This window comes from Streptomyces sp. NPDC058371, from assembly GCF_042723265.1.
Lineage (GTDB): Bacteria > Actinomycetota > Actinomycetes > Streptomycetales > Streptomycetaceae > Streptomyces.
The window spans coordinates 352,549-393,061 of record NZ_JBHXJC010000006.1 but is presented as its reverse complement, the minus strand read 5'-3'; the positions used below and the strand labels follow the sequence as shown (position 1 = coordinate 393,061).

The following is a 40,513-nucleotide window of genomic DNA, read 5'->3' as shown; positions in this document are numbered from 1 at the left end:
GACGTCCTCGGGCCACTGGTTCGCCTCGGCCAGCAGCACGGTGTCCGGGTAGTGCGCGTCGATCTCCTTGCGCACCCGCTTGAGGAACTCGTGCGTAGCCGGAAGGTTTTCGCAGTTGGTTCCCTCGACCTGGTACAGGTACGGGACCGCGTCCAGCCGGAAACCGTCGATCCCCAGGTCCAGCCAGAACCGCAGCGCGGAGATGATCTCCTCCTGCACGGCCGGGTTCTCGTAGTTGAGGTCCGGCTGGTGGGAGAAGAAGCGGTGCCAGTAGTACTGCTTGCGGACGGGGTCGAAGGTCCAGTTGGAGGCTTCGGTGTCGACGAAGATGATGCGGGCGTCCTGGTACTGCTTGTCGTCGTCGGCCCAGACGTAGTAGTCGCCGTAGGGGCCGTCGGGGTTGTTGCGGGATTCCTGGAACCACGGGTGCTGGTCGCTGGTGTGGTTCATGACGAAGTCGATGATGACGCGCATGCCGCGTTGGTGGGCGGCGTCCACGAATTCGACGAAGTCGGCGAGGTCACCGAATTCGGGCAGGACGGCGGTGTAGTCGGAGACGTCGTATCCGCCGTCGCGCAGGGGGGATTTGAAGAAGGGGGGCAGCCACAGGCAGTCGACGCCGAGCCATTGCAGGTAGTCGAGTTTTGCGGTGAGGCCCTTGAGGTCGCCGACGCCATCGCCGTTGCTGTCCTGGAAGGAGCGGACCAGGACCTCGTAGAAGACGGCTCGTTTGAACCATTCGGGGTCGCGGTCCTTGGCGGGGGTGTCCTCGAAGGTGTCCGGGACGGGCTCGTTGACGATCATGTGGTGGGTGACCCTCCGATCTGCGGTGAGGACGGTCGCAGGACGGTGAGGATGTGCGCCGGCCGCTGACCCGGCTCAAGACGCACATAGTTGGCCCTGCCCCAGTGGTAGGTCTCGCCGGTGAGCTCGTCGCGCACCGGCACGGACTCGTGCCAGTCCAGGCCGAGTTGCGGCATGTCCAACGAGACCGTGGCCTCCTGGGTGTGGTGAGGGTCGAGGTTCGCCACCACCAGAACCGTGTTCGATCCCCGGCGTTTCGAGTAGGCGATCACGGCTTCCTTGTCCGTCTGATGGAAGTGCAGGTCACGCAGTTGCCGCAGGGCGGGACTGCGGCGCCTGATCGTGTTGAGTGCGGTCAGCAGGGGCGCGATGCTCCGGCCCTCCCGCTCGGCCGACGCCCAGTCACGCGGGCGCAGTTGGTACTTCTCGGAGTTCAGGTACTCCTCGCTGCCGTCCCGGACGGGCGTGTTCTCGCAGAGCTCGTACCCGGCGTACACACCCCAGGCCGGCGAGAGCGTCGCCGCGAGCACCGCGCGCAGCTCGAAGGCCGGCCGGCCGCCCTGTTGCAGGAACTCGTGCAGGATGTCAGGGGTGTTGACGAAGAAATTGGGCCGCATGTACGAGGCCGCCTCGCCCGACAGCTCGGTGAGGTAGTCGGTCAGCTCTTCCTTGGTGTTGCGCCAGGTGAAGTACGTGTACGACTGCTGGAAACCGATCGCCCCGAGCGTGTGCATCATCGCGGGCCGGGTGAAGGCCTCGGCCAGGAAGATCACGTCCGGGTCCGTGCGGTTGATGTCCGCGATGACCCGCTCCCAGAACACCACCGGTTTCGTGTGCGGATTGTCCACCCGGAAGATCCGCACCCCGTGATCCATCCAGTGCCGCAGGACCCGCAGGGTCTCCTCGATCAGCCCGGGCATGTCCCGGTCGAAGGCGATCGGGTAGATGTCCTGGTACTTCTTCGGCGGGTTCTCCGCGTAGGCGATCGTCCCGTCGGGCCGGTGGTGGAACCACTCCGGATGCTTCTCCACCCACGGGTGGTCGGGGGAGCACTGGAGGGCGAAGTCCAGGGCCACTTCGAGGTCCAGGGCCGCCGCCCGCCGTACGAAGGCGTCGAAGTCGTCGATCGTGCCCAGATCCGGGTGGACGGCGTCGTGCCCGCCCTCCGGAGAGCCGATCGCCCAGGGCACACCGACGTCGTGGGGGCCCGCGGACAGCGTGTTGTTGGGGCCCTTGCGGAACGTGCCGCCGATGGGGTGGATCGGCGGCAGGTAGACGACGTCGAAGCCCATCTCCGCGATGGCCGGAAGACGTTCGGCGGCGGTGCGGAACGTGCCGCTGACCGGTGGCCGGTTCTCGCGGACCACGGCTCCCTCGGAGCGCGGGAAGAACTCGTACCACGCCCCGTACAGCGCCCGCTCGCGCTCCACCACCAGGGGCAACGGCTCGGCGGACGTGATCAGTTCGCGCAGCGGATGGCGGGCGAGGACCTTGTCGACCTCGGGGGTGAGGGCGGCGGCGAGCCGGGCCGCGGCGGGACGCCCGGCGTCGCGCAACGCGTCCACGGCGGCGAGCACGACGTCCCGCCTGCCCTTGCTCTTCGGTACGCCGGCGGCGGCCCGTTCGTACAGCCGCGCCCCCTCTTCCAGGACCATCTCGGTGTCCATCCCGGCCGGGATCTTGATCCCCGCGTGGTGCCGCCAGGTGGTCACCGGATCGCCCCACGCCTCCACCGTGTACGTCCAGCGGCCTTCGGTCGGTACGGCGACGGTGGCGCCCCAGCGGTCCGTGCCGGGGGCCAGTTCACGCATCGGGGTCCAGGGGCCGGTGCGGCCCCGGGGATCCGTGAGGACGACATTGGCGGCGACCGCGTCATGGCCCTCGCGGAAGACCGTGGCCGAGATCTCGAACGGCTCGCCCGGCACCGCCTTCGCGGGGCGGCGCCCCTCGGTGACGCGTGGGCGCACGTCGAGCACCGGGATGCGCCCGATGCCGGCCGGATCGCCCGCGGTGGGTGGCCGTGGGGTGGGCGGACCGGAATCGACCCTGGGTATGGAGGTCGTGTCGGAGGTGCTGGGCGTCGGGGGTGCCGACGTGTGGTGCGTGGCGGGCATGACCGCTCCTGTCCGCGTCAACGTGGGTGGGCGGATGAGGGTGTGGAGAGGTGGGTCCTGCGGGGCGTACCGGAGGAGCCTTCCCACCCTATTCGGGTGAGCAATCCGGCACTTTGTTAACTACTCACGCGTATGTCTACACACAAGACCGGCCTCGTCCTCGAGCGGACGAGGCCGGCCCGTGCCCCGGCGCGCGCCCGGGGCCTGCTGTCCCGTAACCCCTAGGGGTTGTTGACCTGCAGCAGTCTGTTCGGTGAGCCGGGACCGGCCCGGGTGACCTTTCCGGCGGCCGCCTGCCGGCCGAGCGCCCGGCTCACCTGCGCCGGTGAGGCCTTCCTGTGACCGGCCAGATACAGCGCCGCCGCGCCCGCGACGTGCGGTGATGCCATCGACGTACCGGACATGGTCGCCGTGCCGGTGTCGCTCAGCGAGGACGCCGAGGTGATCGCTACGCCGGGAGCGAACAGGTCCAGGCGGGCACCGTAGTTGGAGAAGCCCGCCCGGGCGTCCGCCTGGTCGGTCGCACCGACGGTGAGGGCTTCCCTGACGCGGGCGGGGGAGTACAAACTGGCCGGAACTGCATCGTTGCCGGCCGCCACGGCGTAGGTGACGCCGGAGGCGATGGAGTTGCGTACGGCAGCGTCCAGCTGGGCGTTGGCGTACCCGCCCACGCTCAGATTCGCCACGGCCGGCTTCTTCGCGTGCTTGGTCACCCAGTCGATGCCCGCGATGACCTGCGCCGTCGTACCGCCCCCGGCGTCGTCGAGGACACGGACGGCCACGACGTCGGTCTTCTTGGCGACGCCGTATCTCGTCCCGGCGAGGGTGGCGGCGACATGGGTGCCGTGACCGTTGCCGTCCTTGGCCGTGTGGTCGTTGTCGACGAAGTCCCAGCCGTAGCGCGCCCGGCCGCCGAAGTCCCGGTGCGTGATCCGGATGCCGGTGTCGATGACGTACGCGGTGACGCCGGCGCCCGCCGGCCGGGGCGAGGTGTAGCCGCGGTCCAGCGGCAGGTTCGGCCGGTCGATCCGGTCGAGCCCCCAGGACGGCGGGTTCTGCTGGCGGCTGTCGAGGCCGACGGCGGTGTCCTGGACGACCGAGGTGACGCGGGAGTCCGCCGCGAGCTGCCGGGCCCGGGTCTCGTCGGCCCGCACCGCGTACCCGTTGAGAGCAGTGCCGTACGTGTGGCTGATTTTCGCCCCATACTCCTCGGCGACGCTCCGGCCGGCCGCCGAGGGGACCTTCGTGCCCCCCTTGAGCGTGACGATGTAACTTCCGCCGACGGAACCGGGATCACCGGCGCCGAGTATCCGCCCCTGCGGGGCGACGGCGTGCGCGGGCAGGGTGATGGCCGAAAGCACCGCGGCCGTGGTGACCGCGGTGAGACCCCCCGCCCAGCGCGGACGCCAGGTCCGCGTCTGTGGCATGTCGTGAGTTCCCCTCCTCAACCCCCGGCCTACCGGGGCCGGAGTCCCCCCGTGGTGATCGAGGCCGGCCGGTACGCCACTGGGAAGCCTCTCGTGGGGTGCGAAGCGCCACAAGGCCGCACAGGAGGGCGGAATCGGCCATACCGCTCCGTGGGGCGGCTGGGATGGTTGCGGCGAATTCACGCCGAAGTCGGCCGGTCGGCGCGGGCGCCGAGCGCGTGCCCCGCCATGCGCCGTGGTTGTGGGGGCACCCTCCCGCTACCGTCGTGGGTGACGAGGGCGCACACAGGCGTGCGTCCCTATGGCCCTGTCGTCACACTGGCGCCTGCCCCGCGACCGCGACAGGCCCTGGCCGCGTAAGTCCTCCGTGAAGGTGGAACTCGTGAAGGCAATCCGCAGGTTCACCGTTCGACCCGTTCTCCCCGAAGCCCTTCACCCGCTCAGTGACCTGGCGCGCAACCTGCGCTGGTCATGGCATGCGGAGACCCGTGATCTCTTCCATTCCGTGGACCCCGAGCACTGGGCCGCGTCGGACGGCGACCCCGTACGGCTGCTCGGCAGCGTGTCGACCGCGCGCCTCGCCGAGCTCGCCGAGGACCCCCGCTTTCTGCGCCGGCTGGCCGCCGTCGCCGACGACCTGCGCGACTATGTGACCGGCGAGCGCTGGTACCAGGCGCAGTCGGCGGAGCTGCCCGCCGCCATCGCCTATTTCTCGCCCGAGTTCGGTGTCACGGCCGCGCTGCCCCAGTACTCCGGCGGCCTCGGCATCCTCGCCGGTGACCATCTGAAGGCCGCCAGCGATCTCGGCGTCCCGCTGATCGGCGTCGGACTGCTGTACCGGCACGGATACTTCCGCCAGTCGCTGTCCCGGGACGGCTGGCAGCAGGAGCACTATCCGGTCCTCGACCCGAACGAGCTGCCGCTGGTCCAGCTGCGCGAGCCCGACGGCACCCCCGCCCAGGTGTCGCTCGCGCTGCCCGGCGGCAGTCTGCTGCGGGCCCGGATCTGGCTGGCCCAGGTCGGCCGCGTCCCGCTCCTCATGCTCGACTCCGACGTCGAGGAGAACGACCTCGGCGAACGGGCCGTGACCGACCGGCTGTACGGCGGCGGCAGCGAACACCGTCTGCTGCAGGAGATGCTGTTGGGCATAGGAGGGGTGCGCGCGGTACGGACGTACTGCCGGCTCACCGGCCACCCGCAGCCCGAGGTCTTCCACACGAACGAGGGGCACGCGGGGTTCCTCGGCCTGGAGCGCATCGCCGAGCTGTGCGACGCCGGCCTCGACTTCGACGCCGGGCTCGAAGCGGTCCGCGCGGGCACCGTCTTCACCACCCACACCCCGGTGCCCGCGGGCATCGACCGCTTCGACCGGGAACTGGTGGCCCACCACTTCGGCCCCCAGGCGGAGCTGCCCCGGATCGACGTGGAGCGGATCCTGGGCCTGGGGATGGAGACGTACCCCGGCGGGGAGCCGAACCTCTTCAACATGGCGGTGATGGGCCTGCGGCTGGGCCAGCGGGCCAACGGCGTGTCGCTGCTGCACGGCCACGTCAGCCGGGAGATGTTCTCCGGCCTGTGGCCGGGCTTCGACCCGGACGAGGTCCCGATCACCTCGGTGACCAACGGCGTGCACGCGCCCACCTGGGTGGCCCCCGAGGTCTTCCGGCTCGGCGCCCGGCAGATCGGCGCGCAGCGCACCGAGGACGCGCTCACCGTCGGCGGCTCGGACCGCTGGGACGCGGTGGCCGACATCGCCGACGGGGAGATCTGGGATCTGCGACGCGTCCTGCGCGAACAGCTGGTCGTCGAGGTGCGCCGACGGCTGCACGCCTCCTGGCGCCAGCGCGGGGCGGGCACCGCCGAACTCGGCTGGATCGACGGCGTACTGGATCCTGACGTCCTGACCATCGGCTTCGCCCGCCGGGTCCCCTCGTACAAGCGGCTCACGCTGATGCTGCGGGACCGGGACCGGCTGATGGATCTGCTGCTGCACGCGGAGCGGCCGATCCAGATCGTCGTCGCAGGGAAGGCGCACCCCGCGGACGACGGCGGCAAACGCCTGGTGCAGGAGCTGGTGCGGTTCGCCGACGACCCGCGCGTACGCCACCGCATCGTCTTCCTGCCCGACTACGGAATGGCGATGGCGCAGAAGCTCTACCCCGGCTGTGACATCTGGCTGAACAATCCGCTGCGACCGCTGGAGGCCTGCGGCACCAGCGGTATGAAGGCCGCGCTGAACGGCTGCCTCAATCTGTCGGTCCTGGACGGCTGGTGGGACGAGTGGTTCCAGCCGGACTTCGGCTGGTCGATCCCCACGGCGGACGGTACGGCGACCGACGACGACCGGCGCGACGACCTGGAGGCCTCGGCCCTGTACGACCTGCTGGAGCAGCGGGTCGCTCCCCGCTTCTACGAGCGGGGCCGGGGCGGTCTGCCCGACCGCTGGATCGAAATGGTCCGCCAGACCCTGACGCATCTGGGCCCCAAGGTGCTCGCGGGCCGCATGGTCCGCGAGTACGTGGAGCGGCTGTACACCCCGGCGGCGCGCGCGCACCGCGCCCTGACGCCGGACACCGCCCGGGACCTGGCCGGCTGGAAGTCCCGCGTCCGGGCGGCCTGGCCCCGGGTCACGGTCGATCACGTGGAGGCCTCGGCGGCGACCACGAAGGCCGAACTCGGCACCACGCTCAACCTCCGCGTCCGGGTCGCTCTCGCCGACCTCGTCCCCGACGACGTCGAGGTGCAGGCGGTCGCCGGCCGGGTCGACGCGGAGGACCGGATCGCGGACGCGACGACGGTCCCGCTGAAACCGGCGGGCGGCCCGGACCTGGAGGGCCGCTGGGTGTACGAGGGCCCGCTGTCCCTCGACCGCACCGGCCCGTTCGGCTACACCGTCCGCATCCTGCCGACCCACCGCCTGCTGGCGTCGGGCGCGGAGTTGGGGCTGGTGGCGGTCCCCTCGGAGGAGACGGGGGAGGGCGCGGGGGTGCTCATGCGGTGAGGTCGAGGCCGTCGGCCGCGACCTTCTGGTCCTTCCGGCCCGCGCAGAGTTGCGGGCCGGACAGGGCCTACGACAGGGCCTAGTCCTCCCCCAGGCCCGCGCACAGCCGGCGCAGCACCACTCCGCAGCGCTGTGCGTAGGCGTGCTGGAGACCGCGGGCCGCCGGGCCGCCCGCGCGGGTGTACCACTTGGCCGGCCGGCTGAAGGCGGTCACGGTCAGCCAGACCGTGCCGTCGCCGGTGCGGTCGACCACGAAGGCCTCCTCGCCGCACTCCGGGTGGCCGGGCAGGGTGCCGTAGGCCCAGCCGGCCCGGCGGGGCTCCTCGGTGGTCCAGACGACGCGGCAGGGGGCCTTGATCGGGCCGAGGCCGACGGTGACGTCGACCCCGGGAGCGGCCGTGTCCGCGTCGGCGGAGATGGCCACCCCCACGGCCCGGTGGAGCTCCCAGGTCAGCAGCGCCCGGGAGGCCCTGCGGAAGACGTCCTCGCCCTCGCCGATCCGGCTTCGGACGTGCAGGCGGTGGAAGCCGGGCGGGCAGCGGTCCTCGCGGGTCGCGCCCACGTCCTCGTAGGTGAAGGGCATGGGGCACAGCGTAGGGCGGCACCCGGAGTCGCCCACTCTCCGGGTGCCGCCTCACGAGTACTGCGCGGGTACTAGTTCACATTGACGGCGCTCCAGGCCGCCTGGACCGCCTTGTACTCCGCGCTGGTGGAGCCGTACAGCGCCGAGGCCGCGGAGAGCGTGCCCGTACGGGCGGCCGCGTACTTGGTCGTCGACGTGAAGTACGTCGTCAGCGCCTTGTACCAGATCTGCAGCGCCTTGGCGCGGCCGATGCCGGTGACCGTGGAGCCGTTGGACGTCGGGGAGTTGTAGCTGACGCCGTTGATCGTCTTGGCGCCGCTGCCCTCGCTCAGCAGGTAGAAGAAGTGGTTGGCGACGCCGGACGAGTAGTGCACGTCCTTGTTGCCGACCGTCGAGGACCAGGAGTCGGCCGAGCCGCCGTCCTTGCTGGGCTTGTCCATGTAGCGCAGCGGGGTGCCGTTGCCGTTGATGTTGATCTTCTCGCCGATGAGGTAGTCGCCGACGTCGCTGGCGTTGTTGGCGTAGAACTCGACGCCGGTGCCGAAGATGTCGGAGGTCGCCTCGTTCAGGCCGCCGGACTCGCCGGAGTAGTTCAGGCCCGCGGTGTTGGAGGTGACGCCGTGGCTCATCTCGTGGCCGGCCACGTCCAGGGACGTCAGCGGGTGGGTGTTGCTCGACCCGTCGCCGTACGTCATGCAGAAGCAGCTGTCGTCCCAGAACGCGTTGACGTACGCGTTGCCGTAGTGGACGCGCGAGTAGGCGGCGACGCCGTTGTTCTTGATGCCGCTGCGACCGAACGTGTTCTTGTAGAAGTCCCAGGTCTCCTGGGCGCCGTAGGCGGCGTCGGCGGCGGCGGTCTGGTCGGTGGTGGAGCTGGACGCCGCGCCGGTGCCCCAGACGTCGTCCGCGTCGGTGAACAGGGTGCCGGTGCCGGACGTGCCGTGGGCGAGGTTGTACGTCTTGTGACCGCCGCGCGTGCCGTCGGTCAGCTGGTACGTCGTGCCCGACTTGGTGGTGGAGAGCGTGACCGTGCCCGAGTAGAGGCTCTTGCCGGTGCCGGTCTCGATGCCCTGGTACTCGAAGAGCTTCTTGCCGGTGGCCGCGTCGGTGATGACGTGCAGCTCGTTCGGGGTGCCGTCGTCCTGGAGACCGCCGACGACCGTCTCGTAGGCGAGGGTGGGCTTGCCGTCCGCGGCCCAGATCACCTTGCGGGGTGCCTGGTCGGCCGTGGTCTTCTCCGAGCCGGCGGTCTGCGCGGCCTTCACGGCCTGCTTCTCGGCCTTGGAGGCGGTCACGGCCGGCTTCAGGGAAGCCACCTTGATGGCGGCCTTCGTCGACTTGGTGACGCCCTCGGTCTTGCCTGCCTTGGTCTCGTGGACGACCAGGTCGCCGCCGAGGACCGGAAGTCCGTTGTACGTGCGCTCGTACCGCGTGTGGACCGTGCCGTCCGCGTCCTTCACGACGTCTCTGACGACGAGCTTCTCCTTGGCGCCGAGGCCTATCTCCTTGGCCGTCGCCGGCGCGGCGGCCTCGGCCTTCTGGATCAGGCTCGTGCGCGCCGCCGCGGAGAGCTGGAGCGGGGCACCGGCGAGGGTGGCCGAGCCGGCGGGGGACGCCGGGGTCTGCGCGGATGCACCGGTGGTCAGACCGGTGGTCAGGAGGGCTCCGGCCGCGACGGCGGTGGCGATGGCCAGAGTGGTGCGCTTGTGACGCGCGTAGAGGGAGGTCACGCAAGCTCCTTATGTGGGGGCGACCGCGCGGCGTGGGGTGGCCGTGCGGCGCAAGGTGCGGTGCGGGTGATCCGTGCGGTGGAAGAGTGCCACTCGGGGCGCGTACATGTCAGGACCGCAACGAAATCTTGGCTGAAAAGCGTCCGTTGGATGAAGATCACTGTGCGCAATGCGGAACAGATCTTGATCAAGGGCCAACAAAGGCGAGGTCAGGGCCGGGCAAAGAGGGCGCCGCCCCGGGGAGTTGAACCTCCGGGACGGCGCCCTGTCCTGTGGCGTGATCCGGCCCGCGGTTTACGGGAAGGTCAGCTTCCAGCTGTTGATGTAGCCGGTGTCCTGTGCCGCCTGGTCCTGGACCTTCAACTTCCAGGTGCCGTTGGCGACTTCGGTGGACGCGTTGACCGTGTAGGTCTCGTTCACGTTGTCCGCCGAGTCGGAGGAGCTGAAGTTCTTCAGCCGGTACGTCGAGCCGTCCGGGGCCACCAGGTCGATGACCAGGTCACCGCGCCAGGTGTGCACGATGTCCACCGCGACCGCGAGGTTCGACGGCGCGTTGCCGGTACGGCCGGTGACGGCGACCGACGAGGTGACGGCCGCGCCGTTGTCCGGAATCGATACGTCCGCCGTGTTCTCGAACGACGTGCCGCCGGGTGTGCCGCCGCCCGAGCGGGCGCCGACGGCGACGGCCGCCCATGCGTCCTGCACCGCCTTGTACTCGGCGCCCGTCGTGCCGTACAGCTCACCGGCCGCCGCGAGGGTGCCGGTGCGGGCCGCCGCGTAGTTGGTGGTCGAGGTGAACTTGGTGGTGAGGGCCCGGTACCAGATCTGCAGGGCCTTGTCGCGGCCGATGCCGGTGACCGGAAGGCCGTCGGAGGTCGGCGAGTTGTAGCTGACGCCGTTGATCACCTTCGCGCCGCTGCCCTCGGACAGCAGGTAGAAGAAGTGGTTCGCCGGGCCCGAGGAGTAGTGGACGTCGATCGAGCCGATACCGGAGTACCAGCTGTCCTTGGACGCGCCGTCCTTGCTGGGCTTGTCCTGGTAGCGCAGCGGGGTGCCGTCGCCGTTGATGTCGATCTTCTCGCCGATGAGGTAGTCGCCGACGTCGCTGCTGTTGTTGGCGAAGAACTCGACGCCGGTGCCGAAGATGTCGGAGGTCGCCTCGTTGAGCCCGCCGGACTCGCCGGAGTAGTTCAGGCCCGCGGTGTTGGAGGTGACGCCGTGGCTCATCTCGTGGCCGGCCACGTCCAGCGAGGTCAGCGGGTCGGCGTTGCCGGTCCCGTCGCCGTACGTCATGCAGAAGCAGCTGTCGTCCCAGAACGCGTTGACGTACGCGTTGCCGTAGTGGACGCGCGAGTACGCTCCCACGCCGTTGTTCTTGATGCCGCTGCGCCCGAACGTGTTCTTGTAGAAGTCCCAGGTCGTGGCGGCACCGTAGTGCGCGTCGGCGCCCGCGGTGGCGGCGTTCGACGTGGTGCCGTTGCCCCAGGTGTCGTTGGTCTGGGAGAACAGCGTGCCGGTGCCGGACGTGCCGTGGTTCAGGTTGTACGTCTTGTGGCCGCCGCGCGCGCCGTCGTTCAGCGTGTACGTGGTGCCCGAGACCGTGGTGGTCAGCGGCACCGTGCCGCTGTACTGGGTGTTGCCGGTGCCGGTCTCGATGCCCTGGTACTCGTAGAGCTTCTTGCCGGTGGCCGCATCCGTGATGACGTGCAGCTCGTTCGGGGTGCCGTCGTCCTGGAGACCGCCGACGACCGTCTCGTAGGCGAGGGTGGGCTTGCCGTTGGCCGCCCAGACCACCTTGCGGGGCGCCCGGTCGGCCGCGGTCTTCTTGGAACCGGCGTCCTTGGCGGCCGACAGGGCCTGCTTCTCCGCCTTCGAGGCGGCGATGGCGGGCTTCAGGGAGGCGACCTTGATGGTGGCCTTGGTCGCCTTGACGACTCCCTTGGTCTTCCCGGACTTCGCGGTGTCGACCACCAGGTCGCCGCCGAGCACCGGAAGGCCGTCGTACGTGCGCTCGTACCGCGTGTGGACCGTGCCGTCCGCGTCCTTGATGGCATCGCGGGCGACGAGCTTCTCCTTGGCCCCGAGGCCCAGGTCCTTGGCGGTGTCCGCCTTGGCGGTGTTGGCGTCACGTATCAGCTCGGCGCGCTGCGAGGGCGTGAGCTGTACGGCGACGGCGCCGGGATTGACCTTGCCGGAGGGCGCCTTGGCCGGGGCCGCGTTAGCGGCGCCCGACTGGACGGCCGCTGCGAGCAGGGCGCTGACGCCGACGAGAGCGACGGCCGTGCCGCGACGGCGCATCGAGTCGGAGGTGCGTCTGTGGGAGGTGCTGCTTCTCAACACTGAGCTCCTTCTGCGTGGCCGCGGGTCGCGCGGCCAGGGGAGCCGGACGATGGGTGTCCCGTCCGGGCAGAACAGGGCGGTACGCGGAACCAGGTGCACAGGAGGTTGCGTCACGGCACAGCGGTGGGGCTGTGGGGTTGCTGTGGAGTGACCGAGGGAAGAGTGGCAGCAGATTGCGCTGTCTGTCAGGAGCGCATCAAGAAATTGGCCGGAAACGGTCCGTTGTCCGGATGGTCATGTTCGGTATACGAACTCTTTGTCGGAGCGTGGACGAACCTTTGCCCCACCCGTCTCAGGCGAGGCTCTCCCGCCAGGCTTCGTGGAGGTCGGCGAACCTTCCGGTGTCCGCGATGAGCCGGTCGGGCGTGCCGTCCTCGACGATGCGCCCGTGCTCCATGACCAGCACCCGGTCGGCGATCTCCACCGTGGAGAGCCGGTGGGCGATCACCACGGCCGTGCGGCCGTGCAGGACGGTCGACATCGCGCGCTGGACGGCCCGTTCCCCGGGGATGTCGAGGGAGCTGGTCGCCTCGTCCAGGATCAGCACGGCGGGGTCGGCGAGCAACGCCCGCGCGAACGCCACGAGTTGACGCTGACCTGCGGAGATACGGCCGCCCCGCTTGCGGACGTCAGTGTCGTAGCCGTCGGGCAGGGCGCTGATGAAATCGTGCGCGCCGATCGCCTTCGCGGCCTGTTCGATCTCCTCGCGCGGGGCGTCGGGGCGGCCGATCGCGATGTTCTCGGCGACCGTGCCGGAGAACAGGAACGCCTCCTGGGTCACCATCACCACACCGCGGCGCAGTTCGGGGTTCGAGAGGTTGCGCAGATCGACCCCGTCGAGCAGGATCCGGCCGTCGGAGGGGTCGTAGAAGCGGGCCAGCAGTTTGGCCAGAGTCGACTTGCCGGCGCCGGTCGAGCCGACCACGGCGACCGTCTGCCCGGCGGGCAGGGTGAGGTCGAAGCGGGGGAGGACCTCGCCGCCGGTGCGGTAGGCGAAGCGGACCCCGTCGAAGACGACCTCGCGGCCGGGCTGCCGCGACGTCGGCGCCGGCAGCTCCCGGGGCGCCGAGGGCTCCGGGACCGTCGGCGTCTGGGCGAGCAGGCCCGCGATCTTCTCCAGTGAAGCCGCCGCCGACTGATAGGAGTTGAGGAACATGCCGAGCCGGTCGATGGGGTCGTACAGACGGCGCAGGTAGAGCACCGCGGCCGCGAGGACGCCCAGCTCCAGCGACCCGGACGCGACCCGGTACGCGCCCCACAGCACGATCCCCGCGACCGCCGTGTTGGCGACCAGCCGGGAGCAGATGACATAGCGGGCCATCTCCAGCAGGGCGTCGCCGTTCGTCCGCTCGTGGCGCTCGTTGAGCACCCGGAAGTCGGCGTCGTTGGCGGCCTCGCGGCGGAACGCGCGCACTGGCCTGATCCCGTTCATCGTCTCCGCGAACTTCACGATGACGGCGGCGATCGCGGTCGAACGCAGGCGGTACACCTGGCCCGCACGGCGCCGGTAGCCGCGCACGAGGAGATAGAGCGGCACGAAGGACGCCACCGCCAGCGCGCCCACGCCGAGATCGAGCCACAGCAGCATCGCCGCGATGTAGACGAAGGACAGGATGACCATGACGAGTTCCTGCAGGCCCTCGCTGAGCAACTCGCGCAGGGACTCGACGTCCGTCGTGGAGCGGGAGATCAGCCGGCCCGAGGTGTAGCGCTCGTGGAAGTCGATGCTGAGCGCCTGCGCGTGCCGGAAGATACGGCCGCGCAGGTCGAGCAGCACGTCCTGATTGACCCGGGCGGACGCCTTGATGAACGCGTACTGCAGGCCTCCGGAGGTCACCGAGCACAGCAGGTAGGCGACCGCGACCGCGATCAGCGGGCCCCGGTCGTCGTGCCGGAACGCCGGTACGGCGCTGTCGATGGCGTACGCGACGAGCAGCGGGCCGAACTGCACCGCCGCCTGCTGGACCAGGAGCAGCGCCGTCGTCACGACGACGCGCGCCTTGAGCGGGGTGAGCAGCGACCGCAGCAGCGCGGCCGTCGCGCCCGGCGGCGTGGGCAGGACGTCGCGGTCGAAGGAGTCGAGGTGCTCGGCGGGCTCCCGCGCCGGCCGGCCCTTGTCCCGCTCTCCGGCCCGATTCCTGTCCGGTTCCCTGTTCGGCGCGGTCGTCGTGGGCGCCGCCGTCATCGGCCGTCCTCCTCGGTGGGGTTGCCGGCGTGCGCGGTCCCGGCGGAGTCGCCGCCGGGACCGGCACCGGCATGCTCGGTGTCTTCGGCGCCCGACATCAGCCAGGCGTACTCCGCGTTCGTGCGCAGCAGTTCGTGATGGGTGCCGACCGCTGCGATCCGGCCGCCGGAGAGCAGCGCCACCCGGTCGGCCAGCAGAACCGTGGACGGGCGGTGCGCCACCACCAGCGCCGTCGTCCGGGCCAGCACCCGGCGCAGGGCGGCCTCGACCGCGGCCTCCGTGTGCACGTCCAGCGCCGACAGCGGGTCGTCCAGGACGAGGAAGCGCGGGCTGCCGACGACCGCCCGGGCCAGGGCGAGGCGTTGGCGCTGGCCCCCGGACAGACTCAGGCCCTGTTCGCCCACCTGGGTGGCGGTGCCCTCGGGGAGCGCGTGCGCGAAGTCGGCCTGGGCGACGGCCAGGGCGCGCTCCAGCTCCGCCGCGCCCGCGCTGTCGTCGGCGCCCATGAGCACGTTCTCCCCGACGCTCGCCGAGAAGAGGGTGGGCTCCTCGAAGGCGACGGCGACGAGCCGGCGGAGCGCGGCCCTGGGCAGCTGTGTGATGTCCTCGCCGTCCAGCGTGATGCGGCCCGAAGTCACCTCGTGGAGACGGGGGATGAGGGCGGTCAGGGTGGTCTTGCCGGTGCCCGTCGAGCCCACCAGGGCCATCGTCTCGCCGGGGCGGATGTGCAGGTCGATGCGGTCGAGGACGGGGGCGGTGTCCTCGGCGGCGTCGGGATAGCGGAACCGGACGGCGTGGAACTGGAGTCCGGCGCCGCTGGTGCTGGTGCTGGTGCTGGTGACGGCACCGGAGTTGGCGTCGATGCCGGGCTCCGCCGGGGGTGCCGGCTTCGGCCCGGATGCCTCTGCATCCGGCTTCCGCAGCGGAACCCTGTGGGCCGTATCGCGCTCCGGCCCGGATGCCTCGGGCTTCCGGCCGGGAACCCCGTCGGCCGTATCGCGTTCCGGCCCGGACGCCTCGGGCTTCCGCCCCGGAACCCCGTCGGCCGACTCCGGATCCGAGTCCATGACCTCGAAGTAGCGCTGGGTCGCCGTCGCGGCCTCCTGGCTCATGGCCAGCAGGAAGCCGATCGAGTCGATGGGCCACCGCAGGGCGAGCGCCGTCGACAGGAAGGCGACCAGCGTGCCGGCGGAGAGGTCGCCGTCGGCGACCTGGACCGTGCCGAGCACCAGGGCCGCACCGATGGCGACTTCGGGCAGGGTGACGATGGCGGCCCAGATGGACGCGAGGAGGCGGGCCTTGGCCAGTTCCGTACCACGCAGGGTCCGGGACAGCTCCCGGAAGGCGCGGGCCTGACTGCGATGGCGACCGAAGCCCTTGATGATGCGGATGCCGAGCACGCTCTCCTCGACCACCGTCGTCAGATCGCCCACCTGGTCCTGCGCCCGCCGCGCCACGTCCGAGTACCGCCGCTCGAAGAGCCAGCAGACCACCATCACGGGAAGAGCGGGGGCCAGCAGCACCAGCCCGAGACTCCACTGCTGAAGCAGCATGATGACCATGCCGACGAGAATGGTCACGCTGTTGACCAGCAGGAACGTCAGCGGAAAGGCGAGGAACATCCGCACCAGCATCAGGTCCGTGGTCCCCCGGGACAGCAACTGCCCCGACGGCCACCGGTCGTGGAAGGCGACGGGCAGCCGCTGGAGATGCCGGTACAGATCCGCCCGCATCGACGCCTCGACGCGCGACAGCGGGCGCGCCACCAGCCAGCGCCGCAGCCCGAACAGCACCGCCTCCACGAACCCGAGCAGCAGCAGATACAGCGCCCCGAACCAGATCCCGCGCGTGTCCCGGTCGGCCACCGGCCCGTCGACCAGCCACTTCAGGACGAGCGGGATCACCAGACCCGTACACGAGGCGACGACCGCGACGAAGGCGGCGCTGAACAGCCGGGCGCGCACCGGCCGCACGTACGGCCAGAGCCGCAACAGGCTGCGTACGGTGGTGCCGCCGAGGCGCTCGGCCCGGCCGGCGTCGGCTTCGGCGGCACCACCCGGGTCGGTGCGGCCGGCCGTTCCGGCGGGGCCGGAATCCTCGGCGGAGTCGCTGCGGACGATGTGATCCTTGGTCGCTGCATCTGTCGTGGGCATCATTGCGAGCCTACGGATCGGCACTGACAGAGCCCACCGAGTTTTGGCCGGACCGGGGCGGGCCGATGGTCGTAGGACCCGGCCCTTTCGGGGCTGCGGTCTCCCTCGACGCACGGGGCCCTGAGTCCTGCCGGAGGCGCCGACCTCGGCACGGGCACCCGGCCCGGAGTCGTACCGCCGCATCAACCGATCGGCTGATGCCGGTTCGAGCGCGATGGGCGATGTGCCGGGACCCGCCCGGACGAGAGGCTCGACCCATGACCACCACGCCCGTCATCGAAGTCAGCGGACTGCGCAAGTCCTACGGCGGCCGCACCGTCGTCGACGGTGTCTCCTTCGCCGTCGAGGAGGGCGAGATCTTCGGGATCCTCGGCCCGAACGGCGCCGGCAAGACCACCACCGTCGAATGCGTCGAGGGCCTGCGGATCCCGGACGCGGGCCGCGTCCGCGTCGCCGGACTCGACCCCGTCGCCGACCACGAGGCCACCAGCCGCGTCCTCGGCGCACAGCTCCAGGAGAGCGAACTCCAGGCCAAGCTCACCGTGCGCGAGGCACTGGAGCTGTACGCCGCCTTCTACCCGCACCCCGCCGACTGGCGCCCCCTCGCCGAACGGCTCGGCCTCACCGAGAAGCTGACCACCCGGTTCGCCAAGCTCAGCGGCGGCCAGAAACAACGGCTGTTCATCGCGCTCGCGCTCATCGGGAACCCGCGGGTGGTCGTGCTGGACGAGCTGACCACCGGGCTCGACCCGCGGGCCCGTCGCGACACCTGGCAGCTGATCGAGGACGTCCGCGCCGGCGGCGTCACCGTCCTGCTCGTCACGCACTTCATGGAGGAGGCGCAACGCCTGTGCGACCGGGTCGCGGTGATCGACCGGGGGCGGATCGCCGCCCTGGACACCCCGGCCGGTCTGATCCGCCGCTCGGCGGGCTCGACCGTCATCAGTTTCACCCCGTCGGCCCCGCTGGACGCCCGTGACGTGGAGGCGCTGCCCGGGCTCGCCTCCGCCGAGCACAAGGACGGCCGGATCACGTTGGCCGGCACCGACGAGACGGTCAACGCCGTCATCACCCTGCTCGCCCGCCACCGCATCACCGCCCATCAACTTCGCGTCGCCGACGCCACGTTGGACGATGCGTTCCTGGACCTGACGGAGGCCGCCGCGTGAACACCGATCTGCGCCCGAGCGTGAACACGGCCGTACTGCGGACGGAGATCCGTCTCTTCCGCCGCGAACCCGGCGGGCTCTTCTGGATCCTGCTGTTCCCCACCCTGCTCCTGGTGATCCTCGGCTCCATCCCCTCGTTCCGTGACGTCGACCCCTCCTTCGACGGCCTGCGGCCGGTCGACGCCTATGTCCCGGTGAGCGTGCTCCTCGGTCTGATCGTGGGCGGGCTCCAGTCGATGCCGCAGGTCGTCACCGGCTACCGGGAACGCGGCATCCTGCGCCGGATGTCCACCACGCCGGTACGGTCCTCGGCCCTGCTGTCCGCGCAGATGGCGGTGTACGGAGGTGCGGCCCTGGTGTCGGCGCTGCTCGCCCTCACCGTCGGACGGCTCGCCTTCGACGTACGGCTGCCCCAACAGCCGTTCGGATACGCCCTCGCGCTGCTCCTCGCCGTCCTGGTCGCCCTCGCGCTGGGCGCCGTGGTCTCGGCGCTGTCGCGCACCACGAAGACCGCGGGCGCGATCGGGTCCGCCGTGTTCTTCCCGATGATGTTCTGCGCGGGAGTGTGGCTGCCGGTGCAGGCGATGCCCGACATGCTGGCCCGGATCGTCGGGTACACCCCGTTCGGTGCCGCCGCGCAGGCCCTGAACCAGGCGGCCGCGGGCGACTGGCCGGGCTGGAGCCACCTGGGCGTGCTGGTCGTGTGGATCCTGCTGCTGACGGGTGCGGCCGGTCGATGGTTCCGCTGGGAGTGAGCGATGACCGACCTCCTGTCCGTGCAGACTGAACGCATGACGACCACCCCACGACCGGACACAGCGGCCGCCGCCGCGCGGACCGTGGAGGAACGCTGGGCCAGCTTCCACCGCTACGGCCCCTTCGGCCTGCTCGGCGTCGCCGTCGTCCTCTCCGTGGCCACGGCCGGCGTTGTCGGCATGAACCGCACGGACTGGTACGTGGGCGGGCCGCTGGTGCTCGCCGCGTTCGCCCTTCAGGTGTGGTGGGCCGGGGCGATGCGCAGCAGACCGGGTCCGACCCTCGCCGGCATCGGCTACTTCTGGACCCGCTGGGCCATCGCGTTCGTCCTCGCCCTGACCAATCCGTTCTACGCCTTCTACGCGGCCGCCAGCTACTTCGACGTCGAGCGGCTGCTGCCCCGCCGCCTGGTGCGGGTGGGGGTGATCGCCGCGGTCGTCGTCGTGGCCGGTTCGCAGTCCGGCGGGCTGCCACCGCACGGCGCGGTCGGCTGGGCCGTGTTCGGCGGGCTGCTGGCCGTCAACGTCACCCTCGCCGCGATCATGGGCCACCTCAACGCCAAGGAGAACGAGCGGGCCCTCGTCCAGGCCGCCACCATCGCCGAACTGGAGCGCACGAACACCGCGTTGCAGCAGGCCCTCGACGAGAACGCGGCGCTGCACGCCCAACTCCTCCTCCAGGCACGGGAGGCGGGCGTCGCCGACGAGCGCCGCCGGCTGGCCGCGGAGATCCACGACACGATCGCGCAGGGCCTGACCGGGATCATCGCCCAGCTCCAGGTCGTCGCGAACACCGCCGATCCCGAGGCCGCCCGCGCCCATCTGGGGCGGGCCGCCGACCTGGCCCGGCACAGCCTGGGCGAGGCCCGCCGCTCCGTGCAGAACCTCGCGCCTGGCGCCCTGGAGCACGACGGGCTGCCGGAGGCGTTGAAGAAGACGGTCGCCGAGTGGGCCGAACGGACTGGCACCCGCGCCGAGTTCACCGTCACGGGCACGACCGAGCAGCTGCACGACGAGGTGTCGGCGACCCTGCTGCGCATCGCCCAGGAAGCCCTGTCGAACGCCGCACGGCACGCCGCCGCCTCACGCGTCGGGGTCACGCTGTCCTTCATGGGCGACGAGGTGACCCTGGACGTACGCGACGACGGCCGTGGCTTCGACCCCCTCGCCGTGTCCGAGCGCACCGGCACCGGTGGCTTCGGCCTGGACGGCATGCGGGCGCGAGCCGAGCGGATCGCCGGCTCGCTCACCGTCGAGGCCGAACCTGGGCACGGCACCGCGGTGTCGGCTCGCGTACCGTTGGTCCGCCATGACCGATGACACCCTTCCCGCAGGCCCGCCCGCCATCAGCCTCCTCATCGTGGACGACCATCCCGTCGTCCGGGACGGGCTGCGCGGCATGTTCGAGTCCGCGCCCGGCTTCGCCGTCCTCGGCGAGGCGTCCAACGGTGTCGAGGCCGTGTCCCTCACCGCCCTCCTCGACCCCGACGTCGTCCTGATGGACCTGCGCATGCCCGGTGGCAACGGAGTCGAGGCCATCGCCGAGCTCGCCCGCCGCGGCGCCCGCGCGAAGGTCCTCGTACTGACCACGTACGACACGGACTCCGACACCATCCCCGCGATCGAGGCGGGGGCGACCGGCTATCTCCTCAAGGACGCGCCGCGCGACGAGCTCTTCACGGCGGTTCGCGCCGCGTCCGAGGGGCGCACGGTGCTGTCGCCGGCGGTGGCCTCCCGGCTGGTGTCAGCCGTACGCACCCCCGCCGGGGCCGGCAACGACGCCCTCTCCGCCCGGGAACGCGAGGTGCTCGGCCTCGTCGCCAAGGGCACGTCGAACCGAGAGATCGCCCGGGTGCTGTTCATCAGCGAGGCCACGGTGAAGACCCATCTCACCCACCTGTACGCCAAGTTGGGCGTGAAGGACCGTGCCGCGGCGGTGGCGGTGGCGTACGACCGGGGGATTCTCGGCTGACCAGGGCCGGTCCTAGGCGGCCGGGTACGGCAGCAGGCCGCTCGCGGTCCGCTCCCAGGACGCCTTCAGCTCGGCGAGCAACTCCGGCCTGTCGGGCGCCAGATCGGCCTGCTCGCGCAGGTCGGCGCCGAGGTCGTAGAGGTGGTCCTTGCCGGCGGAGTCCCGGTAGTACTTCCAATCACCCCGCCTGAGCGCCCGGTTGGCGCGCACCCGCCAGAACAGGTCGCGCTCCGGCAGCTTCTCGCCCTTCAGCAGATAGTCCGCGAGGCTGGTGCCGTCCAGCGGGTACGCCGGGTCGGGCCGGGCGCCGGCCACCTCCAGGAAGGTCGCGGTCCAGTCGGGGGAGAAGTTCGGCTCGTGGCTGACCTGGTTGCCGTCGATGCGGTGCGGCCAGCGCACGATCGTCGGCACCCGGATACCGCCCTCCTGGAGCACGAACTTCTCACCGCTCAGCGGCCAGAGGTACGACCAGCGCTCCCCGCCGTTGTCGCTGGCGAAGTACACCACCGTGTTCTCCTCCTGCCCGGAGCGGCGCAGCGCGGCGAGCACCTCGCCGACGGCCGCGTCGAGGCTCTCGACCATCTGGGTGTACTTCGCGACCGAGCCGCCGTCGAAGTGGTTGAGCGCGTTGCTCACCTCCGCCTGGCTCTTCGCGGCCCGGATCCGCGCGGCGATCACGGCGCCGGTCTCGGCGTCCTCCTCGCTCAGCCAGGGCCAGTGCGGAGTGGTGAAGTTGAGGTTCAGCAGCCACGGCCTGTCGTGCCTGCGGCCGACGTACTCCACCGCCCGCTCGGTGAGGACCTCCGTGTAGTAGCGCAGGTCCTGGTAGGTCGCGTCGCCCTCGTAGAGGTCGTAGTCGCCGAGCTGGCCGAGCTTGGAGAAGTACTCCAGGACGCCTCCGTGGTTGCCGAAGAACTCGTCCCAGCCGGACTTGGTCGGGCTGTAGTCGGGCAGCCAACCGCAGTGCCACTTGCCGATCAGCGCGGTGGAGTAGCCCGCCTTCTTCAGCAGGGAGGCGAGGGTGGGGTGGCTCGGGTCCAGCCCCTGGGACCTGTCCGCGACGGGCTCGGCGAGCCCGCCCTTCGTACGGCCCGGATAGCGCCCGGTGTACAGACTGAACCGGGTCGGGGAGCAGGTGGCCGAGCCGGAGTACGCGTCCGTGAAGCGCACCCCCTGGCGGGCCAGCCGGTCCAGGTGCGGCGTCCTGATGTGCGGTGCGCCGTACGAGGAGAGGTCGGCCCAGCCGAGGTCGTCGCCGAGGATGACCAGGAGGTTGGGGCGGCCGGAACCGGAGCCGCCGGCCCGGGCCTGGAACGGCCGCTCCGCGGGCGCCGCGGCGGCGGCGGTCTGGGCCATCGCGGTGACGGCTCCGCCACCGATCAGACCGCCGAACAGGCGGCGCGAGATCCCGTTCCGGGCAGGGGAGGGCAGCGGGGAGCGTGCTTCGGGCATGCGGGTTCCCAATCAGGACGCGAGGAGGAGGAAAGAGAGCGCGCTACGGGGTCAGCGACAGATGGCGCTGGACTGCCGGCACAGGTCGACGTGGCGCCGCTCCACGAGCGCGGTGACCGCGCGCGGGTGATCAGCGGAAAGCCTCATGGCCACGGACGTTGCCAGGGGAGCGGCCGGAGCGTCAAGGAGGTGTCCACAGAGCGGAAACCGCCTTTCGGTGAACCCCGGCCGCGGTACGGACCTCAGCCCGTTCGAGGGGGCCGCTCCCTGCTCCGGCGAAGCCCCCTCTCAGCCCACCACCCGCAACAGCAGGACCGCCCGGGCCGGTACGGCGATCGTGGCACCCGCCGGATGAACGACCCCCGGCGCCTCCTCCTGCTCCTCCCGGGAGGTGTCGACCACGACCTCGTACCGCGCGGCCCACGGCGGCCCGGGCAGGACGAAGCTCGCCGGCCTGTCTCCCGCGTGCAGTACGGCGAGGAAGCTGTCGTCCACGACCGGTGCACCCCGCGCGTCCCGGCCGGGTATGTCGCGCCCGGACAGGTACATCCCCAGCGTCGCGGCCGGCGCGTACCAGTCCCGCTCCGTCATCTCGCCGCCCCGGGCCGTGAACCAGGCCAGGTCCCGCAACCCGTCGGCGGAATGGGCCGCCCCGGAGAAGAAGGCCCGCGTGCGCAGCACCGGATGCGCGTGCCGCAGCGCGATCAGCCGGGACGTCAGGTCGAACAGCGCCCGCCACCCGGGATCCTCCAGGTGCGACCAGTCGACCCAGCTGACCTCGTTGTCCTGGCAGTACGCGTTGTTGTTGCCCCGCTGCGTCCGCCCGAGCTCGTCGCCCGCGACCAGCATCGGCACGCCTGTCGACAGCAGCAGGGTGGTCAGCAGGTTCCGCAGCTGACGCCGGCGCAGCTCCCGTACGTGCTCCTCGTCCGTCTCGCCCTCCGCCCCGCAGTTCCACGCGCGGTTGTCGTCCGTCCCGTCCCGGTTGCCCTCCCCGTTGGCCTCGTTGTGCTTGTGCTCGTACGAGACCAGGTCCCGCAGGGTGAAGCCGTCGTGGGCCGTCACGAAGTTCACCGAGGCGTAGGGCCGGCGCCCGCCCCAGGCGTACAGGTCGCTCGACCCCGACAGCCGGTAGCCCAGATCCCGCACATCCGGCAGCGCCCCGCGCCAGAAGTCCCGCACCGCGTTGCGGTAGCGGTCGTTCCACTCCGTCCACAGCGGGGGGAAGGATCCGACCTGATAGCCGCCCGACCCCACGTCCCACGGCTCCGCGATCAGCTTCACCCGGCGCAGCACCGGATCCTGCGCGATGACGGCGAGGAACGGCGAGAGCATGTCGACGTCGTGCATCGAGCGGGCCAGTGCCGCCGCCAGGTCGAACCGGAAGCCGTCCACCCCCATCTCCGTCACCCAGTAGCGCAACGAGTCGGTGATCAGCCGCAGGACGTGCGGCTGCACCACGTGCAGGGTGTTCCCGCAGCCGGTGTAGTCGGTGTACCGCCGCGCGTCCGACTGCAGCCGGTAGTAGCCGCGGTTGTCGATGCCGCGCAGCGACAGCATCGGGCCCAGTTCGCCCGCCTCCGCGGTGTGGTTGTAGACGACGTCGAGGATGACCTCGATGCCGGCCGTGTGCAGCGCGCGGACCATCCGTTTGAACTCGCCGACCTGCTGGCCGGTCGTCCCGGTCGCGGAGTAGCCCGCGTGCGGGGCGAAGTAGCCGATCGAGTTGTAACCCCAGTAGTTCCGCAGACCCTTGCGCAACAGGTGGTCCTCGTGCGCGAACTGGTGCACCGGCAGCAGCTCCACGGCCGTCACGCCGAGTTTCACCAGATGGTCGATGGCCGCGGGGTGCGCCAGACCGGCGTACGTGCCGCGCAGTTCCTCGGGGATGTCCGGATGCAGTCGGGTGAAGCCGCGGACGTGCAGCTCGTAGATCACCGAGTCCGCCCAGGGGGTCTTCGGGCGGTGGTCGTCCGCCCAGTCGTCGTCATCGTGCACGACGACACCCTTGGGGACGTACGGAGCCGAGTCGCGGTCGTCGCGCACGGTGTCCGCGACCTGTTGCTGCGGCCAGTCCCGGACGTGCCCGTACACCTCGGGCGGCAGACCGAAGTCGCCGTCCACGGCGCGCGCGTACGGGTCGAGCAGCAGCTTCGCCGGGTTCCAGCGGGCGCCGGTCCAGGGGTCCCAGCGGCCGTGCACCCGGAAGCCGTAGCGCCGGCCCGGCAGCACGCCGGGGACGAAGCCGTGCCAGATCTCGTGCGTCAGCTCGGTGAGCGGCACCCGGGTCTCGCCCCGCTCGTCGAAGAGACACAGCTCCACCGCCTCCGCCCCGCCCGCCCACAGCGCGAAGTTGGTGCCCGCCACACCGTCGGGGCCCACCCGGTAACGCGCGCCGAGCGGAGTGGGCGCACCCGGCCACACGGGTACGACGGGCGCCGCACGCGGTCCACCGTTCTTCAGGGGGGCGGACTGCACGGGCAGCCCGCCGCCCACGGCACGTCCTTCCTGGACTGCCTCCTGCTCGGGTGCGCTCGACACCGGTCAGCCTCCCGCGGCTCGATGGAACGCACGAAAACCGGCCCCGGCGTCCCGGCCACGGCTCCCCGTCGTGTCGTTCTCCCCACTGTTCTGCCCACAGCTTGGCTCGCACTCACGTTTCCCCAGGAGGGGCATGGTCGTTGGGACCCTCGTGATGCACGTACTGACGCGCGCGCGACGCGCCGGGGCCGCGCTGGCCGCCGCACTGACATGGGCGGCCCTGCTGGCCGCCGCCTCCGGCTGCACCTCCGACGGGATGGACGAGGTGCTCGGCAAACCCCGCGCGCCCGAGGACGTCATCCGGATCTCGCCGGACGACAACACCAAGAACGTGGGACCGGGGAAGAAGCTGGTGGTGCGGGTGCCCAGCGGCCGGCTGGAGTCGGTGAAGGTGGTCAAATCGCAGGACGCGCAGGAGTCCCCGGTGCCCGGCAGCATCGCCGACGACGGCGCGACCTGGCGTCCGGACGACGAAGGGCTGGCCCTCGCCGCCAAGTACACGGTGGACGTGGTGGCCCTGGACGGGCGCGGGCGGCGCTCGGCGCGGCACACCACCTTCACCACCGCCGTCCCCGACGAGCGGTTCATCGGGTACGTGACACCGGAGAACCGTTCCACGGTCGGCACCGGAATGATCGTCTCCCTGGAGTTCAACCGGGAGATCGAGAACCGGGCGGCCGTCGAGCGCGCGATCCACGTGACCGCCCGCCCGGCCGTGGAGATCCGCCCGCACTGGTTCGGCAAGGACCGCCTCGACTTCCGGCCCGAGCGGTACTGGAAGCCGGGGACGCAGGTCACGGTGGGACTGCGGCTGCGGGACGTCAAGGCGGCCCCGGGCGTCTACGGACTGCAGTACAAGTCGTTCACCTTCACCGTCGGGCGCAGTCAGGTGAGTTTGGTGGACGCCGCCGCGCACACCATGGAGGTGCGCCGCGACGGCGACCTCCTCGCCACCGTGCCGATCACCGCGGGCGCCCCCAAGACGACCACGTACAACGGCAAGATGGTCGTCACGGAGATGCTGGAAGTGACCCGGATGAACAGCCGCACGGTCGGCTTCGGCGGCGAGTACGACATCCCGGACGTGCCCCACGCGATGCGGCTCACCGACTCCGGGACCTTCCTGCACGGCAACTACTGGGCGCCGGGCGCTCCCGGCAACACCAACGTCAGCCACGGCTGCGTGGGTCTGAGGGACGTGAAGGGCGGCAGCTCGCAGACCCCCGCGGGCTGGTTCTTCGACCGCAGCATCATCGGTGACGTGGTCGAGGTCGTCCGCAGCAATGACAAGCAGGTCGCTCCCGACAACGGCCTGGGCGGCTGGAACCTGGACTGGAAGCAGTGGAAAGCCGGCACCGCGGTGAAGTAGCGCGACAAAGCGGTACGCGCACGACGAAACCCCAGCGGCGTCCCGGACGGTTGAACTTGGGACTGAACGGTGACAATCCCGGGGAGCCATCCCTCCTGGCCATGTGATTAATTGACGCGATACGCGCGTGGGACGCGCTGGGGTGCGGGCCTGGATCAGGCCGTGCGAGGGGAGAACGACTGTGAACGGGCGACCGATATCGGGGGCGTCGGTTGGCGCACGCGCACACCGCGGCAAGGGGATCCTGGCGCTGTTGCTGGGTGTCCTGATGCTCGCGGTGACCGCGTGCGGCGGGGGCGGGGGCTCGGACTCCGGGTCCGGGGACGGAAAGGGCAAGGGCGGTTCGGACACCGCGGACACCAAGGCGTCGCAGGCTGTCGTGACGATAGCGCCCAAGGACGGTGCGGACGGTGTGAAGACCAGCGGCGCTCTCAAGGTGACCGCGGCCAAGGGCAAGTTGACCGAGGTCGAGGTCGAGGACAGCAAGGGCAACGCGGTCGACGGCAAGATCACGGACGGGGGCGCGAGCTGGACGCCCGCGACCCATCTGGCCTCGGCCACCAAGTACAAGGTCCACGCGGTGGCCAAGGACGCCGACGGCCGGGAGTCCGCCGAGCAGTCGGACTTCACCACGCTGACCCCGAAGAACACCTTCGTCGGCATCTACACGCCGGAGGACGGTTCCAAGGTCGGCGTCGGCATGCCGTTCTCGGTCCACTTCACCCGGGGCATCACGCATCCGGAGGATGTCGAGAAGGCCATCAAGATCAAGACCGAGCCGGCCGTCGACGTGCAGGGCCACTGGTTCGGCAACGACCGGCTCGACTTCCGGCCCGAGGAGTACTGGAAGGCCGGCACCGAGGTCACCGTCACCCTCAACCTCGACGGTGTCGAGGGCCGGCCCGGTGTCTACGGCAAGCAGACCAAGACCGTGAAGTTCACCATCGGCCGCAGCCAGGTCTCCACGGTGAACGCCAAGACCCACAAGATGACCGTCAAGCGCGACGGCAAGACCCTCAAGACCATCGCGATCACCACCGGCAAGGCGGGTTACGACACCTGGAACGGCCAGATGGTCATCAGCGAGCGTCTGCGGGTGACCCGGATGAACGGTGAGACGGTCGGCTACGGCGGCGAGTACGACATCAAGGACGTGCCGGACGCCCAGCGCCTGACCAACTCGGGCACCTTCATCCACGGCAACTACTGGGGCGGCGACGCCTTCGGCAACTACAACGCCAGCCACGGCTGCATAGGTCTGCGTGACGCACGTGGTGGCGGCGACCGGAGTACGCCCGCCGCCTGGTTCTACGACCACTCGATGATCGGCGACGTGGTGATCGTCAAGAACTCGAACGACAAGACGGTCGCTCCGGACAACGGCCTCAACGGCTGGAACATGTCCTGGTCGGACTGGACCGCCTGACAGCCGGCGATTCCGTACGGGCCCGGTGTGCTGTGACTGAGCACACCGGGCCCGTTTGGGTTAACGGCTACTAACCTGCTCCCATGACTGTGCATCTCGAAGTCGCCGAAGGCGTCGGCACCATCCGTCTCGACCGTCCGCCGATGAACGCGCTGGACGTCGCCACCCAGGACCGGCTCAAGGAACTCGCCGAAGAGGCCGGGCGCCGCACGGACGTGCGCGCCGTGGTGCTGTACGGCGGCGAGAAGGTGTTCGCGGCCGGCGCGGACATCAAGGAGATGCAGGCCATGGACCACGCGGCGATGGTCGTGCGGTCCCGGGCCCTGCAGGAGTCCTTCACCGCCGTGGCCCGCATTCCCAAGCCGGTCGTCGCCGCCGTCACCGGCTACGCGCTCGGCGGGGGCTGCGAGTTGGCGCTCTGCGCCGACTACCGCATCGTCGGCGAGAACGCGAAGCTCGGCCAGCCGGAGATCCTGCTCGGGCTGATCCCGGGCGCGGGCGGCACCCAGCGCCTCTCCCGGCTGATCGGGCCCTCCCGCGCCAAGGACCTCATCTTCACGGGCCGGATGGTCAAGGCGGACGAGGCCCTCACGCTCGGCCTCGTCGACCGGGTCGTGCCCGCGGACGAGGTGTACACGCAGGCGCACACGTGGGCCGCGAAGCTGGCGCAGGGGCCCGCGATCGCGCTGCGCGCCGCCAAGGAGTCGGTCGACGCCGGGCTGGAGACCGACATCGAGACCGGGCTCGCGATTGAACGGAACTGGTTCGCGGGGCTGTTCGCGACGGAGGACCGCGAGCGCGGGATGCGCAGCTTCGTGGAGGAGGGGCCGGGGAAGGCCAAGTTCCTCTGACGGACGCGCAAACCGATGCGGGTGCCGGCGGTGGCGTCGCTCGTAGTGGCGGCGCCGTCGCTCGGGTGGGCGGTCGCGTCGCTCGGATCGGCGGTGGCGTCGCTCGTATCGGCGGTGCGTCACCGGGGAAAATCGGGCCGCCAAGTTCCGCTGATCCACTTGCAGTTGACGCGGTGTCTTACCCGGTGTCCCTCGAAGGGCTGGTTTATGTGAGCCTTAAGGCAACCTTAAGGTCAACTGACCGGGGGTCACTGGTGAGTGCTCCGAACCAAGGAATCACCCCAGCTCAGCCGGGCTGCGGAAGTTCTTGAATTACCTGGGGCATATGCCGATCGGATGCATCGGAATGGGCGGTTCCGGGGGGCGTATTCCCTCGGAACCGCCCCGTAGGGCGTTCTGGGCGGCCATGATGGGGGCATGGCGGGGCTGGAGGGTATCGAACAGCCGCGGCGGCACGGGAGTGCGACCGCGGCGCGCTGGTCGCCTGCGATCGAGGACGAACGGGCGCTCAAGGCACTGGAGTTGTTCGGCAATCCGACGGAGGGCGAGGTGCCCCTGCCGTCCCGCCCGGAGTCCGCGGCCACCGCGCGTCGGCTCACCCAGGTCGTGGTGCTGCGGCACTGGGGTCTCACGCCGAAGATGACCGAGGACGCGGTGCTGCTCGTCTCCGAACTCGTCGGCAACGCCGTGCGGCACACCGGCGCCCGGGTCTTCGGGCTCAGGATGCGCCGCCGCCGCGGCTGGATCCGTATCGAGGTCCGCGATCCCTCCCGCGGCCTGCCCTGTCTGCTGCCGGTCCAGGAGATGGACCTGAGCGGACGCGGCCTCTTCCTCGTCGACAAGCTCTCCGACCGATGGGGCGTGGATCTGCTGCCCCGCGGCAAGACGACCTGGTTCGAGATGCGCGTCGCCGACCGCTGACACCCCTGGGCGCGCAGAAGCCCCGACTGCTGGGCAGTCGGGGCCTCCCGAGGCGCCGCGGAGCCAGTTGGGGTGTGCCCCGCGGTGCCGGCGACGACCACGGCCCGGGTCAATGGGTGGATGTCGCACCTTCGACCATCGCAGACGCGCGCTGCTGATCCACAAGAGATTCGGGCCGTGAGGTGGGGGTTGCGTGAGCGAGCGGTGGGCCCGAAGCGTCCGGTCGCGCCGTGCGCGCACAGCTCCTGCGTGCGAATGCCCCGGTCGTCCGGTCCGCGTATGCCCCCGGTCGTCCGGTCGTCCGGTCCGCGCATGGCTGCCGTTCTCCGGTCGTCCCGTCCGCGCGTAGCTCCGGTCGTCCGGTCGTCCCGTCCGTCCGGGCCGTCGACGTCGTACCCCGCGCTCCCCGCGACCCGCACCCTCCGCCAAACCGGTCAATAGGCATCTTTCGGGGTGAATCACCCTTAAATGGTGCGGGTGACCACGACCGACCGCCGTTCGGCGCTGCGCACGGGCGCCGGGCTCGCCGCAGCCGGAGCCCTCGCCACCTCGTGCTCCGCGACCGGGGCCGTCGTGCACCCGGCCGCGCCGGCCCGCACACCCGGCACATCCCCGCCCCCGGGAGCGCCGAGGGCGGCACCCACGCCCCGCCGGTTTCCGCGGCAGCCCGTGCAGATCGAGCACGGCCCGCGCACCCGACCCCAAGTCGCCCTCACCTTCCACGGCCAGGGCGACCCCGCCGTCGCGCGCGCCGTCCTCGGCGAGGCCGAGCAGGGCGGCGCCCGCGTCACCGTGCTCGCCGTCGGCAGCTGGCTCGACGAGCACCCGGACATGGCCCGCCGGATCCTCGACGGCGGCCACGACCTCGGCAACCACACCCTGCGCCATCTCGACATCAACGCGATGTCCGAGACGGACGCGTACGCCGAGATCCGCGGGTGCGCGGACCGGCTGCGCCGGCTGACCGGATCCATCGGCACCTGGTTCCGCCCCTCGCGCACCCCGCGGGCCTCGCCGCTGGTGGAGCGGGTGGCCCGCCGCGTGGGCTACCCGCACGTCCTGTCGTACGACGTCGACTCGCTCGACTTCACTTCGCCGGGCTCCCCCGCCGTGACCCGCAAGATCGCCGGTGAGATCCGCGACGGGTCCGTGGTGAGCCTGCACTTCGGGTACGCGGACACGGTCGCCGCGCTCCCCGCCGTCCTGGAAGAACTCGACCGCCGCGGCCTGCGCGCGGTGACCACCACGGAGCTGCTGAGCTGATGCACCGCAACCGGAATCTCATCCAGCGCGCCCTGATCGCGGGCGTCGCCCTCACCGCCCTCGCGGGCTGCGGAGGCGCGGCCGACGACCACGCCGACGAGGCCCTCGGCACGAAGGGGGCCGTCAAGCCGGCCCCGCCGCAGGAGAAGACGGTCAAGGGCCTGCCCGGGATGCCGCCCGTGCTCGACCCGACGGACGTCTACGCCGCCGACCGCCCGGGCAGGCTCTCCCCGGTGGTCAAGGACTTCCCGTCCCGGGTGTACGTCCCCAACACCAACTCCAACACCGTCTCCGTCATCGACCCCGCCACCTACGAGGTCATCGAGACGATCCCGGTCGGCGCCCAGCCCCAGCACGTCGTCCCCTCCTGGGACCTGAAGACGCTGTGGGTCAACAACGACAAGGGCAACACCCTCACGCCGATCGACCCGAAGACCGGCAAGGCGGGCAAGACCGTCGACGTGCACGACCCGTACAACCTGTACTTCACGCCCAACGGCAAGTACGCGATCGTGATGGCCTCCCTCGACCGCGAACTGGTCTTCCGGGACGCGCACACCATGAAGCGCGTCAAGTCCGAGCCGGTCAGCTGCTACGGCGTCAACCACGCCGACTTCTCCCTCGACGGCCGCTACTTCATCGTCTCCTGCGAGTTCAGCGGCGAGCTGCTGAAGGTCGACACCGAGAAGATGAAGGTCGTCGCACAGCAGAAGCTGCCGTACGACGGCGCCATGCCGCAGGACGTGAAGATCTCCCCGGACGGCAAGAAGTTCTACGTCGCCGACATGATGGCCGACGGGGTGTGGGTGCTGGACGGCGACACCTTCTCCAAGCCGACGCTGCTGCCGACCGGCAAGGGCTGCCACGGCCTGTACGTCAGCCGCGACTCGCGCGAGATGTACATCTCCAACCGCGGCGAAGGAACCATCTCCATCTTCGACTTCACCCAGAACAGGCTGACCAAGAAGTGGCACCTGCCCGACGGGGGCAGCCCCGACATGGGCGGCGTCTCGGCCGACGGCAAGGTGCTGTGGCTGTCCGGCCGCTACAACTCCGAGGTGTACGCCATCGACACCCGCACCGGCATCCAGCTGGCCCGGATCCCGGTCGGCAGCGGCCCGCACGGCCTCGCGGTGTACCCGCAGCCGGGCCGCTACTCCCTGGGTCACACCGGCATCTTCCGCTGAACCGAAGGGCATTGGCCAACACCGCGCCCGGCAACCGGACTTGACCGACTCGCCGCCGTACGGGTGAGGGTCCCCGGCCCGTCGCCGCAGAGCCGAGATCGTGCTTGCCATGATCACAACTCGCCTGCGGCGGCGGGCCGCTGTCGTCGTCCTGTCCCTGGCGGCCGTCCTCGCGACCTCCGCCGCGACGGTTCCCGCGACGCCCTCGGTATCGCCCGCCCGGGCCGCCGCGCCCGCCTGTCCCCAGTTCTACGACCCGCTCACCGCCGCGGCCGACCGCCGGGTGGACGTCGGCCGCATCACCCCCGAGCCGGTCTGGCGCCGGACCTGCGGCACGCTCTACCGCAGTGACTCCCGCGGCCCCGCCACCGTCTTCGAGCAGGGCTTCTATCCGAAGGACGTGGAGGGCGGCCAGTACGACATCGAGCAGTACGTCCTCGTCAACCAGCCCTCGCCGTACGTCTCCACGACCTACGACCACGACCTCTACAAGACGTGGTGGAAGAGCGGCTACAACTACTACATCGACGCCCCCGGCGGAGTGGACGTCAACAAGACCATCGGTGACACCCACAAGTGGGCCGACCAGGTCGAGGTCGCCTTCCCCGGCGGCATCGCGCGACAGTACGTCGTCGGCGTCTGCCCGGTCGACAAGAAGACGAAGACCGAGATGCTGAGCGACTGCGAGAGCAACCCGCACTACGAGCCCTGGCACTGAGAACGGCCGCCCGCCTCAGTGGGCGAGAAGCAGCGCCTCCGCCCCGACGGGGCGGTAGCCGGCCGACTGGAACGCCCGCAGACTGCGGGCGTTCCCCGGTGCCAGCTGGGACCAGACGGGCTCGTCGGCGAGATGCCGGGCGGCCGCGGCCAGCGCCCGCCCGAGCCCCCGGTGCCGCAGGTTCTCGTCCACCTCGACCGCCACCTCCAGCCGCCCCGCGACCCCGCGGCCGAGGATGAGCACCCCGCCGTCGGCCGCCCACACCCGCACCTCGTCGCGGTGCTTGCGCGCCCGGGCCACCCGGTGATGGTCCGGGTCCTCGATCTCCGTCAGGGCGAGCGGCGGTGCTCCCGGGAGCGGAGCGGCGACGGCGAGCAGGTCGATCGTGTCGTTCGACCGCCCCGTGCGTTCCATGAACGCGGCGAGGAACCGTGGATTCATCGTCGCGGCGAGCGCGTCGCAGTCCAGCCGGGCCAGCGTCTCGCGCACCCACCCCTCGTCCTCGTCGGTGAAGACGACGGAGTGCGCGGTGAAGGCGAGGACGCCGGCGTCACGGGAGGAAGGCTGCGGTACGACGACCGTGGCCCCGTCGGGATGCGGGAAGACGCCCAGGGCCGCCGCGTCCAGAACGTCCCGCAGCGTGTCCGCCATGACGCCCCGCTCCCTCACTTGAGTCTCCACCCGCTGGAGGGCCCCAGACTCCCAGACATGATCGAAGACGGCACTGGTCTGTTCACCATCGGGCAGCTCTCCCGGAGCACCGGCCTCACCGTGCGCACCATCCGGTACTGGTCGGACGAGGGCGCCCTGCCCCCGGTGGCCCGTTCCTCGGGTGGCTACCGGCTCTACGACGCCGCGTCGGTGGCCCGCCTGGAGCTGGTCCGCACCCTGCGCGAACTGGGCCTCGGCCTCGACGACGGGTGCAGGGTGCCGGCGGGCGAGACGACGGTGGCGGAGGTGGCGGCCACGCATGTGGCGGCCCTGGACGCGCAGATCCGCTCCCTGAGGGTGACCCGGTCAGTGCTGTCGACCGTGGCGCGACGCGGTTCCACCGCAGAGGAGATGGCACTCATGTCGTCGCCGACCGGGCCGCCGTTCTGGAACGACTGGAGTCGGCCTCGAACGAACGGCTCGCCCGTTACCGCGAGTTGCTGCTCGCCGTGCGGGGTCAGGGCGCCCCGCTCGCGCACCGTGAGGAGTTCGTCTGGGTGGTCGCCGCACTGAAGGCCGGGACGGACCGTTAATCTGACCTCCGTCAGTAGGGCCGCAGGGCCTGCGTTATGCACCAAGAAGGGGCGGATCCGGTGGCGGACATCGAGGAAGCACGCAAGGCGTTCGAGCGGATCGACACGGATGGTGACGGGTTCATCACGCCCGCCGAGTTCAAGACCGCTCTCGCCCAGGGCGGGGACTGGAACGTCACCGAGTCGGTGGCGGAGGCCGTGATCGCCTCCCGCGACCTCAACGGGGACAAGCTCCTCTCGTTCGACGAGTTCTGGGCCCACCTGAACAAGTGACCCGAACGGCACTCCCGAGGGGCGCCCACCGCTGGACGGGGGCGCCCTTTGTCATTCCTCCACCAGGAGTCCGTCCGCCAGGAGTCCGTCCGCCAGGAGGACCGCGCTGTCCCGCTCGGCGGCCGGTGCGGGTCCGGACGGCGCGGCGACCGGGGGAACCCGCCTGCGGTACCGGCCCGGTGCCACCCCGTACTCCCGCTTGAAGGCCTTGGCGAAGGCGAACTCCGAGGTGTAGCCGGTGCGTTGGGCCACCACGCGGAGCGGTGTGTCGTCGGCGCGCAGCAGCCGGCCGGCCGTGATCATGCGCCACCAGGTGAGATAGCTGAGCGGCGGCTCGCCCACCAGCGCGGTGAAGCGACGGGCGAAGGCGGCTCGGGAGAGACCGCCGCGCGTGCCCAGCTCCTCGACCGTCCAGGGGTGGGAGGGCGCGCCGTGGATGGCGCGCAGCGCGGCCGCGACCGCCGGATCGGCGAGGGCGGCGGCCCAGCCCGTGGGATGCCCCGAACCATGCCGCTCGCGCTGCCACCAGGCGCGCAGGATGTAGAGGAGCAGCGTGTCCAGCAGGGACGTGACGATCGTGTCCGAGCCCGGCTGCGACTCCTCCAGCTCGATCCCGAGGAGCTCCACCGCCGCCCGCAGCGAGCGGTGCGCGCCGAGCCGTGCGGGCAGGTGGACCACCTCGGGCAGCTCGGACAGCAGGGGATGCACGCGAGCGCGGTCCAACTGGTAGGCCCCGCACAGCAACACGGTGGGCGCGCCACCCGCCCCCTCCCGCGCGGGCGACGGCTCGGGCCAGCTGCCGTCCGGCCGTAGCCGTACGTCCTCCAGCGGTACGGCGGGATCGCTGGCCAGCGCGTGCCCGCGCCCATGGGCCAGGAACACCACGTCACCCGGCCCCAGCGCCACCGCCTCGCCCGCGGCCGGGAGCAGCCAGGCCGATCCCTGGAGCACCACATGGAACCCCGCCCCGTCCGAGGACTCGAACCGCATGCCCCAGGGCGCGTGCTTGTCCCGGCGCGAGGAGTGCGGGCGTCCGGTGCGCATCGCGGCGATGGCGTCGCTGAGTACGTCCATGTTCGTACCGTAGCGTCTTGGTGAGACAGCGAGACGTACGGACATGAAAGCGAGATCCACCGGCATGGATCGTCTCCCTGTGGACCTCTAGCGTCGTCGGCATGTCCTCAACCACCGCACGCACCGTGCTCTTTCACGAGACCGGCGGCCCCGACGTCCTGACCGTCGAGGATGTCGAACTGCCCGCCCTCGGCCCCGGTCAGGTCCTGGTCCGTGTCGAGGCGCTGGGTCTCAACCGCGCCGAGACCCTCTTCCGCGCCGGCACGTACTACTACCAGCCCACCCTTCCCGGCTCCCGCCTCGGCTACGAGGCATCCGGGACCGTCGAGGCGACCGGCGAGGGCGTCACCGCATTCGCCGTCGGCGACCCGGTGACCACCGGCCCCGGCATCGAGATGGGCACACAAGGTGTGTACGCGGAACGGGTGGTGCTGCCCGACACCGCGCTCGTGCCCCGCCCGGAGTCGGTGGACGCCGTCACGGGCGCCGCCTCGTGGCTCACGTACACGACGGCGTACGGAGCCCTGTTGGAGACCGCCGGGCTGCGACCCGGCGACCACGTCCTGATCACCGGCGCGTCCAGCGGAGTCGGCACCGCCGCGATCCAGGTCGCCCGCCGCATCGGCGCGGTCCCGCTGGCCACCACCCGCAGCGAGGCCAAGAAGCGGCAGCTGCTCGACCTCGGGGCGGAGCATGTGATCGTCTCCGGTACCGGCACGCCGGACGTGGCGAAGGAGGTCCGGCGGCTCACCGGCGACCGGGGCGCCGAGGTGATCTTCGACGCCATCGGCGGCCCCGGCTTCAGCCCGCTGGGCGAGGCGCTCGCGGACGGCGGCTCGATGGTCGTCTACGGCTGGCTGGACCGGCGCCCGGCCGAGCTGCCCTGGAACTGGCCGCTGACCATCCACACCTACGCCAACTTCGCCCTCACCAGCACACCGGAGGGCCGGCGCCGCTCCACCGCCTTCCTGAACGCCGGTCTGCGGGACGGCGGTTTCCGGCCGCTTGTCAGCGAGGTTTTCGACGGCCTCGACCGCATCGCGGACGCCCACCGCCTGATGGAGTCCAACAGGCACACCGGAAAGATCGTCGTCAGGATCCAGCCACCGTCACCCGTCTGACCGTACGTCCGGAATAGCCCGCTCGGTCCGGCGGTTGGTGGTCCGCGTCAGAGGCACCGACCCCCGGAAGGGCGAGTCATGAAGATCGGCATCATCGGAGCGGGCAACATCGGCGGCAACCTCACCCGCAGGCTGACCGCCCTCGGGCACGACGTCTCCGTCGCGAACTCCCGCGGTCCGCAGACCCTCACCGACCTCGCCGAGGAGACCGGGGCGACGGCCGTGCCGGCCGAGGAGGCGGCACGCGGCGCCGAACTCGTCGTGATCACGGTCCCCCTCAAGGCGGTACCGGACCTGCCGAAGGGGATCCTCGACGGAGCGGCGGACGGCTTCGTCGTGATCGACACCGGCAACTACTACCCGCGGGAGCGGGACGGCCGGATCGCCGCGATCGAGGACGACGGGCTGACCGAGAGCCGCTGGACCGCCCAGCAGGTCGGCCACCCCGTCATCAAGGCCTTCAACGGCACCTACGCCCAGGACCTCCTGGACCGTGGCCGCCCGGCCGGGGACCCCGACCGGATCGCCCTCCCGGTCGCCGGCGACGACGAAACCGGCAAGCGGGTCGTACGCGCCCTCATCGACGAACTCGGCTTCGACACCGTCGACGCCGGTACCCTCGACGAGTCCTGGCGCCAGCAGCCCGGCACCCCGGTCTACGGCCTGCGGGAGGGCGTCGAAGGAGTCACCAAGGCCCTCGCCGAGACGCCCCGCGAACGCCCGTCGGACTTCCGCGGCTAGCGTCTGTCCCTGTCCGGTGGATCTTGCGGGCGCGTGCCACACCCCGCGACCCACCGCACGGTCCGCCGGACGGACCCTCGTCACCGGCCCCTTGCGGGGGCCCGGCTCAGACGATCCGCAACGGCTGGTGCGGCCCGTCCGGCAACTCGATCGCGATCGGGTCCCCGGGCCGCACCACCCCGCCCTCCCGTACGACGCTCATGACGCCGGACTTGTGGGTGACGCCGGTGCCGGTGCCCCGCCCGACGACCTGCTTGAGCAGCCCTTTGCGGAAACCGTCGATCTGCGCGCACGGGTTGCGCAGCCCGGTGATCTCGACGACCGCCTCGTCCCCGAGCCGCAGCAGTGCTCCGGTCGGCAGCCCCAGCAGATCGATCCCGCGCGTGGTGACGTTCTCCCCGAGCTCTCCGGCCGCGACGGCGAACCCCGCGTCGCGCAGCTCGTCGAAGAGCTCCTCGTGGATGAGATGCACCTGCCGCAGATTGATCACCGAGGGATCGCGCTCCATCCGGAACCGATGTTTCACGGTCACGCCCGCATGCACGTCCCCCTCCACCCCGAGCCCGGCGAGCAGCCTGACGCTCTCCCGGTTCGGCTTGGTGAACGAGTACGTGCCATTGCTGCTGACCGCAGTGATTTTCCCACCCATGGCGCGCAGCCTACGGTGTGGCCCATTTCTGCAGGTCGGCCTTGCTCGTGAAGTCCGCCACGTCCTTGTCCAGGGGGCTGCCGGTGCACTGGTGGAAGCGCCACTTCGCCGTGATCCGGGGCTTGCCCGCGGTGACGTAGTCGGCGATCCACAGGCCGTCGCCCGCGTACGAGGTGGTGTCGATGTTCAGCCAGAAGTTGCGGTTCGCGTAGAGGACGACCCTGTGGTTCGGGCGGAGTTCCTTCAGTTTGCGGATGAAGCGGTCCTTCTCGGCGTTGCTGGCGTGGGTGCCGTCGCCGGTGGTCTCCCAGTCGACGGCGAGGATGTCGCCGGCCTTCTCCGGGGCCTTGCTGAGGAAGTACTCGGCCTGGGCCGTGAGGTTGCCCGGCCAGAGGAAGTGGTAGAAGCCGACGACGCAGCCGGCGTCCCGGGCCCTCTTCACCTGGGCGCTCAGCCTGGGGTTGACGTATGAGCGGCCCTCGGTGGCCTTGACGAAGACGAAGGAGAGGCCCTCGGTGGAGTAGGAGGACGACTGGTAGGCGCTGACATCGATGCCGCGCAGCATGGGGGCTCCCTGTGCGGTGGGGGGACAGGTGAGGTGGGGGAAGCGACAAGTGAAGCATCAACTTCCTTGCGTTCTACCCGACTTCACTTGATCCACCCGTGGGCGTCCGCGGCCGTCCGTGGCCGTGCCGCCGGGATGCGCGGCGCCGCCCGGCCCAGCCGTCGACAACCGCGGCCGGTGGGGCCCGACTTCACCTTGCTCACCCGTCGGCAGGCGCTGGGGGAGCCCGACTTCGCCTTGCTCACCCGTCGGCACCCGCCGGGCTTCGCCTTGCTCACCCGTCGGCACCCGCCGAGGGCCGTACCTCACCGGACAGTGTGTTCCCTTCACGAGCCTGGTCTCCTTTTCAGGAGCCAAGTGTCTTGTATATTGGCGCCTAGATTTTTATAGTCTTCTCATGGCTCCTGATAGGACTCCTTCGTGACCCGCAGAACCATTCCGCTGGTGGCCGGCATCTGCTGCATCGGCACCTCCGAGCTGCTCCCCGGCGGGATGCTGTCCCAGCTCGGCTCGGCGCTGGACGTCGACGTGACGACCGCGGGCCTGCTCGTGACCGTCTACGCCGCGACCGTCGCGCTCGCCGGCCCCGCCGTCACCGTGCTCACGGCGGGAGTCTCCAAGGCGCGGCTCGCCACCTGGCTGCTGGCGGTGTTCGTCCTCGGCAACGTCGTCATCGCGACCGCCGCCGACTTCCCTCTGGTCCTGCTGGGCCGGGTCCTCACCGCGAGCGTGCACGGGGCGTACCTCGCCACCGCGATCGTGGTGACCCAGCGGCTGCTGCCCGTCGAACGCTCCAGCAAGGCCGTCACCGCCATCCAGTTCGGCGTCAACCTCGCCACCGTGCTCGGCATCCCGGCAGGCGCCGCGCTGGCCCAACTCGGCGACTGGCGTACCCCGTTCGCGGTGATCTCAGTGGTCGCCGCGCTCGCGACCTGGGGCGTGCACAAGGCCACCGCCCACCTGGACATCGGCACCCCCGAGCCGGACGCCCGGCAGGAGGTCTCGGCGCTGCTGAACATCGACGTCGGGCTCACGGTCGGGGCGACCGCGCTGTTCTCGGCGGCGATGTTCACGATCATCACCTACTTCGAGCCCAGTGCCGTCGCCGCGGGCTACTCGGAGAAGGTCGTCCCCGTCCTGCTGGTGGCCTACGGCGTCGCGAGCATTCTCGGCAACGTCATCGGCGGGCGTCTCGCCGGGCAGGGCCGAGTGCCCGCGCTGCTCGCCGCCGCCGCGTTCATAGCCGGCTGCGCGGCCTTCCAGCCGCTCCAGCGCGACACGCTCACCTTCCCGATCGGCGCGGTGCTGTTCGCCCTCGCCACGTTCTCGCTCATCCCGATCCTGCAGAGCGACGTCCTGGAGCTCGCCGCGGCGGCCCCGAGCCTGTCGCTGTCGGCCAACATGTCGGCATTCGGCGTCGGTGCGGCCCTGGGCTCGTTCGTGGGCGGCCGGGTCATCACCCACTTCCAGGACGTGCATGACGTACCCCTGGCCGCTGCCGCCCTCGCCCTGGGCGGCTTCGCCCTCTACGCGTGGCGGCACGCGCGACCGGTCTCTTCCCCCGTCGATCGCATCAAGGAGGCGTCCCATTTCCAGGCCTAGCATCGACCACCGCGCTCCGCTGCCGTCCCTCACCGGTCTGCGGTTCGTCGCGGCGGCACCCGTGTTCTTCTTCCATCTGTCGCTGACCTTCATCCCCATGAACCCGTTCAGCGACCCGACCTGGGCCAACGCCTACAAGACCGTCTTCTGGAAGGCCGGCTGGGTCGGCGTGTCCTTCTTCTTCGTCCTCAGCGGGTTCCTGCTGATGTGGCGGAACTCCGACAGCCGCGGCTATCTGCACTTCTTCCGCAAGCGCCTGGTCAAGCTGTTCCCGTCACACATCGTGACCTGGACCCTGGCCATGATCCTGTTCGCCGGAGCGGCCGCGTCCACCCCGTGGGACTACCTGCCGAACCTGTTCCTGGTGAACTCCTGGTTCCCGGTCCACGACATCTTCCTCGCCGTCAACGTCCCCAGCTGGTCGCTCTGCTGCGAGCTGATGTTCTACGCGCTGTTCCCGCTGATCGCGCCGCTGGTGCGCCGCATACCCAAGGAGCGGCTGGCCCTCGCGCTGGCCGGCTGCGTAGCCGGGACCTTCCTGATCGCGGCCATCACCACGCTGCTGCCGAACACGCCGCACACCGACGGCATGCCGATCTCCACCGTCCAGTTCTGGTTCGGCTACAACCTCCCGCTGCCCCGGCTGTTCGAGTTCACCTCGGGCATGGTCCTGGCCCGCCTGCTGGCCGCGGGCCGGCTGCCGGCGATCCGGCCCGCCGTCGCCTGGGGCGCGCTGCTCGTCGGCTACGTCGTCGCCGAACTGGTGCCGTTCACCTTCTCCTTCATCCCGTTCACGCTCGTGCCGCTGCTGCTGCTGGTCGGCTCCGCCGTCCCCCGCGACCTCGACGGGCGGACCAGCTGGCTGTCCTCGCGCACGATGGTGTGGCTGGGCGAGGTGTCGTTCGGCTTCTACATGAGCCAGCACGTGCTGCTGTACACGCTGCGCGTCAAGATCCAGCACGGCGCCCACTACGCACCGCTGCCCGCGACCGCCCTGATCCTCGGCGCCTTCGCGGTCACGATCCTGGCCGGCTGGCTGCTGTACCGACTGGTCGAGCTGCCGGCCATGAACCGCTGGGCCACGGCCCGTCGCCCGGAACTCCCGCGCGAGACGGCGGCACAGGCACCGGCGCCGGCCCCGGCGGAAGCGGAAGGCGTCGAGGCCGGGGCGGGGGTGTACTCATGAGCACCGCCCAGGTGACCGGCACCGGCCGCGGCGGCAACCTGCCCGGACTGGCGCTGGCCCGGCTGCCCGCCTCCTTCTTCATCCTCACGTCGCACGT

General features: G+C 70.8%; 32 protein-coding genes and 2 pseudogenes (1 of these 34 cut by a window edge). 19 read left to right on the top strand and 15 right to left on the bottom strand.

Going from position 1 to position 40,513, the window contains the following annotated elements; genetic code table 11:
- From ACFWM2_RS21320 to ACFWM2_RS21310, 3 genes are all read right to left on the bottom strand, one after another.
- Positions 1–804: alpha-amylase family glycosyl hydrolase (locus ACFWM2_RS21320; protein ID WP_383281976.1), on the bottom strand; the 804-nt coding region annotated here is incomplete at its 3' end.
- Positions 801–2,918: an alpha-1,4-glucan--maltose-1-phosphate maltosyltransferase gene (locus tag ACFWM2_RS21315; RefSeq protein WP_383281973.1), complete on the bottom strand. Its 2,118-nt coding sequence runs from the start codon at positions 2,916–2,918 to the stop codon at positions 801–803. The genes ACFWM2_RS21320 and ACFWM2_RS21315, both read right to left, overlap by 4 nt.
- 221 nt (positions 2,919–3,139) lie before the next feature.
- Positions 3,140–4,345 carry a S8 family peptidase gene (locus ACFWM2_RS21310; RefSeq protein ID WP_383281970.1) on the bottom strand — a complete coding sequence of 402 codons (1,206 nt, stop codon included), beginning with the start codon at positions 4,343–4,345 and terminating at the stop codon, positions 3,140–3,142.
- A 382-nt stretch (positions 4,346–4,727) separates the two neighbouring features.
- Between ACFWM2_RS21310 and glgP the strand changes: the two genes are divergently transcribed.
- On the top strand, positions 4,728–7,346 hold the full coding sequence (glgP, locus tag ACFWM2_RS21305; protein WP_383281967.1) for an alpha-glucan family phosphorylase: 2,619 nt from the start codon (positions 4,728–4,730) through the stop codon (positions 7,344–7,346).
- 79 nt (positions 7,347–7,425) lie between these two features.
- Here glgP and ACFWM2_RS21300 read toward each other — a convergent pair whose 3' ends face one another.
- From ACFWM2_RS21300 to ACFWM2_RS21280, 5 genes are all read right to left on the bottom strand, one after another.
- Entirely contained in the window at positions 7,426–7,929 is a 504-nt protein-coding gene (locus ACFWM2_RS21300) for a DUF1990 family protein (RefSeq protein ID WP_383281964.1), read from the bottom strand.
- Between the two features lie 71 nt (positions 7,930–8,000).
- Entirely contained in the window at positions 8,001–9,659 is a 1,659-nt protein-coding gene (locus ACFWM2_RS21295; protein WP_383281961.1) for a M4 family metallopeptidase, read from the bottom strand.
- Between the two features lie 294 nt (positions 9,660–9,953).
- Entirely contained in the window at positions 9,954–11,996 is a 2,043-nt protein-coding gene (locus tag ACFWM2_RS21290) for a M4 family metallopeptidase (protein WP_383281958.1), read from the bottom strand.
- A gap of 295 nt (positions 11,997–12,291) precedes the next feature.
- Positions 12,292–14,184, bottom strand: a complete 1,893-nt coding sequence (locus ACFWM2_RS21285; RefSeq protein ID WP_383281955.1) for an ABC transporter ATP-binding protein — start codon at positions 14,182–14,184, stop codon at positions 12,292–12,294.
- Positions 14,181–16,337, bottom strand: a complete 2,157-nt coding sequence (locus ACFWM2_RS21280) for an ABC transporter ATP-binding protein (RefSeq protein ID WP_383281952.1) — start codon at positions 16,335–16,337, stop codon at positions 14,181–14,183. The genes ACFWM2_RS21285 and ACFWM2_RS21280 overlap by 4 nt, the downstream gene beginning before the upstream one ends.
- A gap of 257 nt (positions 16,338–16,594) precedes the next feature.
- On the opposite strand from ACFWM2_RS21280, the gene ACFWM2_RS21275 reads away from it, so the two are divergent.
- The 4 genes from ACFWM2_RS21275 to ACFWM2_RS21260 are packed head-to-tail and all read left to right on the top strand — an operon-like array spanning position 16,595 to position 20,233.
- Positions 16,595–17,506, top strand: coding sequence for an ABC transporter ATP-binding protein (locus ACFWM2_RS21275; RefSeq protein ID WP_383281949.1), 912 nt, complete (start codon positions 16,595–16,597; stop codon positions 17,504–17,506).
- Between the two features lie 20 nt (positions 17,507–17,526).
- Positions 17,527–18,261, top strand: a complete 735-nt coding sequence (locus ACFWM2_RS21270) for an ABC transporter permease (protein ID WP_383282011.1) — start codon at positions 17,527–17,529, stop codon at positions 18,259–18,261.
- Positions 18,262–18,297: 36 nt separating this feature from the next.
- Positions 18,298–19,581 (top strand): sensor histidine kinase, encoded by a 1,284-nt coding sequence (locus ACFWM2_RS21265; protein WP_383281946.1) that lies wholly within the window; start codon positions 18,298–18,300, stop codon positions 19,579–19,581.
- Positions 19,571–20,233: a response regulator gene (locus ACFWM2_RS21260; protein ID WP_383281943.1), complete on the top strand. Its 663-nt coding sequence runs from the start codon at positions 19,571–19,573 to the stop codon at positions 20,231–20,233. Before ACFWM2_RS21265 ends, ACFWM2_RS21260 begins: the two co-directional genes overlap by 11 nt.
- 12 nt (positions 20,234–20,245) lie before the next feature.
- Here the strand turns inward: ACFWM2_RS21260 and ACFWM2_RS21255 are convergent, their stop codons facing one another.
- From ACFWM2_RS21255 to glgX, 3 genes are all read right to left on the bottom strand, one after another.
- The gene (locus ACFWM2_RS21255) at positions 20,246–21,685 is read right to left on the bottom strand and encodes a sulfatase (protein ID WP_383281940.1); all 1,440 of its coding nucleotides are present in this window, start codon (positions 21,683–21,685) and stop codon (positions 20,246–20,248) included.
- Positions 21,686–21,736: 51 nt separating this feature from the next.
- Positions 21,737–21,832: a putative leader peptide gene (locus ACFWM2_RS21250; RefSeq protein WP_383281937.1), complete on the bottom strand. Its 96-nt coding sequence runs from the start codon at positions 21,830–21,832 to the stop codon at positions 21,737–21,739.
- Between the two features lie 141 nt (positions 21,833–21,973).
- Positions 21,974–24,226: a glycogen debranching protein GlgX gene (gene glgX, locus ACFWM2_RS21245; protein WP_383281935.1), complete on the bottom strand. Its 2,253-nt coding sequence runs from the start codon at positions 24,224–24,226 to the stop codon at positions 21,974–21,976.
- A gap of 133 nt (positions 24,227–24,359) precedes the next feature.
- On the opposite strand from glgX, the gene ACFWM2_RS21240 reads away from it, so the two are divergent.
- From ACFWM2_RS21240 to ACFWM2_RS21210, 7 genes are all read left to right on the top strand, one after another.
- Complete coding sequence (locus ACFWM2_RS21240) at positions 24,360–25,595, top strand: Ig-like domain-containing protein (protein ID WP_383281932.1); 1,236 nt, start codon at positions 24,360–24,362, stop codon at positions 25,593–25,595.
- Between the two features lie 181 nt (positions 25,596–25,776).
- Complete coding sequence (locus ACFWM2_RS21235; RefSeq protein WP_383281929.1) at positions 25,777–27,021, top strand: Ig-like domain-containing protein; 1,245 nt, start codon at positions 25,777–25,779, stop codon at positions 27,019–27,021.
- An 83-nt stretch (positions 27,022–27,104) separates the two neighbouring features.
- Entirely contained in the window at positions 27,105–27,872 is a 768-nt protein-coding gene (locus ACFWM2_RS21230) for an enoyl-CoA hydratase/isomerase family protein (protein WP_383281927.1), read from the top strand.
- Between the two features lie 417 nt (positions 27,873–28,289).
- Positions 28,290–28,793, top strand: coding sequence for an ATP-binding protein (locus ACFWM2_RS21225; protein WP_383281924.1), 504 nt, complete (start codon positions 28,290–28,292; stop codon positions 28,791–28,793).
- Between the two features lie 468 nt (positions 28,794–29,261).
- Positions 29,262–30,056: a polysaccharide deacetylase family protein gene (locus tag ACFWM2_RS21220; protein ID WP_383281921.1), complete on the top strand. Its 795-nt coding sequence runs from the start codon at positions 29,262–29,264 to the stop codon at positions 30,054–30,056.
- On the top strand, positions 30,056–31,243 hold the full coding sequence (locus ACFWM2_RS21215; RefSeq protein ID WP_383281918.1) for a YncE family protein: 1,188 nt from the start codon (positions 30,056–30,058) through the stop codon (positions 31,241–31,243). The genes ACFWM2_RS21220 and ACFWM2_RS21215 overlap by 1 nt, the downstream gene beginning before the upstream one ends.
- Positions 31,244–31,352: 109 nt before the next feature.
- Positions 31,353–31,961 (top strand): ADP-ribosyltransferase, encoded by a 609-nt coding sequence (locus ACFWM2_RS21210; RefSeq protein WP_383281916.1) that lies wholly within the window; start codon positions 31,353–31,355, stop codon positions 31,959–31,961.
- A gap of 15 nt (positions 31,962–31,976) precedes the next feature.
- Here the strand turns inward: ACFWM2_RS21210 and ACFWM2_RS21205 are convergent, their stop codons facing one another.
- Complete coding sequence (locus tag ACFWM2_RS21205; RefSeq protein WP_383281913.1) at positions 31,977–32,612, bottom strand: GNAT family N-acetyltransferase; 636 nt, start codon at positions 32,610–32,612, stop codon at positions 31,977–31,979.
- Between the two features lie 57 nt (positions 32,613–32,669).
- On the opposite strand from ACFWM2_RS21205, the pseudogene ACFWM2_RS21200 reads away from it, so the two are divergent.
- Positions 32,670–33,038: pseudogene (locus tag ACFWM2_RS21200) on the top strand (MerR family transcriptional regulator); the annotation flags it as partial.
- A gap of 227 nt (positions 33,039–33,265) precedes the next feature.
- Positions 33,266–33,478 carry an EF-hand domain-containing protein gene (locus tag ACFWM2_RS21195; RefSeq protein ID WP_383281910.1) on the top strand — a complete coding sequence of 71 codons (213 nt, stop codon included), beginning with the start codon at positions 33,266–33,268 and terminating at the stop codon, positions 33,476–33,478.
- 51 nt (positions 33,479–33,529) lie between these two features.
- Here ACFWM2_RS21195 and ACFWM2_RS21190 read toward each other — a convergent pair whose 3' ends face one another.
- The gene (locus tag ACFWM2_RS21190) at positions 33,530–34,552 is read right to left on the bottom strand and encodes an AraC family transcriptional regulator (protein WP_383281907.1); all 1,023 of its coding nucleotides are present in this window, start codon (positions 34,550–34,552) and stop codon (positions 33,530–33,532) included.
- A gap of 101 nt (positions 34,553–34,653) precedes the next feature.
- On the opposite strand from ACFWM2_RS21190, the gene ACFWM2_RS21185 reads away from it, so the two are divergent.
- Positions 34,654–35,673 carry a zinc-dependent alcohol dehydrogenase family protein gene (locus ACFWM2_RS21185; RefSeq protein ID WP_383281904.1) on the top strand — a complete coding sequence of 340 codons (1,020 nt, stop codon included), beginning with the start codon at positions 34,654–34,656 and terminating at the stop codon, positions 35,671–35,673.
- 75 nt (positions 35,674–35,748) lie between these two features.
- Positions 35,749–36,414 (top strand): annotated as a pseudogene (locus ACFWM2_RS21180) (NADPH-dependent F420 reductase); the annotation flags it as partial.
- Positions 36,415–36,520: 106 nt separating this feature from the next.
- On the opposite strand, the gene ACFWM2_RS21175 reads toward ACFWM2_RS21180, so the two are convergent.
- Both ACFWM2_RS21175 and ACFWM2_RS21170 read right to left on the bottom strand, forming a co-directional pair.
- Positions 36,521–37,063, bottom strand: a complete 543-nt coding sequence (locus ACFWM2_RS21175; RefSeq protein ID WP_383281902.1) for an MOSC domain-containing protein — start codon at positions 37,061–37,063, stop codon at positions 36,521–36,523.
- A 10-nt stretch (positions 37,064–37,073) separates the two neighbouring features.
- The gene (locus ACFWM2_RS21170) at positions 37,074–37,628 is read right to left on the bottom strand and encodes a glycoside hydrolase family 25 protein (RefSeq protein WP_383281899.1); all 555 of its coding nucleotides are present in this window, start codon (positions 37,626–37,628) and stop codon (positions 37,074–37,076) included.
- A 420-nt stretch (positions 37,629–38,048) separates the two neighbouring features.
- On the opposite strand from ACFWM2_RS21170, the gene ACFWM2_RS21165 reads away from it, so the two are divergent.
- The 3 genes in view from ACFWM2_RS21165 to ACFWM2_RS21155 are tightly spaced (each overlapping or abutting the next) and all read left to right on the top strand, a layout consistent with a single transcriptional unit that may run on beyond the window.
- Entirely contained in the window at positions 38,049–39,230 is a 1,182-nt protein-coding gene (locus tag ACFWM2_RS21165) for an MFS transporter (protein ID WP_383281896.1), read from the top strand.
- Positions 39,196–40,416 (top strand): acyltransferase family protein, encoded by a 1,221-nt coding sequence (locus ACFWM2_RS21160; protein WP_383282008.1) that lies wholly within the window; start codon positions 39,196–39,198, stop codon positions 40,414–40,416. The genes ACFWM2_RS21165 and ACFWM2_RS21160 overlap by 35 nt, the downstream gene beginning before the upstream one ends.
- Positions 40,413–40,513, top strand: the start of a protein-coding gene (locus tag ACFWM2_RS21155) for an acyltransferase family protein (protein ID WP_383281894.1). 1,144 nt of this gene lie beyond the right edge of the window; the window shows 101 of its 1,245 coding nt (coding positions 1–101); the start codon lies at positions 40,413–40,415; the stop codon falls past the right edge of the window. Before ACFWM2_RS21160 ends, ACFWM2_RS21155 begins: the two co-directional genes overlap by 4 nt.

What these genes read in the sequence shown, in the direction of transcription:
- ACFWM2_RS21315 (WP_383281973.1), bottom strand. Translation starts at nt 2,918, where the DNA reads ATGCCCGCCACGCACCACACGTCGGCACCCCCGACGCCCAGCACCTCC.
- ACFWM2_RS21310 (WP_383281970.1), bottom strand. Translation starts at nt 4,345, where the DNA reads ATGCCACAGACGCGGACCTGGCGTCCGCGCTGGGCGGGGGGTCTCACC.
- ACFWM2_RS21300 (WP_383281964.1), bottom strand. Translation starts at nt 7,929, where the DNA reads ATGCCCTTCACCTACGAGGACGTGGGCGCGACCCGCGAGGACCGCTGC.
- ACFWM2_RS21285 (WP_383281955.1), bottom strand. Translation starts at nt 14,184, where the DNA reads ATGACGGCGGCGCCCACGACGACCGCGCCGAACAGGGAACCGGACAGG.
- ACFWM2_RS21280 (WP_383281952.1), bottom strand. Translation starts at nt 16,337, where the DNA reads ATGCCCACGACAGATGCAGCGACCAAGGATCACATCGTCCGCAGCGAC.
- ACFWM2_RS21275 (WP_383281949.1), top strand. Translation starts at nt 16,595, where the DNA reads ATGACCACCACGCCCGTCATCGAAGTCAGCGGACTGCGCAAGTCCTAC.
- ACFWM2_RS21265 (WP_383281946.1), top strand. Translation starts at nt 18,298, where the DNA reads ATGACGACCACCCCACGACCGGACACAGCGGCCGCCGCCGCGCGGACC.
- ACFWM2_RS21260 (WP_383281943.1), top strand. Translation starts at nt 19,571, where the DNA reads ATGACCGATGACACCCTTCCCGCAGGCCCGCCCGCCATCAGCCTCCTC.
- ACFWM2_RS21255 (WP_383281940.1), bottom strand. Translation starts at nt 21,685, where the DNA reads ATGCCCGAAGCACGCTCCCCGCTGCCCTCCCCTGCCCGGAACGGGATC.
- ACFWM2_RS21250 (WP_383281937.1), bottom strand. Translation starts at nt 21,832, where the DNA reads ATGAGGCTTTCCGCTGATCACCCGCGCGCGGTCACCGCGCTCGTGGAG.
- ACFWM2_RS21240 (WP_383281932.1), top strand. Translation starts at nt 24,360, where the DNA reads ATGGTCGTTGGGACCCTCGTGATGCACGTACTGACGCGCGCGCGACGC.
- ACFWM2_RS21230 (WP_383281927.1), top strand. Translation starts at nt 27,105, where the DNA reads ATGACTGTGCATCTCGAAGTCGCCGAAGGCGTCGGCACCATCCGTCTC.
- ACFWM2_RS21225 (WP_383281924.1), top strand. Translation starts at nt 28,290, where the DNA reads ATGGCGGGGCTGGAGGGTATCGAACAGCCGCGGCGGCACGGGAGTGCG.
- ACFWM2_RS21220 (WP_383281921.1), top strand. Translation starts at nt 29,262, where the DNA reads ATGGTGCGGGTGACCACGACCGACCGCCGTTCGGCGCTGCGCACGGGC.
- ACFWM2_RS21215 (WP_383281918.1), top strand. Translation starts at nt 30,056, where the DNA reads ATGCACCGCAACCGGAATCTCATCCAGCGCGCCCTGATCGCGGGCGTC.
- ACFWM2_RS21210 (WP_383281916.1), top strand. Translation starts at nt 31,353, where the DNA reads ATGATCACAACTCGCCTGCGGCGGCGGGCCGCTGTCGTCGTCCTGTCC.
- ACFWM2_RS21205 (WP_383281913.1), bottom strand. Translation starts at nt 32,612, where the DNA reads ATGGCGGACACGCTGCGGGACGTTCTGGACGCGGCGGCCCTGGGCGTC.
- ACFWM2_RS21190 (WP_383281907.1), bottom strand. Translation starts at nt 34,552, where the DNA reads ATGGACGTACTCAGCGACGCCATCGCCGCGATGCGCACCGGACGCCCG.
- ACFWM2_RS21185 (WP_383281904.1), top strand. Translation starts at nt 34,654, where the DNA reads ATGTCCTCAACCACCGCACGCACCGTGCTCTTTCACGAGACCGGCGGC.
- ACFWM2_RS21175 (WP_383281902.1), bottom strand. Translation starts at nt 37,063, where the DNA reads ATGGGTGGGAAAATCACTGCGGTCAGCAGCAATGGCACGTACTCGTTC.
- ACFWM2_RS21170 (WP_383281899.1), bottom strand. Translation starts at nt 37,628, where the DNA reads ATGCTGCGCGGCATCGATGTCAGCGCCTACCAGTCGTCCTCCTACTCC.